At 70.9% G+C, this 56,680-nt stretch carries 55 protein-coding genes (1 of these 55 cut by a window edge); 37 read left to right on the top strand and 18 right to left on the bottom strand.

The annotated features are described in order from the left end of the window. Positions 1-85, top strand: the 3' end of a protein-coding gene (locus tag ACYVIH_RS16240) for a DNA polymerase domain-containing protein (protein ID WP_460870526.1). 1,430 nt of this gene lie to the left of the window's left edge; only the last 85 of its 1,515 coding nucleotides appear in the window; its start codon lies off the left edge, out of view; its stop codon occupies positions 83-85. 8 nt (positions 86-93) lie between these two features. On the opposite strand, the gene ACYVIH_RS16235 is transcribed toward ACYVIH_RS16240, so the two are convergent. Beyond that, positions 94-957 (bottom strand): serine protein kinase RIO, encoded by an 864-nt coding sequence (locus ACYVIH_RS16235; protein WP_460870525.1) that lies wholly within the window; start codon positions 955-957, stop codon positions 94-96. A gap of 68 nt (positions 958-1,025) precedes the next feature. Continuing rightward, positions 1,026-1,184 (bottom strand): hypothetical protein, encoded by a 159-nt coding sequence (locus tag ACYVIH_RS16230; protein ID WP_460870524.1) that lies wholly within the window; start codon positions 1,182-1,184, stop codon positions 1,026-1,028. Between the two features lie 35 nt (positions 1,185-1,219). Here ACYVIH_RS16230 and ACYVIH_RS16225 point away from each other — a divergent pair, with 35 nt between their 5' ends. Next, a complete protein-coding gene (locus ACYVIH_RS16225) occupies positions 1,220-3,106 on the top strand; it encodes a propionyl-CoA synthetase (protein ID WP_460870523.1) in 1,887 nt (628 codons plus the stop codon). A 90-nt stretch (positions 3,107-3,196) separates the two neighbouring features. Here ACYVIH_RS16225 and ACYVIH_RS16220 read toward each other — a convergent pair whose 3' ends face one another. From ACYVIH_RS16220 to ACYVIH_RS16195, 6 genes are all read right to left on the bottom strand, one after another. Next, positions 3,197-3,385: a YbdD/YjiX family protein gene (locus tag ACYVIH_RS16220; RefSeq protein WP_460870522.1), complete on the bottom strand. Its 189-nt coding sequence runs from the start codon at positions 3,383-3,385 to the stop codon at positions 3,197-3,199. Then, positions 3,382-5,523, bottom strand: a complete 2,142-nt coding sequence (locus ACYVIH_RS16215; RefSeq protein WP_460870521.1) for a carbon starvation CstA family protein — start codon at positions 5,521-5,523, stop codon at positions 3,382-3,384. The genes ACYVIH_RS16220 and ACYVIH_RS16215 overlap by 4 nt, the downstream gene beginning before the upstream one ends. Before the next feature lie 139 nt (positions 5,524-5,662). Continuing rightward, on the bottom strand, positions 5,663-6,898 hold the full coding sequence (locus ACYVIH_RS16210) for an alanine/glycine:cation symporter family protein (protein WP_460870520.1): 1,236 nt from the start codon (positions 6,896-6,898) through the stop codon (positions 5,663-5,665). After that, on the bottom strand, positions 6,814-7,218 hold the full coding sequence (locus tag ACYVIH_RS16205; protein WP_460870519.1) for a hypothetical protein: 405 nt from the start codon (positions 7,216-7,218) through the stop codon (positions 6,814-6,816). Before ACYVIH_RS16205 ends, ACYVIH_RS16210 begins: the two co-directional genes overlap by 85 nt. Before the next feature lie 74 nt (positions 7,219-7,292). Beyond that, positions 7,293-8,711 (bottom strand): NAD(P)/FAD-dependent oxidoreductase, encoded by a 1,419-nt coding sequence (locus tag ACYVIH_RS16200; protein ID WP_460870518.1) that lies wholly within the window; start codon positions 8,709-8,711, stop codon positions 7,293-7,295. Continuing rightward, a complete protein-coding gene (locus ACYVIH_RS16195) occupies positions 8,696-9,175 on the bottom strand; it encodes an Lrp/AsnC family transcriptional regulator (protein ID WP_460870516.1) in 480 nt (159 codons plus the stop codon). Before ACYVIH_RS16195 ends, ACYVIH_RS16200 begins: the two co-directional genes overlap by 16 nt. 184 nt (positions 9,176-9,359) lie before the next feature. Here ACYVIH_RS16195 and ACYVIH_RS16190 point away from each other — a divergent pair, with 184 nt between their 5' ends. The 5 genes from ACYVIH_RS16190 to ACYVIH_RS16170 are packed head-to-tail and all read left to right on the top strand — an operon-like array spanning position 9,360 to position 14,841. After that, a complete protein-coding gene (locus ACYVIH_RS16190; protein ID WP_460870515.1) occupies positions 9,360-10,601 on the top strand; it encodes a polyamine ABC transporter substrate-binding protein in 1,242 nt (413 codons plus the stop codon). 5 nt (positions 10,602-10,606) lie between these two features. Then, on the top strand, positions 10,607-11,731 hold the full coding sequence (locus ACYVIH_RS16185) for an ABC transporter ATP-binding protein (RefSeq protein ID WP_460870514.1): 1,125 nt from the start codon (positions 10,607-10,609) through the stop codon (positions 11,729-11,731). Beyond that, the gene (locus tag ACYVIH_RS16180) at positions 11,728-12,633 is read left to right on the top strand and encodes an ABC transporter permease (RefSeq protein ID WP_460870513.1); all 906 of its coding nucleotides are present in this window, start codon (positions 11,728-11,730) and stop codon (positions 12,631-12,633) included. Before ACYVIH_RS16185 ends, ACYVIH_RS16180 begins: the two co-directional genes overlap by 4 nt. Next, complete coding sequence (locus tag ACYVIH_RS16175; RefSeq protein ID WP_460870512.1) at positions 12,630-13,448, top strand: ABC transporter permease; 819 nt, start codon at positions 12,630-12,632, stop codon at positions 13,446-13,448. Before ACYVIH_RS16180 ends, ACYVIH_RS16175 begins: the two co-directional genes overlap by 4 nt. A gap of 4 nt (positions 13,449-13,452) precedes the next feature. After that, entirely contained in the window at positions 13,453-14,841 is a 1,389-nt protein-coding gene (locus tag ACYVIH_RS16170; protein WP_460870511.1) for an NAD(P)/FAD-dependent oxidoreductase, read from the top strand. A gap of 44 nt (positions 14,842-14,885) precedes the next feature. On the opposite strand, the gene ACYVIH_RS16165 is transcribed toward ACYVIH_RS16170, so the two are convergent. Continuing rightward, positions 14,886-15,284 (bottom strand): hypothetical protein, encoded by a 399-nt coding sequence (locus ACYVIH_RS16165; protein WP_460870510.1) that lies wholly within the window; start codon positions 15,282-15,284, stop codon positions 14,886-14,888. Between ACYVIH_RS16165 and ACYVIH_RS16160 the strand changes: the two genes are divergently transcribed. Next, positions 15,285-15,986: a hypothetical protein gene (locus ACYVIH_RS16160; RefSeq protein WP_460870509.1), complete on the top strand. Its 702-nt coding sequence runs from the start codon at positions 15,285-15,287 to the stop codon at positions 15,984-15,986. It abuts the gene before it with no gap. 129 nt (positions 15,987-16,115) lie between these two features. Here the strand turns inward: ACYVIH_RS16160 and ACYVIH_RS16155 are convergent, their stop codons facing one another. After that, positions 16,116-17,534, bottom strand: coding sequence for an aspartate aminotransferase family protein (locus tag ACYVIH_RS16155; protein WP_460870508.1), 1,419 nt, complete (start codon positions 17,532-17,534; stop codon positions 16,116-16,118). A 155-nt stretch (positions 17,535-17,689) separates the two neighbouring features. On the opposite strand from ACYVIH_RS16155, the gene ACYVIH_RS16150 reads away from it, so the two are divergent. The 4 genes from ACYVIH_RS16150 to ACYVIH_RS16135 all read left to right on the top strand — a co-directional run bounded on the left by ACYVIH_RS16150 (position 17,690) and on the right by ACYVIH_RS16135 (position 23,263). Further along, positions 17,690-19,321 carry an amidohydrolase gene (locus ACYVIH_RS16150; RefSeq protein WP_460870507.1) on the top strand — a complete coding sequence of 544 codons (1,632 nt, stop codon included), beginning with the start codon at positions 17,690-17,692 and terminating at the stop codon, positions 19,319-19,321. A gap of 34 nt (positions 19,322-19,355) precedes the next feature. Beyond that, positions 19,356-20,372 carry a patatin-like phospholipase family protein gene (locus ACYVIH_RS16145; protein WP_460870506.1) on the top strand — a complete coding sequence of 339 codons (1,017 nt, stop codon included), beginning with the start codon at positions 19,356-19,358 and terminating at the stop codon, positions 20,370-20,372. 208 nt (positions 20,373-20,580) lie between these two features. Next, positions 20,581-22,011, top strand: coding sequence for a gamma-aminobutyraldehyde dehydrogenase (locus ACYVIH_RS16140; RefSeq protein WP_460870505.1), 1,431 nt, complete (start codon positions 20,581-20,583; stop codon positions 22,009-22,011). Positions 22,012-22,063: 52 nt separating this feature from the next. Next, positions 22,064-23,263, top strand: a complete 1,200-nt coding sequence (locus ACYVIH_RS16135; protein ID WP_460870504.1) for a saccharopine dehydrogenase family protein — start codon at positions 22,064-22,066, stop codon at positions 23,261-23,263. Between the two features lie 81 nt (positions 23,264-23,344). On the opposite strand, the gene ACYVIH_RS16130 is transcribed toward ACYVIH_RS16135, so the two are convergent. Then, entirely contained in the window at positions 23,345-23,635 is a 291-nt protein-coding gene (locus tag ACYVIH_RS16130; protein ID WP_460870503.1) for a hypothetical protein, read from the bottom strand. Positions 23,636-23,692: 57 nt separating this feature from the next. Next, complete coding sequence (gene gabT, locus ACYVIH_RS16125; protein WP_460870502.1) at positions 23,693-25,048, bottom strand: 4-aminobutyrate--2-oxoglutarate transaminase; 1,356 nt, start codon at positions 25,046-25,048, stop codon at positions 23,693-23,695. Between the two features lie 204 nt (positions 25,049-25,252). Between gabT and dxr the strand changes: the two genes are divergently transcribed. The 5 genes from dxr to ACYVIH_RS16100 all read left to right on the top strand — a co-directional run bounded on the left by dxr (position 25,253) and on the right by ACYVIH_RS16100 (position 31,081). Continuing rightward, entirely contained in the window at positions 25,253-26,356 is a 1,104-nt protein-coding gene (gene dxr, locus ACYVIH_RS16120) for a 1-deoxy-D-xylulose-5-phosphate reductoisomerase (protein ID WP_460870501.1), read from the top strand. Beyond that, a complete protein-coding gene (locus ACYVIH_RS16115) occupies positions 26,353-27,681 on the top strand; it encodes a M50 family metallopeptidase (protein WP_460870500.1) in 1,329 nt (442 codons plus the stop codon). Before dxr ends, ACYVIH_RS16115 begins: the two co-directional genes overlap by 4 nt. Before the next feature lie 73 nt (positions 27,682-27,754). Further along, a complete protein-coding gene (gene ispG, locus ACYVIH_RS16110) occupies positions 27,755-28,915 on the top strand; it encodes a flavodoxin-dependent (E)-4-hydroxy-3-methylbut-2-enyl-diphosphate synthase (RefSeq protein ID WP_460870499.1) in 1,161 nt (386 codons plus the stop codon). 92 nt (positions 28,916-29,007) lie between these two features. Next, positions 29,008-29,856, top strand: a complete 849-nt coding sequence (locus tag ACYVIH_RS16105) for a GNAT family N-acetyltransferase (protein WP_460870498.1) — start codon at positions 29,008-29,010, stop codon at positions 29,854-29,856. 61 nt (positions 29,857-29,917) lie between these two features. After that, the gene (locus tag ACYVIH_RS16100) at positions 29,918-31,081 is read left to right on the top strand and encodes a hypothetical protein (protein ID WP_460870497.1); all 1,164 of its coding nucleotides are present in this window, start codon (positions 29,918-29,920) and stop codon (positions 31,079-31,081) included. 69 nt (positions 31,082-31,150) lie between these two features. Here ACYVIH_RS16100 and ACYVIH_RS16095 read toward each other — a convergent pair whose 3' ends face one another. Further along, positions 31,151-32,200, bottom strand: a complete 1,050-nt coding sequence (locus ACYVIH_RS16095) for a hypothetical protein (protein WP_460870495.1) — start codon at positions 32,198-32,200, stop codon at positions 31,151-31,153. 117 nt (positions 32,201-32,317) lie between these two features. Then, complete coding sequence (locus tag ACYVIH_RS16090) at positions 32,318-33,301, bottom strand: ATP-binding protein (protein ID WP_460870494.1); 984 nt, start codon at positions 33,299-33,301, stop codon at positions 32,318-32,320. A gap of 141 nt (positions 33,302-33,442) precedes the next feature. On the opposite strand from ACYVIH_RS16090, the gene ACYVIH_RS16085 reads away from it, so the two are divergent. Both ACYVIH_RS16085 and ACYVIH_RS16080 read left to right on the top strand, forming a co-directional pair. Next, a complete protein-coding gene (locus ACYVIH_RS16085) occupies positions 33,443-35,233 on the top strand; it encodes a proline--tRNA ligase (RefSeq protein WP_460870493.1) in 1,791 nt (596 codons plus the stop codon). Next, positions 35,226-35,951, top strand: coding sequence for an HAD family hydrolase (locus ACYVIH_RS16080; RefSeq protein ID WP_460870492.1), 726 nt, complete (start codon positions 35,226-35,228; stop codon positions 35,949-35,951). Before ACYVIH_RS16085 ends, ACYVIH_RS16080 begins: the two co-directional genes overlap by 8 nt. A gap of 46 nt (positions 35,952-35,997) precedes the next feature. On the opposite strand, the gene ACYVIH_RS16075 is transcribed toward ACYVIH_RS16080, so the two are convergent. After that, positions 35,998-36,423 carry a ferritin-like domain-containing protein gene (locus tag ACYVIH_RS16075; protein WP_460870491.1) on the bottom strand — a complete coding sequence of 142 codons (426 nt, stop codon included), beginning with the start codon at positions 36,421-36,423 and terminating at the stop codon, positions 35,998-36,000. Continuing rightward, the gene (locus tag ACYVIH_RS16070) at positions 36,420-37,022 is read right to left on the bottom strand and encodes a hypothetical protein (RefSeq protein ID WP_460870489.1); all 603 of its coding nucleotides are present in this window, start codon (positions 37,020-37,022) and stop codon (positions 36,420-36,422) included. Before ACYVIH_RS16070 ends, ACYVIH_RS16075 begins: the two co-directional genes overlap by 4 nt. Positions 37,023-37,184: 162 nt before the next feature. Between ACYVIH_RS16070 and rimP the strand changes: the two genes are divergently transcribed. From rimP to ACYVIH_RS16030, 8 genes are all read left to right on the top strand, one after another. Next, positions 37,185-37,652: a ribosome maturation factor RimP gene (gene rimP, locus ACYVIH_RS16065; protein WP_460870488.1), complete on the top strand. Its 468-nt coding sequence runs from the start codon at positions 37,185-37,187 to the stop codon at positions 37,650-37,652. Between the two features lie 3 nt (positions 37,653-37,655). After that, the gene (gene nusA / locus ACYVIH_RS16060) at positions 37,656-38,660 is read left to right on the top strand and encodes a transcription termination factor NusA (protein WP_460870487.1); all 1,005 of its coding nucleotides are present in this window, start codon (positions 37,656-37,658) and stop codon (positions 38,658-38,660) included. Continuing rightward, positions 38,588-39,007 (top strand): YlxR family protein, encoded by a 420-nt coding sequence (locus tag ACYVIH_RS16055; protein ID WP_460870486.1) that lies wholly within the window; start codon positions 38,588-38,590, stop codon positions 39,005-39,007. The genes nusA and ACYVIH_RS16055 overlap by 73 nt, the downstream gene beginning before the upstream one ends. Before the next feature lie 155 nt (positions 39,008-39,162). After that, the gene (infB, locus tag ACYVIH_RS16050; RefSeq protein ID WP_460870485.1) at positions 39,163-41,979 is read left to right on the top strand and encodes a translation initiation factor IF-2; all 2,817 of its coding nucleotides are present in this window, start codon (positions 39,163-39,165) and stop codon (positions 41,977-41,979) included. A 151-nt stretch (positions 41,980-42,130) separates the two neighbouring features. After that, positions 42,131-42,589 (top strand): 30S ribosome-binding factor RbfA, encoded by a 459-nt coding sequence (gene rbfA / locus ACYVIH_RS16045; RefSeq protein ID WP_460870484.1) that lies wholly within the window; start codon positions 42,131-42,133, stop codon positions 42,587-42,589. After that, entirely contained in the window at positions 42,586-43,467 is an 882-nt protein-coding gene (truB, locus tag ACYVIH_RS16040; RefSeq protein ID WP_460870483.1) for a tRNA pseudouridine(55) synthase TruB, read from the top strand. Before rbfA ends, truB begins: the two co-directional genes overlap by 4 nt. A 69-nt stretch (positions 43,468-43,536) precedes the next feature. Then, a complete protein-coding gene (locus ACYVIH_RS16035) occupies positions 43,537-44,490 on the top strand; it encodes a bifunctional riboflavin kinase/FAD synthetase (protein WP_460870482.1) in 954 nt (317 codons plus the stop codon). Beyond that, positions 44,487-45,482: a hypothetical protein gene (locus ACYVIH_RS16030; protein ID WP_460870481.1), complete on the top strand. Its 996-nt coding sequence runs from the start codon at positions 44,487-44,489 to the stop codon at positions 45,480-45,482. Before ACYVIH_RS16035 ends, ACYVIH_RS16030 begins: the two co-directional genes overlap by 4 nt. Positions 45,483-45,494: 12 nt before the next feature. Here ACYVIH_RS16030 and ACYVIH_RS16025 read toward each other — a convergent pair whose 3' ends face one another. Further along, positions 45,495-45,752 (bottom strand): HPr family phosphocarrier protein, encoded by a 258-nt coding sequence (locus ACYVIH_RS16025; RefSeq protein ID WP_460870480.1) that lies wholly within the window; start codon positions 45,750-45,752, stop codon positions 45,495-45,497. Positions 45,753-45,900: 148 nt separating this feature from the next. Between ACYVIH_RS16025 and ACYVIH_RS16020 the strand changes: the two genes are divergently transcribed. From ACYVIH_RS16020 to ACYVIH_RS15975, 10 genes are all read left to right on the top strand, one after another. Further along, positions 45,901-47,586 carry a phosphoenolpyruvate--protein phosphotransferase gene (locus tag ACYVIH_RS16020; RefSeq protein WP_460870479.1) on the top strand — a complete coding sequence of 562 codons (1,686 nt, stop codon included), beginning with the start codon at positions 45,901-45,903 and terminating at the stop codon, positions 47,584-47,586. Between the two features lie 142 nt (positions 47,587-47,728). After that, positions 47,729-48,094: a PadR family transcriptional regulator gene (locus ACYVIH_RS16015; RefSeq protein WP_460870478.1), complete on the top strand. Its 366-nt coding sequence runs from the start codon at positions 47,729-47,731 to the stop codon at positions 48,092-48,094. Next, entirely contained in the window at positions 48,091-49,230 is a 1,140-nt protein-coding gene (locus tag ACYVIH_RS16010) for an HAAS signaling domain-containing protein (protein ID WP_460870477.1), read from the top strand. Before ACYVIH_RS16015 ends, ACYVIH_RS16010 begins: the two co-directional genes overlap by 4 nt. Positions 49,231-49,370: 140 nt before the next feature. Further along, on the top strand, positions 49,371-49,646 hold the full coding sequence (gene rpsO, locus ACYVIH_RS16005; RefSeq protein WP_460870476.1) for a 30S ribosomal protein S15: 276 nt from the start codon (positions 49,371-49,373) through the stop codon (positions 49,644-49,646). 345 nt (positions 49,647-49,991) lie between these two features. Next, positions 49,992-52,235: a polyribonucleotide nucleotidyltransferase gene (locus ACYVIH_RS16000; protein WP_460870475.1), complete on the top strand. Its 2,244-nt coding sequence runs from the start codon at positions 49,992-49,994 to the stop codon at positions 52,233-52,235. Beyond that, the gene (locus ACYVIH_RS15995; protein ID WP_460870474.1) at positions 52,232-53,563 is read left to right on the top strand and encodes a M16 family metallopeptidase; all 1,332 of its coding nucleotides are present in this window, start codon (positions 52,232-52,234) and stop codon (positions 53,561-53,563) included. Before ACYVIH_RS16000 ends, ACYVIH_RS15995 begins: the two co-directional genes overlap by 4 nt. A gap of 117 nt (positions 53,564-53,680) precedes the next feature. Beyond that, complete coding sequence (locus ACYVIH_RS15990) at positions 53,681-54,148, top strand: ATP-binding protein (RefSeq protein ID WP_460870473.1); 468 nt, start codon at positions 53,681-53,683, stop codon at positions 54,146-54,148. Positions 54,149-54,170: 22 nt separating this feature from the next. Further along, the gene (dapB, locus tag ACYVIH_RS15985) at positions 54,171-54,914 is read left to right on the top strand and encodes a 4-hydroxy-tetrahydrodipicolinate reductase (RefSeq protein WP_460870615.1); all 744 of its coding nucleotides are present in this window, start codon (positions 54,171-54,173) and stop codon (positions 54,912-54,914) included. Further along, positions 54,914-55,366 carry a hypothetical protein gene (locus ACYVIH_RS15980; RefSeq protein WP_460870472.1) on the top strand — a complete coding sequence of 151 codons (453 nt, stop codon included), beginning with the start codon at positions 54,914-54,916 and terminating at the stop codon, positions 55,364-55,366. The genes dapB and ACYVIH_RS15980 overlap by 1 nt, the downstream gene beginning before the upstream one ends. Positions 55,367-55,389: 23 nt before the next feature. Further along, positions 55,390-55,836 (top strand): VOC family protein, encoded by a 447-nt coding sequence (locus ACYVIH_RS15975; protein WP_460870471.1) that lies wholly within the window; start codon positions 55,390-55,392, stop codon positions 55,834-55,836. Between the two features lie 124 nt (positions 55,837-55,960). Here ACYVIH_RS15975 and ACYVIH_RS15970 read toward each other — a convergent pair whose 3' ends face one another. Further along, entirely contained in the window at positions 55,961-56,620 is a 660-nt protein-coding gene (locus ACYVIH_RS15970; protein WP_460870470.1) for an alpha/beta fold hydrolase, read from the bottom strand. Positions 56,621-56,680: the final 60 nt, after the last annotated feature.

Below are 56,680 nucleotides of genomic sequence, written 5' to 3'. Positions count from 1 at the left end.
CGACGTCATGGACCGGGTCGCCGAGCGCGGCGACCTCTTCCGCGGCGTGCTCGCCGGCGACCAACGGCTGCCCGAGCTGGCCTGAGCCGCGCTTCAGAACGCCGCGGCCAGCAGCTCGGCGAACAGCGCGTGCTCGTCGACCTCCAGGCCACGGGAGACGAACCAGGTGCAGACGTTGTGGCAGTCGCGCATCAGGAAGTCCGCTCCGGTCGGGTTGCCGACGAGGTCCACCGCCTGGGGCAGGTCGATGATCACCAGCCGCTCACCGGCGGCGAGGATGTTGTACGGCGACAGGTCACCGTGTGCGATCCCGTGCTCGGCGAGCACCGCCATCGCGTCGCGCAGTTGGTCGAAGTAGGAGACCAGCAGGTCGGGCTCCGGCCGGGTCTGCGCGAGCCGGGGCGCCACCTCGTCGCCGACGGTGACCAGCTCCATCAGGATCTCGGTGCCGTCGATCTGCACCGGGTAGGGGACCGGTACGCCGGCGGACCAGAACCGCTTCATCGCCTCCCACTCCGCCCACGCCCACTGGCCGGCCGCGACCGCACGCCCGTGCGCGGTGCGCTTGGCGATCGCCCGGGCGTCGCGGGTGTTGCGGGTGCGGCGCCCCTCGGTGTAGGCGCTGCTGCGGTGGAAGGAGCGGTGCTCCTCGGACCGGTAGCGCTTGGCGGCCATCAGGACGGCAGGACCGCTGTCGTCCTCGGTGGGCACAGCACGCTCGAGAAGGAAGACGTCGGCCTCCTTGCCGGTCTTGAGAACGCCGAGGTCGGTGTCGATCGCGGCGCGGTCGGTGACCACCCAGTCGGGCACCGGCTCCGGGCCGCGGCAGAGCCGCTCGACGTCCCAGTACGTGCTCCACCGCTGTGCGTGGACGCCGTCGCCGGGATGCTCGTCGGGGTCGTCGAGGGGCTGGAAGTCGAAGACGAAGAAGGGGTCAGGGTTGACGTCGTGTGACATCGCTGGGGCTGCTCCATGAGTGAGAGGGAAGGTCGGCTGCGGGCACGCCGAGGACAGTCGTCGTCATGTCACGCCCCTCTCTGCTCGATGGCGGCCCACGTCGGGCCGGCCCAGGTGGCCAGCGTGACCGACGTACGGCGGGCGGGCAACCGGTTTTCCCGGCGCCCGCCGCCCAGCCGCTCGTCGCGCGACGGGGTCGCCTGGGCGACGTACCCGGCCCGGCCCACTGGCCCGGAGCCGACCGGCACCCCAAGATGGGCTCATGGGATATCGCGAGGAGTACGACCGCAGCATCAAGGACCCCGAGGCGTTCTGGGGTGAGCAGGCCCGGCTCGTCGACTGGATCAGGAAGCCCGACCGGGTGCTGGACGACTCACGCAAGCCGTTCTACCGCTGGTTCCCGGACGCGACGCTCAACACCTGTTTCAACGCGCTCGACCGCCACGTCGTCGCCGGCCACGCCGACCGCACGGCGCTGATCTACGACAGCCCCGTGACGGGCACGGTCCAGCGGTTCAGCTACGCCGAGCTGCTGGAGAAGGTCGCGGCGTTCGCCGGAGCGCTGCGCGGGTTCGGGGTCGAGAAGGGTGACCGGGTGGTCATCTACATGCCGATGATCCCCGAGGCCGTGATCGCGATGCTGGCCTGTGCCCGGATCGGTGCCGTCCACTCGGTGGTCTTCGGCGGCTTCGCGCCGCACGAGCTGGCGATCCGCATCGACGACGCGCAGCCGAAGGTCGTCGTGTCGGCCTCCTGCGGCATCGAACCGACCCGACTGGTGGAGTACAAGCCGATGCTCGACCGGGCTCTGGAGCTGGCCACCCACAAGCCCGGGGCGTGCGTGATCAAGCAGCGTCCGCAGGCGCGCGCGGAGATGACCGACCCGCGCGACGTCGACTGGGACGTGGCGATGAAGGCCGGCCTGCAGAACCCGGCCGGGTGCGTCGAGGTCGCCGCGACCGACCCGCTCTACGTGCTCTACACCTCCGGCACCACCGGCAAGCCCAAGGGCATCGTCCGCGACACCGGCGGCCACGCGGTCGCGATGGCCTGGTCGCTGCCCAACATCTACGACATCCACCCCGGGCAGGTGTGGTGGGCCGCCTCCGACGTCGGCTGGGTGGTCGGCCACAGCTACATCGTCTACGCGCCGCTGATCAGTGGCGCCACCACGGTGCTGTACGAGGGCAAGCCCGTCGGAACCCCCGACGCCGGCGCCTTCTGGCGCGTGGTCGCCGCGCACAAGGTCGAGGCGCTGTTCACCGCGCCGACCGCGATCCGGGCGATCAAGAAGGAGGACCCGCGCGGCGAGCTGCTCGCCGAGCACGACATCTCGTCGCTGCGCACGCTGTTCCTGGCCGGGGAGCGGCTCGACCCGGACACCTACACCTGGAGCACGGAGACCCTCGGCGTGCCGGTGGTCGACAACTGGTGGCAGACCGAGACCGGTTGGCCGATCGCCTCGAACCTCCGTGGCCTCGAGCCGATGCCGATCAAGCCCGGCTCGCCGAGCGTCCCGGTGCCCGGGTACGACGTGCAGGTGCTCGACGAGAAGGGCTCACCGCTCTCGGCGGGACAGGAAGGTGCGATCTGCATCCGGCTGCCGCTCCCGCCCGGCACGCTGCCCACGCTGTGGGGCGACGACGAGCGGTTCGTCTCCTCCTACCTCTCGGCGTACGACGGGTACTACCTCTCCGGCGACGGGGGCTACCTCGACGAGGACGGCTACCTCTACGTCATGGGGCGCACCGACGACGTCATCAACGTCGCCGGACACCGGCTGTCGACCGGCTCGATGGAGGCGGTGATCGCCCAGCACCCCGCCGTCGCGGAGTGCGCGGTGATCGGGGCCGCCGATCCGATGAAGGGTCAGCTGCCGCGCGGGTTCGTCGTGCTCAAGGCCGGAGTCACCGACGACCCGGAGGAGATCAAGCAGCAGCTGGTCGCGATGGTGCGCGACGAGATCGGCGCGGTCGCGGCGTTCAAGGACGTGACCGTGGTCGGCGGGCTGCCGAAGACCCGATCGGGCAAGATCCTGCGCAAGACGATGCGGGAGATCGCCGACGGCAAGGAGGCGATGGTCCCCTCGACGATCGAGGACGAGAGCGTGCTCGAGAAGCTCCGACCGGCGCTGCGCAAGGAGCAGTAGCCGGGCCTGCTTCCGGGGGCTGTCTCCCTCTTCCCGTGGCCGACAAGCCACGGGAAGAGGGAGACGTCCTGCGTACCTCGGTGAACGCGCTCAGCAGCAGCGCGACTGGGGGTTGGCCTCGCGATGGTCGGCGCGGTGCCGCTCGAACTCCTTGCGTGACATCGGCTCGCGGCCCTCATGAGCGCACTGCTGGAGGTACTCCTCCCACTTGGCCTCGCCGGTTGCCTGCTTGAGGTACCACATCACCCCGCGCTGGACGCGGAACAGCGTGTCCCTCATCGCCTGCCCCCGACCAGGTCGCCCTGGCTCGCCTCCCACTCGCGCACGGCCTCCTTCTCCTCCTTGGTGGCGAAGAAGTCGGAGGGAGCGACCAGGTGCGAGGGCTGCTTGGGCACCTCGGTGGTCGGCAGGCTGCCGGCCCGGACCGCCTTGACCCAGATCCACAGGGCGTTGACCACGACCACGAGCACGAGCAGGGCGAACAGCGCCTGCAGGGTGCCGTTGACCGTCGAGTTGGTGACCACCTGCTGCATCTGGTCCATGTCGGTGGCCGGGGCCAGGACCTCGCCGTTGTCCATCGCGGTCTGGTACACCGAGCGCTGCTCGAAGTAGCCGATCTTCGGGTTGGCGGAGAACACCTTCTGGTAGCTCGCGGTCATGGTGACGATCAGGTCCCAGACCAGGCCGACACCCGGGACCCAGGCCCACTTCACCTTGCCGTGCTTGATCAGCAGCGTGGTGGCCAGGGTCAGCGCGATCGCGGCGAGCAGCTGGTTGGCGATGCCGAACAGCGGGAACAGCTGGTTGATGCCGCCGAGCGGGTCGGTGACGCCGACGTACAGCATGTAGCCCCACAGACCCACCACGATCGCGCTGGCCGACCATGACGCCGGGCGCCAGGAGATGTCGGCGTACTTGGGCCAGATGTTGCCGATCGTGTCCTGCAGCATGAACCGGCCGACCCGGGTGCCCGCGTCGACGGCGGTGAGGATGAACAGCGCCTCGAACATGATCGCGAAGTGGTACCAGAACGCGGCCAGCCCGCCGCCGAACGCCTCGGTGAAGATCAGCGAGATGCCGAAGGCCAGCGTCGGTGCGCCGCCGGTGCGAGAGATCAGCGTGTCCTCCTCGATGGAGGCCGCCGCGGCGGTCAGGTCGGCCGGGCTGATCGTGAACCCGAGGCCCCGCACGAACTCCGCCGCTGCCTCGGCGGTGCCGCCGGTGGCGCCGCCGGGGGAGTTGATCGCGAAGTACAGACCCTGGTCGATGACCGAGGCCGCGATCAGGGCGCTGATCGCCACGAAGGACTCCATCAGCATCCCGCCGTAGCCGATCATCCGGACCTGGCTCTCCTTGGCCACCATCTTCGGGGTCGTGCCCGAGGAGATCAGGGCGTGGAAGCCCGACAGCGCCCCGCAGGCGATGGTGATGAAGACGAACGGGAAGAGCTTGCCGGCGAAGACCGGGCCGGTGCCCTCGATCGCGAAGTCGGTGACCGCCTCGTTCTGCAGCAGCGGTGCGGCGATGACGAGGCCGACGGCGAGCAGCACGATGACGCCGATCTTCATGAACGTCGAGAGGTAGTCGCGCGGGGTGAGCAGCATCCAGACCGGGAGGATCGAGGCCACGAAGCCGTAGACCACCAGGCCGAGGGTCAGCTGCTCCTTGGAGAGGGTCAGTGCGTCGGCGAGGCCCATCTGCTCGACGTAGCCGCCGCCGACGATCGCGAGGAGCAGGAGCGCGACGCCGATGGCGGTCACCTCCATCACCCGACCGGGGCGGATGTGGCGCAGGTAGAAGCCCATGAACAGCGCGATCGGGATCGTCAGCGAGATCGAGAAGACGCCCCACGGCGACTCGGCCAGGGCGTTCACGACGACCAGCGCCAGGACGGCCAGGATGATGATCATGATCGCGAACACCGCGATCAGGGCGGCGATGCCGCCGACCACGCCGATCTCCTCACGCACCATCTGGCCGAGGCTCTTGCCGTCACGGCGCATCGAGAAGAACAGGATCACCATGTCCTGCACGGCACCGGCGAAGATGACGCCGACGATGATCCAGATCGTGCCGGGCAGGTAGCCCATCTGGGCCGCGAGCACCGGCCCGACCAACGGACCGGCTCCGGCGATCGCGGCGAAGTGGTGCCCGAACAGCACTCGCCGGTCGGTGATGTCGTAGTCGATGCCGTTGTGCAGCCGCTCCGCAGGTGTCGCGCGGGTGTCGTCCACACCGAGCACGCGGTAGGCGATGAACCGGGCGTAGAAGCGGTAGGCGATGGCGTACGACGCCAGCGCGGCGAACAGGATCCACAGAGCCGACACCTCCTCGCCGCGGGAGAGTGCCAACACGGTCCAGGAGGCGGCGCCGACGACGGCGACCACAGCCCAGATCGCCATCGACTTCGGTGTCATCCGCCTGCTTCGTTGTTCTGTCGGTGTCGTCGTCGACATCACGTTTCCCCTCGTCGGCGAGCCCGGTGGGCTCGGCAGTCTGGTGCGAGGACCTGTCTACTCCTCTACGAGACCGATCGCCACCATCGGGTCCGGGTTCTCAGGTGTTGGCGCGCTCCTCGACCGGCACCTCGCAGATCTCGCCGTTGCGACGACCTTGGCGGAAGCTGCGCAGCTCCTCGAGCACCTTGGGCAGCAGCAGGTAGCAGGCGAAGAGGTTGACGATCGCGCAGACGAACAGCATCGAGTCGGCGAAGGTGAGCACGGACTCGAAGGTCATCACGGTCCCGACCACGGTGAACAGCACGAAGACGACCTTGAAGGTCAGCTCGCTGCGCGGGGACCGCCCGAACAGCGTGGTCCAGGCCTTCATCGTGTAGTAGCTCCAGGTGATCAGCGTGGAGAACGCGAAGAGCGCGACAGCGACGGCGAGGACCACCGGGAACTGCGGCAGGAAGGTCTCGAACGCTCGGGAGGTGACGACGACGCCGTCGGGTGCGTCGCCGCCGCCGGCGACCGTGGCACGAGCGTCCTGGTAGTACTCCGGGTTGGCGATCACGATGGTCAGCGCGGTCATCGTGCACACCACCACGGTGTCGATGAACGGCTCGAGCAGCGAGACGAAGCCCTCGCTCACCGGGTGCTTGGTCTTTACCGCGGAGTGCGCGATCGGCGCCGAGCCGACCCCGGCCTCGTTGGAGAACGCCGCGCGCTGGAAGCCGATGATCAGCACGCCGAGCACGCCGCCGGCGACGCCCTGGGGGTTGAACGCGCCGGAGATGATCGCGCCCAGGGCATCAGGGATCTGCGCGAAGTTGCCGAGGATCACCAGGCCGGCGGCGAGCAGGTAGCCGATGCCCATGATCGGGACCAGCTTGCTCGTGACAGCGGCGATCGACTTCAGGCCCCCGAGGATCACCGCGGCGACACCGAGAGCGAGCAGGATGCCGAAGATCAGCGACGAGCCGGGGCTGCCGAGGAAACCGTCCTCGCCGCCGGTCACCTCACGGGCCTGCGCGAAGGTCTGGTTGGCCTGGAACATGTTGCCGCCCACGGCGCCGAACAGGAACAGCGCGACGGCGAAGACGACCGTCAGCCCTTTGGAGACCGGCGTGCCGAACCTCTCGAAGGCCACCGGCAGGTAACGGAACGGGCCGCCGGTGACCGTGCCGTCCTCGTGCACCTCGCGGTACTTCACCCCGAGCGTGCACTCGACGAACTTGGTCGCCATGCCGAGCACGCCGGCGATGATCATCCAGAACGTCGCACCGGGGCCACCGACCGTGACGGCGACGCCGACACCGGCGATGTTGCCGAGCCCGACGGTTCCCGACACCGCCGAGGAGAGCGCCTGGAAGTGGTGACCTCGCCGGGGTCGCTCTCACGCGAGAACTTCCCCCGCACCAGGGCGAGGGAAGTCGGGAAACCGGTGAACTGGATGCCGCGGAAGTAGATCGTGAAGATCGCCGCCGCGAGCACGAGCCAGAAGACGATGAGCGGAACCTCCGCCCCGAAGATGTTCGGCGCGTAGAAGATCGCGCCGCTCACCGTGTCCGCGAGAGGGTCGAAGAACTCGTTGATCGCCTTCTCGACCGAGGCCAGCCAGGGCCAGGTGGTGGACTCTGCCGCGAGGATCGTGCCGGATGCCTGGTTCATGACCAGGACAGATATCCCCTCATGGCGACCTCAAACGCTACCGAGAGGTTCGCAATCTCCTCAGTGCCCGCTGCTCAGTGCCCGCCGACGAGCGGTGACATCACGCGGGCGAGCCGGCTCGGTCGCCGGGTGAGCCGCTCCTCCCGGTCCGCGAGCGCCATCGTGCGCAGCCCGGCGTTGACGCCCAGCCAGCGCAGCGGCTCCGGCTCCCACAGCGGGGAGGAGTGGCCCACCCAGGGCAGGGCGGTCAGGTCGCTGGTCCGGCCGAGCACGAGGTCGCGGAGGGTCCGGCCGGCCAGGTTCGTCGTACTCACCCCGTCGCCGACGTACCCACCGGCCCAGCCGAGCCCGGTGGCGGGGTCGAGCCCGACCGAGGCCGTCCAGTCCCGCGGCACGCCCAGCACGCCACCCCAGGCATGGGTCGCCTTCGCCCCGGACAGCGCCGGGAACATCGCGCGCAGCGCCGCCCAGATCGCGGCGAACACCTTCGGGTCCCGGTCGAAACGAGGCGAGACCCGGGAGCCGAAGTGGTACGGCGCGCCGCGGCCGCCGAACACCAGCCGGTTGTCGCGGGTCCGCTGGCCGTAGACGATCAGGTGCCGGAAGTCGGTGAACGTCTCGCGCTCCCGCAGGCCGATGGACTCCCAGGTGCGGTCAGGGAGCGGCTCGGTGGCGATCACCAGTGAGTAGACCGGTGCGACCGTGCGTCTCCGACCGGGCAGCGCGGCGGTGTAGCCCTCCGTGGCCTGGACCACCACGTCGGCGGACACGGTGCCGCCGGGTGTGCGGACCAGGTGCGGCTCCACCGAGGTCACCGGCGTCTGCTCGTAGATCCTGCCGCCGGCGGTCGAGTCGACCACCTCGGCCAGGCCCCGGACCAGCCGGGCCGGGTGGATGGCCGCGCAGTCGGGGGTGAAGGTGGCGCCGCGGACCGCGGTCGCCGCCAGCCGGGCCCGGGCGTCGTCGGCGGACAGCAGCCGCAGGTCGTCGTCTCCGCGGCCCCAGCTCCGGGCGTGCTGGATCTCGGCCCGCGCCGAACGCAGCTGCGCAGCCGAGCGCGCCAGCGAGATCGTGCCGCCCTTGGCGAAGTGGGCGTCGATGCCCTCCGCGGCGGCCGCCCGGCCCACCTCGTCGACCGTCGCCCGCATCGCGGCGTGCAGCGCGAGGGCGGCGTCACGGTCCGACCCGGGCAGCGCGGCGACCTTGTCCAGGGAGGCGGGGAAGAGCGCCGAGGTCCACCCACCGTTGCGCCCGGAGGCGCCGAACCCGGCCACCTCCTTCTCGAGCACGGCGACCTTGAGCGTCGGGTCGGCCCGCAGCAGGTAGTAGGCGGTCCAGAGCCCGGTGAAGCCGGCGCCGACGATCGCCACGTCCACGCGCTGGTCGCGGCTCAGCGCCTCGCGCGGCACCCAGTCGTCGCCCGCAGTCTCGTGCCACAGCGACAGCGAGCGGTACCGGCCGGCGGCCGGGTCGTGGTTCAGCGCACGCCCCACGAGTAGGTCTGCTTGCGGAGCTTGAGGTACATGAAGGTCTCGGTGGACACGACCCCGTCGATCTTGCGGATCTGGTGGGAGAGTACGTCGAGCAGGTGCTCGTCGCTCTCGCAGACCACCTCGGCGAGCAGGTCGAACGACCCGGCGGTGATCACCACGTAGTCGACCTCGTCCATCCCGGCGAGCTCGTCGGCGATCGGCTCGAGCTCGCCGTGGGCCCGGATGCCGATCATCGCCTGCCGGGCGAACCCGAGCTCGAGCGGGTCGGTGACGGCGACCACCTGCATCACGTTGCTGTCGATGAGGCGCTGGACTCGCTGGCGCACCGCGGCCTCGGACAGGCCGACGACCTTGCCGATGGCGGCGTAGGAACGTCGTCCGTCCTGCTGGAGCTCCTCGATGATGGCCTTGGAGACCTCGTCGAGGGAGACGCCGCTGCCGCCGGACCTCGCTGATCTGCTCACGGGACGAATAGTGTCAGCCGGGGTTGAACCGCGTCAAAGGTTCGAGGGGATCTGGCGAGCGATTTCGTTGCATTCATGTTTCGGATCTACGAAATCCCTTGTATGCCCGCTCCGGCTTTGACAAGATCCTCACGGATTTCGCCATCCGTGCCCGTGCGTGGCCGGCCGTCAGGAGGATGCCCCCATGACCCAGCACTCGGTGTACCGACCCGGACGTGACCTGATGTCCGCCCTGGGGGCCCGCGGGGTCAGCCGGCGAGGCTTCCTGCGTGGCGCGTCGATCTCGGCGCTCGCCCTGGGCAGCCCCTCGCTCCTGGCCGCCTGCGGCACCGAGGGCGCCAAGCAGACCGCCTCGGAGTGCGTCAGCGAGGACCTGTCGGCCACCGAGAAGGTGCTGAACTTCTCGAACTGGCCGGAGTACATCGACGTGGAGACCAAGAAGGTCGACGGCAAGCGGCAGACCGTGATCCCCACCCTGATGCAGTTCGAGGAGCAGTCCGGGATCAAGGTCACCTACAACACCGACGTCAACGACAACGCCGAGTTCTTCGCCAAGGTGCGCAACCAGCTCGGTGCCTGCGAGCCGATCGGCCGCGACATCATCGTGCTCACCGACTGGATGGCCGCCCGCATGGTCGGGCTGGGCTGGATCCAGGAGCTCGACCGCGGCAACATGCCGAACGTCGAGGCGAACCTGCTGGCCAACCTGCGTTCACCCGGCTGGGACAAGGAGCGCAAGTACAGCGTGCCGTGGCAGAGCGGGTTCACCGGCATCGCCTACAACGCCAAGTACACCGGCGAGGTGGGCAGCTTCGAGGAGCTGATGACCCGCGCCGACCTCAAGGGCAAGGTCAGCCTGCTCTCGGAGATGGGCGACACCATGGGCTTCATGCTCAAGCTGGTCGGTGCCGACCCGGAGGACTTCGACGACGACCAGTTCGGCCAGGCCCTCGACAAGCTCCAGGAGTACGTCACCTCCGGACAGATCCGCCGCTTCACCGGGAACGACTACATCCGGGACCTCAACGCCGGCAACCTCGTCGCGTGCGAGGCGTGGTCGGGTGACGTGATGGTGATGCAGGACGAGAACCCCGACATCAAGTGGGTGGTGCCCGAGGAGGGCCTGTCCCTGTGGTCGGACAACATGCTGGTGCCCAACAAGGCCACCCACAAGACCAACGCCGAGAAGCTGATGGACTACTACTACGACCCCGAGGTCGCCGCCCAGCTGGCCGCCTGGGTCTGGTACGTCAGCCCGGTCGAGGGGGCCCGGGAGGCGATGGAGAAGATCGACCCGGCCCTGGTCGACCAGCCGCTGATCTTCCCCGACGAGGAGTTCCTCGCCAACACCTGGGGCTTCATGGGCCTCGACGAGGCGAAGCGCACCGAGTACGAGCGCGACTTCGCGCAGGTGATCGGAGCCTGACCCCCATGGCCGGCTCCGACCTCGTCCTGACCTCACTGACCAAGCGGTTCGGCTCGTTCGCGGCCGTCGACGACCTCGACCTGACCGTGCCCGAGGGCTCCTTCTTCGCGCTGCTCGGTCCCTCCGGCTGCGGCAAGACCACCACGCTGCGCATGGTCGCCGGCCTGGAGGACCCGACCAGCGGCACGGTGCACCTCGGCGAGAACGACATCACCCGGCTCCGGCCCTACAAGCGTCCGGTCAACACCGTCTTCCAGAGCTACGCCCTGTTCCCGCACCTCTCGATCGCGGAGAACGTCGCGTTCGGGCTACGTCGTCGGGGCGTCAAGGACGTCAAGAAGCAGGTCGCCGACATGCTCGAGCTGGTCGAGCTCGGACAGTACGCCGGCCGCCGTCCCGCCCAGCTCTCCGGCGGCCAGCAGCAGCGCGTCGCGCTCGCCCGGGCGCTGATCAACCGGCCGCAGGTGCTGCTCCTCGACGAGCCGCTCGGTGCCCTCGACCTCAAGCTGCGCCGCCAGATGCAGATCGAGCTGAAGCGGATCCAGACCGAGGTCGGGATCACCTTCGTCCACGTCACCCACGACCAGGAGGAGGCCATGACCATGGCCGACACCATCGCGGTGATGAACGCCGGCGTGATCGAGCAGCTCGGTGACCCGCAGGAGCTCTACGAGAGCCCGGCCACCACGTTCGTGTCCAACTTCCTCGGCCAGTCCAACCTCGTGGAAGGCCGGGTGCTGGAGCGCAACCAGGACACGCTGCTGCTCGACGTACACGGCAGCAAGCTGGTGGCACCCGCCTCGCGGGCCCGGTCCACCGAGGGCGCGGTCTGGGTCGGGGTGCGTCCGGAGAAGGTGTTCCTCGCGTCTGCGGACACCGAGAGCGACGACGGCTCGAACCTGCTCGGCGGCGCCGTGGTCACCGACGTCAGCTTCGTGGGGGTGAGCACCCAGTACCTCGCCCGCACTCCCTGGGGGCAGGAGCTGATGGTCTTCGAGCAGAACACCGGCGCCCGGGAGTCGTTCCGTCCCGGCGACCGGGTGGACCTGCACTGGATGCCCGCGCACACGTTCGTCCTCGACGCCTCCCAGGACGCCACCGCGGGAGTGGAGCGGGAGGAGGACCTGTGAGCGCAGCGGCCGCGCACGTCGGGGCCGGTGAGCAGCAGGCCTCCGGAGGCGAGGAGCAGCGCAAGCGGGGGCTGACCGGCTACCTGCTGCTGCTGCCCGGCGGGCTGTGGCTGCTGGTCTTCTTCGCCGTGCCGCTGGTGACCCTGATCAGCACCAGCCTCTACGACCCCAGCGGGTCGCTGCTCACCGGCTACGAGATGACCTTCCACTGGCGCAACTACGTCGACGCGGTCCAGGACTACGGCCCGCAGCTGTGGCGCTCCTTCGTCTACGCCGGCATCGCCACCGTGGCCGCCGTACTGCTGGGCTTCCCGCTGGCCTACGCGATCGCGTTCAAGGCCGGGCGCTGGAAGAACCTCATGCTGATCCTGGTGATCGCCCCGTTCTTCACCAGCTTCCTGATCCGCACGCTGTCGTGGCAGCTGCTGCTCGGGGACAACGGCTGGCTCGTCGACGCCTTCCGCACCCTGCACATCCTCGGCCCTGACGGCCACCTGCTCGCCACACCGTTCGCGGTGGTCACCGGCCTGACCTACAACTTCCTGCCGTTCATGGTGCTGCCGCTCTACGCCAGCCTGGAGAAGCTCGACCCCCGGCTGCTCGAGGCCGGGGCCGACCTCTACGCCTCTCCGTTCACGACGTTCCGCAAGGTCACCCTCCCGCTGGCGATGCCCGGTCTGGTCGCGGGCACGCTGCTGACCTTCATCCCGGCGGCCGGTGACTACATCAACTCCGAGCTGCTCGGCACGCCCAACACCCGGATGATCGGCAACGAGATCCAGGACCTCTTCGCGGCCGGCTCCTACCCGGTCGCCGCGGCGCTCTCGGTGACCCTGATGGCGGCCATCATCACGCTGGTCGCGGTCTACGTGCGCCGGTCCGGCAGCGAGGAGCTGGTATGAGCCTGACCGTCTCCCGCACCCGGCGCTGGGTCGGCGACCGCCTCGTGCTGGCCTTCGCGCTGCTCGTGCTGCTCTACATGCTGCTGCCGGTCGGCGTCGTCATCCTGATGTCGTTCAACCAGCCCGCCGGCCGGCAGAGCTACTCCTTCGACGCCTTCACCCTGGACAACTGGACCAACATCTGCGGGCCCTACCAGCTGTGCGACTCGGTCACGAACAGCATCCAGATCGGGTTCCTGGCCACGGTGGTCGCGACCGCGCTGGGCACCCTGATGGCGTTCGCGATGGCGCGGCACAGGTTCCTGGGACGCTCGGTGGCGAACGTCGGGATCTTCCTGCCGATGGCCTCGCCCGAGATCGTGCTCGGCTCCTCGCTGCTGGCGCTGTTCGTGGCGGCCGGGTTCTCCGGGCAGCTCGGGTTCTGGACCGTGTTCGTGGCGCACGTGATGTTCTGTCTGTCCTTCGTCGTGGTCACCGTCAAGGCCCGGCTCGCCGGCCTCGACCCTCGGCTGGAACAGGCGGCGATGGACCTCTATGCCAACGAGTGGCAGACCTTCTGGCGGGTGACCTTCCCGCTGGTGTTCCCCGGCATCCTCGCCGCCGCGCTGCTCAGCTTCTCGCTGTCCTTCGACGACTTCATCATCACCAACCTGGTGTCGGGACAGACCGTGACCTTCCCGATGTTCGTGTGGGGCGCCGCCCAGCGCGGGATCCCCCCGCAGATCAACGTCGTCGGCACCATCATGTTCCTGCTCGCGCTGGGGCTGGTGGTCGTGGGCGAGCTGAACGCGCGGCGCCGCCTGGGCCGTCGCTGAGCGCATGCACCCCTCACTCGCCGACGCCCGGCCGGCCGTGCTGTGGCTCGACGACCCGCTGCGCCCGGACCCGCTGCCTGCGCTGCGCGGGACCACCACGGCCGACCTTGTCGTCGTCGGCGGTGGCTACACCGGCCTGTGGACCGCGCTGCGGGCCAAGGAGCGCGACCCGGGCCGCGACGTGCTGCTCCTCGAGGCCGGTCGGTGCGGCGACCAGGCCAGCGGGCGCAACGGCGGGTTCGCCTCGGCCAGCCTCACGCACGGTTTCGGCAACGGGCAGGCGCGCTGGCCCTCGGAGCTTGCCGTGTTGGACCGGCTGGGCGCGGAGAACCTCGCCGGCATCGCGGAGACGGTACGCCGCTACGGCATCGACTGCGGCTGGGAGCACACCGGCGAGCTGACCGTCGCCACGGCGCCGCACCAGGTCGCCGAGCTCGCCGAGCAGGCGGACGCTATGCAGGCCGCCGGCCACGACGTCTCGCTGCTCGACGGCCCGGCCGTGCAGGACATGGTCCGTTCGCCGTCGTACCTCGCCGCGCTGCACGACCCGCACGGCACCGCGATGGTGGAGCCGGCCCGGCTGGCGTGGGGGCTGCGCGAGGCGTGCCGGACGCTCGGCGTACGCATTCACGAGCAGAGCCCCGCCACCGCGCTGGTCCGCGCGGGGCAGGGAGTCGAGGTGCGCACGGCCGTCGGGTCGGTGCGGGCGCGGCACGTGGTGCTGGCGACCAACGCCTTCCCGCCGCTGCTCGCGCGGCTGCGGCTGACGGTGGTCCCGGTCTACGACTACGTGCTCGCCACCGAGCCGCTCTCGTCCGACCAGCTGGCGTCGGTGGGCTGGGCGGGCCGCCAGGGGATCGGTGACGCCGCCAACCTGTTCCACTACTACCGGCTGACCCGGGACAACCGGATCCTCTGGGGCGGCTACGACGCGGTCTACCACTACGGCAGCCGGATCCGGGCTCGGCTCGAGCAGCGCGACGTGACGCACGACCTGCTGGCCGGGCACTTCTTCGAGACGTTCCCGCAGCTGGCCGGCCTGCGCTTCACGCACCGCTGGGGCGGGGTGATCGACACCAGCACCCGGTTCACCGCGTTCTACGGCACCGCCCACGACGGGCGGGTGGCGTACGCGCTCGGCTACACCGGGCTCGGCGTCGCCGCCACCCGGTTCGCCGCCGACGTGGTGCTCGACCTGCTCGCCGGTGAGTCCACGGAGCGCACGACGCTGCGGATGGTCCGCGAGCGGCCGCTGCCGTTCCCGCCCGAGCCGCTGCGGTTCGCCGGGATCCAGCTCACCCGCTGGTCGCTGGCCCGCGCCGACACCCGCTCCGGCCGTCGCAACCCCTGGCTGCGCGCCCTCGACCGGCTCGGCCTCGGCTTCGACTCGTGACCTCTGCCGCCGAGTTTTCCCAAGTCATCTGGGGAAAGCCCTACCTACCACGACGAATTTGCCGCGGCAGGTACTGGTATGCCGAGGTAGGTGGTGCACGGAGAGGCCATGCGCGGTCCACCGACGCGGGGCGTGCAGCGCCATCCACAGGTCGTACGACGGAGCGCGGGGCGCGCCTGCCACAGGCCGATGCTGTGCTCGTGGATGAACGACTGCGAGCGATCGAACGCGAACACGGTGTCTTTCTCCGAAGCGAGCTGCGAGAGCTCGGCTTCGACGATCACGCGGTTGCCGTCGCGCTGCGATGCAAGGTCTGGGTCCGGGTCAGGCACGGCGCGTACTGCTTCTACGACACCTGGGTGGCCGCCGACGAGACCGGGCGGCATCTCATCCGTTCGCGTGCGGTGATGCGCGTTCTGGGTGCTCGCGTGGCGCTGAGTCACGTGAGCAGTCTCATCGCTCAGGGCATCCCGGTCTGGGGTGCCGATCTGTCTTCGGTCCACGTCACGCGACTGGAGAATGGCGCGGGACGTCACGACGCCGACGTCGTACACCACAAGGGCCAGGTGCGCGAGAACGACCTCACGCAAGCATCAGGCATGAATGTCACCGTGCCCGGCCGCGCGGCCCTGGAGGCAGCGACGATGCTGACGGTGGAGTCCGGCCTGGTCAGTGTCGACGCGGTGCTCGCCAGGGGCTTCGCGCACCCCGAGGAGCTCGCTGCACGGCAGCCCTACTTCGCCAAGTGGCCCGGCGCCCAGCGGTTGCAGCTGGTGTGCCGGCTCGCTGACGGTAGGTCGGAGTCACCGGGTGAGTCACGCTCGAGGTACCTGTTCTGGAGCCGCGGACTGCCGGCGCCGCAGCTGCAGTTCGAGATCTTCGGCAGCACGGGCCTTCTCATCGCGCGCACGGACTTCGCGTGGCCGGAGTACGGGGTGCTCGGGGAGTTCGACGGGAAGGTGAAGTACGAGCGTCTGCTCCGTCCGGGACAGGGAGCCGGGGACGTGGTCTTCGAGGAGAAGCAGCGTGAGGACAGGATCCGGGAGGCGACCGGTTGGACCGTTCTCAGGTTGGTGTGGGCAGATCTCAACCAGCCGGACGCGACGGCGCGTCGGTTCGCGCGCTACCTGGGCCGCGCTGCCTAATCCCCGACGTCGGTCACGGCGTGAACTCGACCGGTACCTAGCACGGGAAACCCGCACTGGCCATGGCACATTTGCCGTGCTCAGTACGGGTTTCCCCTGAGATCATGGGAAACCGAGGGAAGCCGGCCGTCAGAGGAGGGTCCAGGCCTTCTCGAGGACGGTGCGGAGCTTCTGCTCCATCTCGTCGAACTGCTCCTGGCCGACGATCAGCGGCGGGGAGAGCTGGATGACCGGGTCGCCGCGGTCGTCGGCGCGGCAGTACAGGCCCTCGTCGTACAGCGCCTTGGACAGGAAGCCGCGCAGCAGCTTCTCGGCCTCGGCGTCGTCGAAGGTCTCCTTGGTCGCCTTGTCCTTGACCAGCTCGATCCCGTAGAAGTACCCGTCGCCGCGCACGTCGCCGACGATCGGGAGGTCGTGCAGCTTCTCGAGCGTGGCTCGGAACGCCCCCTCGTTGGCGCGGACGTTCTCCAGGATCTGCTCGTCCTCGAAGATCTGCAGGTTCTTCAGCGCGACCGCGGTGGAGACCGGGTGGCCGCCGAAGGTGTAGCCGTGCAGGAACGTGTTGGTGCCCTGAAGGAACGGCTCCATCAGCCGGTCGGAGGCGATCATCGCGCCGAGCGGGGAGTAGCCGGAGGTGAGGCCCTTGGCGACGGTGATCATGTCGGGCTGGTAGTCGTAGCGCTCGGCGCCGAACATGTGACCGAGGCGGCCGAAGGCGCAGATCACCTCGTCGCTGACCAGCAGCACGTCGTACTCGTCGCAGATCTCCCGCACCCGCTGGAAGTAGCCGGGCGGCGGCGGGAAGCAGCCGCCGGCGTTCTGCACCGGCTCGAGGAACACCGCGGCGACGGTCTCAGGGCCCTCCTGCTCGATCGCCACCGCGATCTGGTCGGCGGCCCAGCGGCCGAACGCCTCGAGGTCGTCACCGTGCTGAGGGGCCCGGTAGAAGTTCGTGTTCGGCACGCGGAAGGTCGAGGGGACCAGTGGCTCGAAGACCGACTTGAGCGCCGGCAGGCCGGTGATCGACAGTGCGCCCTGGGTGGTGCCGTGGTAGGCGATCGCGCGGCTGATCACCTTGTGCTTCAGGGGCTTGCCGGTGAGCTTGAAGTAGTTCTTGGCCAGCTTCCACGCGGTCTCGACGGCCTCGCCGCCACCGGAGGTGAAGAACACCCGGTTGAGGTCGCCGGGCGCGAGCGAGGCGACCTTCTCGGCCAGCTCGATCGCGGTCGGGTGCGCATAGGACCACAGCGGGAAGTACGCGAGCTCGGATGCCTGCTTCATCGCGACCTCGGCGAGGTCGGTGCGGCCGTGGCCGAGCTGGTTGACGAACAGGCCGCCGAGCGCGTCGAGATAGCGGTTGCCCTTGGCGTCCCAGACGTAGGCGCCCTCGCCGCGCACGATCACCGGCACGTCGGCGTGGTCGTAGGTCGACATCCGCGTGAAGTGCATCCACAGGTGGTCGCGTGCGGACTTCTGCATCGCGGCGTAGGCGGCGTCGTCCATCGGCGCGGGGGTCGTCGAGGCCGGGTCCATCGCGTGAGCTGACATGTGATGCTTCCCTTTTGTGCGAGCGTCTCGTCGAGGGTAATCCTCCTCTGCGGACGCCGACGATTCAAGTGATTTCGTTGCGTTGACACGCAGATGATATTCATGTCGCAGATCAGAGTCACCTTCGGCCACGGATTTCGAAGTAGAGGTGGGGCATGAGTCGGGCGGTTGTGTTCACCGGGGGCGCGCTCTTCGACGGCACGCGCCACCGCCCCGGCCACGGCGCCGTGGTGATCGACGGCCGGGTGGCCGCGGTGGGCCCCGAGGATCGTCTGGAGGCGCCCGGTGGAGCCGAGCGGGTGGACCTCGCCGGCGGACTGCTGCTGCCGGGGTTCCAGGACGCGCACGCGCACCCGGTGCAGGGCGGGCTCGAGCGGCTGCGCTGCGACCTCTCCGAGGAGGCGACCCGGGAGGGCTGCCTCAGGAGGGTCCGTGGCTACGCCGAGGTCCATCCCGACCGCACCTGGGTGACCGGGGGCGGGTGGTCGCTGACCGCGTTCGGCCCGCAGGGCCCGCTGGCCGCCGACCTCGACGCCGTGGTCGGCGACCGCCCGGTGCTCCTGCTCAACGCCGACCACCACGGCGCCTGGGTGAGCTCCCGCGCTCTCGAGCTGGCCGGCGTCGACGCGCGCACCCCGGACCCCGCCGACGGCCGGATCGAGCGCGACGCCGACGGCAACCCCACCGGGCTGCTCCACGAGGGCGCGATGGAGCTGGTCGAGCGCTTGCTGCCCGCCACCGCGGACGAGGAGTACGACGCTGCGCTCGTCCTGGCACAGGAGTACCTGCATTCGCGGGGCATCACCGCCTGGCAGGACGCGATCCTCGGCGACTACGGCGGCGTCCGTGACGTCACGCCGGTCTACGTCCGGGCCGCGGAGGCCGGCGCGCTCACCGCCCGGGTGCGCGGGGCGCTGTGGTGGCGCCGCGACCTCGGCCTCGAGCAGGTCGAGGACCTCCTCGAGCGGCGCAGGGCGCATCGTCGGGACCGCTTCGACCCGGGGGCGGTCAAGATCATGCAGGACGGGATCGCCGAGAACGGCACTGCGGCGATGACCGCGCCGTACCTCGACGGCTGCGGCTGCGCCACCGGGAACACCGGCCTGTCCTTCGTCGACCCCGAGATCCTGCGCGAGGCCGTCGTGCTCCTCGACGCCGAGGGGTTCCAGGTGCACTTCCACGCGATCGGCGACCGCGCGGTTGCCGAGTCCCTCGACGCCGTCGCCGCGGCACGAGCCGCCCACCCCGACGCGGACCTGCGCCACCACATCGCCCACCTCCAGCTGGTCCGCCCCGAGGACAGGGGCCGGTTCGCCGAGCTCGGGGTCGCCGCGAACATGCAACCGCTGTGGGCCGCGCTGGACGAGCAGATGACCGACCTGACGCTGCCCTTCCTCGACGCCGAGCGGGGCGGCTGGCAGTACCCCTTCGCCGACCTGCTGCGCGCCGGGGCGCGGCTCGCAGCCGGCAGCGACTGGCCGGTCAGCTCGCCGGACCCGGTGGCCGGGATCCACGTCGCGGTCAACCGCACGCTGTACGACGAGCCGGGGCGGGCCGGTTCGGAGCCCTTCCTGCCCGAGCAGGCCCTCACGCTCGAGCAGGCCTTCGCCGCCTACACTTCCGGTTCGGCCCACGTGAACCACCTCGACGAGACGGGGTCGCTCGCGCCAGGCATGCTCGCCGACCTGGCCGTCCTCGACCGCGACCCGTTCACCGGCCCCGCCGACGAGGTCGGGGCGGCTCGGGTGGTCGCCACCTACGTGGAGGGGGAGCGGGTCTTCGGCTGATCCTTCGGGGGTGGGCCTGGCTAGGGTCGCGCCCATGGACATCTCGGGCACAGCTCAGCAGGCCGACGCCGGTCGGGTGGACCTCGTGCTGGAGGGCGGCGGGGTGAAGGGGATCGCGCTCGTCGGTGCGGTGCTCGGGCTCGCGGACGCCGGCTACCGCTTCCCGCGGATCGCGGGAACCTCGGCCGGGGCGGTCGTCGGTGCCGTGCTCGCGGCCCTCGAGCGCCGCGGAGAGCCGGCCTCCCGTCTTGCCGACATCGCCGGGACCCTCGACTACCGCCGGTTCCGCGACCGGGGCTTCCCCGGCTCGCTGCTCGGACCGTTCGGTGTCCTTGCCGACGGGCTCGCGGTGCTGGTCGAGGGCGGCGTCTACGAGGGCGACTACCTCCATGACTGGCTCACCGGCGTGCTGGCCGACCTCGGGGTCGAGACCTTCGGCGACCTGCGCACCGAGGACCCCGGCGCCGACGGGACGGTGCACCATCGCTACGGGCTGGTGGTGATGGCCAGCGACCTCTCCCGCCGCCGGCTCGCCCAGCTGCCCTGGGACTACGCCGCCTACGGGCTCGACCCGGACGAGCAGCGAGTGGCCGACGCGGTGCGCGCGTCGGCCTCGATCCCGTACTTCTTCGAGCCGGTCCTGCTCGCCGGGACACGGGGAACCTCCACCCTGGTCGACGGCGGCCTGCTGTCGAACTACCCGATCGGCACCTTCGACCGGCTCGACGAGGTGCCGCCGCGCTGGCCCACGATCGGGGTCCGGCTCGACGCACTCGTCTCCGGCGAGCCGGCCCGGGTGCGTCCGGTCCGGGGACCGGTGTCCACCGGGATCGCGCTCGTGGAGACCGCCATCGAGGCCTGCCAGGCCGAGCACGTGCTCGACCCGTGCAACGTCTCCCGCTCCGTCTACGTCGACACCGCGGGGGTCAGTGCGGTCGACTTCGACCTCGACGAGACCGAGCGGGGTCGGCTGCTGCAGGCCGGTCGCGAGGCGACACGAGCGTTCCTCGACGACTGGGACTTCGGCCGCTGGCTGGCGACCTGTCGGTGAGCCGCGGCCCACCGCCAGGTCCGGGGTACGTCGTTGCCGAGGACCGATGTCATCCGTCTGGAGCGTGTCCGCATGATGATTTCGTAGCCGAAGGCGTCGTTGCTATACCGAATCGGTTGTCGTGTGGCTAGGCTGCGGGCAGGTACGGCGGCCACCTGCTCGCCGTACTCGTCGACAGCCGTGAGCAGCCAGAGGAAGGCGCACAGGGATGGCACAGGAGTTCCGCAACATCATCGGTGGCGAGGCCGTGGGGTCGGTCTCGGGGAAGACCTACGACGTGGTCAACCCGGCGACCGGCGAGGTCTACGCCCAGGCACCCGCCTCGGGGGCCGAGGACGTCGACCGGGCGATGAAGGCGGCCGCGACGGCGTTCGAGAGCTGGGGGGAGAGCACGCCGGCCGAGCGGCAGCTCGCCCTGCTCAAGATGGCCGACGCGCTCGAGGCGCGGGCCGACGAGTTCGTGCGGGTCGAGTGCGAGAACACCGGGAAGCCGACCTCGCTGACCGCCGAGGAGGAGCTGCCGCCGTCGGTGGACGAGCTGCGCTTCTTCGCCGGCGCGGCGCGGGTGCTCGAGGGCCGGTCGGCCGGGGAGTACATGAAGGACCACACCTCGATGATCCGGCGCGAGCCGATCGGGGTGGTCGGCCAGGTGACGCCGTGGAACTACCCGCTGATGATGGCGATCTGGAAGATCGCGCCGGCCCTGGCCGCGGGCAACACCGTCGTGCTGAAGCCGTCGGACACCACCCCGGCGTCCACCACGCTGCTCGGTGAGCTGGCGCAGGAGTTCCTGCCGCCCGGCGTGCTCAACGTGGTCTGTGGCGACCGCGACACCGGCCGGGCTATCGTCGAGCACGACATCCCCGAGATGGTCTCGATCACCGGCTCGGTGCGCGCCGGCATGGAGGTCGCCGGGTCGGCGGCCGCCCAGCTCAAGCGCACCCACCTCGAGCTCGGTGGCAAGGCACCGGTGATCGTCTTCGACGACGCCGACGTGGAGGCCGCCGCCGAGGCGATCGCCACCGCCGGGTACTTCAACGCCGGGCAGGACTGCACTGCGGCGACCCGGGTGCTGGTGTCCCCGGGCGCCCACGACGACTTCGTCGCGGCACTGACCGAGCAGGCGCGCAACATCAAGACCGGCGCCCCCGACGACCCCGACATCCTCTACGGCGCGCTCAACAACGCCAACCAGCTCGCCCGGGTCCGCGGCATGGTCGAGCGGATGCCCGACCATGCCCGGATCGAGGTCGGCGGGACCACCCAGGGCGACCGCGGGTTCTTCTACGCCCCCACCGTGGTCAGCGGCCTCCAGCAGGACGACGAGATGAGCCAGGAGGAGATCTTCGGCCCGGTCATCACCGTCCAGCGGTTCACCGACGAGGCGGAGGCGCTGCGCTGGGCCAACGGCGTGAAGTACGGCCTGTCGTCGTCGGTGTGGACCAAGGACCACGCACGAGCGATGCGGGTCTCGAAGCGGCTCAACTTCGGCGTGGTGTGGATCAACACGCACATCCCGTTCGTCTCCGAGATGCCGCACGGGGGGTTCAAGTACTCCGGGCACGGCAAGGACCTGTCGCTCTACAGCCTCGAGGACTACACGCGCGTCAAGCACGTGATGTCCTACATCGGCGAGTGACCATGGTCTCGAGTCGCTCGCACCGCTCGCTCCTCGACGAGCGGAGCAGCTGATGAGGATCCTGCTGGTCGGCGCCGGCGGGGTCGGTGCTGCGTTCACCGCGATCGCGGCTCGGCGCGACTTCTACGAGACGATCGTGGTTGCCGACTACGACCTCGTCCGGGCCGAGAAGGCGGCCGCGACCGACCCGAGGTTCATCGCGGCCCAGGTCGACGCCTCCGACGCCGGATCCGTGGCGGCGCTCGCGAAGGAGCACCGGGCCACCCACGTGATGAACGCCGTGGACCCCCGGTTCGTGATGCCGATCTTCGACGGCGCCTTCGCGGCCGGGGCCGACTACCTCGACATGGCGATGAGCCTGTCACGTCCGCATCCCGACGCGCCCTACACGCAGACCGGGGTGAAGCTCGGCGACGAGCAGTTCGCCAAGGCGGGGGAGTGGGAGGCCGCCGGCCGGCTCGCTCTGTGCGGGATCGGCGTCGAGCCGGGTCTCTCCGACGTGTTCGCGAGGTACGCCGCCGACCACCTGTTCTCCGAGATCGACGAGCTCGGCACCCGCGACGGGGCCAACCTCGAGGTCGAGGGCTACGACTTCGCCCCCTCGTTCTCCATCTGGACCACCATCGAGGAGTGCCTGAACCCGCCGGTGGTGTGGGAGAAGGAGCGCGGCTGGTACACCACGGCACCGTTCAGCGAGCCGGAGGTCTTCGACTTCCCCGACGGCATCGGCCCGGTCGAGTGCGTCAACGTGGAGCACGAGGAGGTGCTGCTGATGCCGCGCTGGGTGGCGGCGAAGCGGGTCACCTTCAAGTACGGCCTGGGCAATGAGTTCATCGAGGTGCTCAAGACCCTGCACAAGCTCGGCCTGGACCGCACCGACAAGGTCCGGGTGGGCGGTGTCGAGGTATCTCCGCGCGACGTGGTCGCCGCCTGCCTGCCGGATCCCGCGACCCTCGGCGACAAGATGCGCGGCAAGACGTGCGCCGGGTTGCACGTGACCGGCACCGGGAAGGACGGCCGGCCGCGGTCGACGTACCTCTATCACGTGGTCGACAACGAGTGGTCGATGCAGGAGTACGGCCACCAGTGCGTGGTGTGGCAGACGGCCGTCAACCCGGTGGTCGCCCTGGAGCTGCTCGCGCGTGGCGTCTGGAGCAGCACCGGCGTGCTGGGTCCGGAGGCCTTCGACGCCGTGCCGTTCCTGGACCTGTTGGTGGAGTACGGATCGCCCTGGGGGCAGCGCGACGACTGAGCACGACGAGGGGGATGGGTGCTGCTGCCGCTCGGGCCACCGGGCGGCAGCAGTCCGTCCGGTGGGATCGCCCGACGGTGGTCAGGGCTCGGGCGCGACCCACCAGCCCAGGTCGACGGCCGGCTCCGCGGGCCGCGAGCGGTCACCGCAGAGCCAGTGCGGGCGTACGTCGACCACCCACTCCAGCTGGTAGCTGCGGTAGTCCCCGCCGGCGAGCTCGTTGCACTCGGCTGTGGCGGCATCGCGCAGCAGCGGGAGGACCGGCGGGCCGTAGAGGTAGCCGCCGACGAGCAGCGCAGCGGCGACCAGCACCGCGCCGACCCGAAGCCTGCGCGGGGACAGCCCTCGAGCGCCGTCGAGCCTCACGCCCATCGCCGCGCTCCCTTCGCCGCCGGGCCGAGACGGCTCCGTCGTGATCTTAGGCGCTGGTCACGCGGTCGCGTCGAAGCCTGCGCTGATGACGTCGAACGCCTCCTCGAGCAGGTGTCCGGGCATCACCAGGGGCGGCAGGAAGCGCAGCACGTTGCCGTAGGTGCCCGCGGTCAGGGTCACCACGCCGTGCGCGTGGCAGTACGCCGAGACCGCCCCGGCGCGGGCGGGGTCGGGGGTACGCCCGTCGGCGCCGACGATCTCGACCGCCATCATCGCGCCGCGCCCACGGATGTCGCCGACGGCACCGTGGCGCTCTGCGATCGCGCTGAGGCGGGCGTGCATGGCCGCGCCGAGCTCGCGGGCCCGGGCCCGCAGGTCGTGCTTGCGCATGGCCTCGATGGAGCCGAGAGCCGCCGCACAGGCGACCGGGTTCCCCCCGTAGGTGCCGCCGAGGCCGCCGACGTGCACGGCGTCCATGATCTCGGCGCGTCCGGTGACCGCGGCGAGCGGGAACCCGCCGGCGATCCCCTTCGCGGTCGTGACCAGGTCGGGGACGACGCCTTCGTGCTCGCAGGCGAACCACTCGCCGGTCCGGCAGAAGCCGGACTGGATCTCGTCGGCGACCAGCACGATCCCGTGCTCGGCCGTCCACTCCCGCAGCCGCGGCAGGAAGCCTTCGGCGGGTACGACGAACCCGCCCTCGCCGAGCACCGGCTCGATCACCACACAGGCCAGGTTCGAGGCCCCGACCTGCTTCTCGAAGATGTCGATCGCGCGGTCCGCCGCCTCCGCGCCGCTGATCGGGACCGGCTCCCGGAACGGGTAGGAGACCGGCGCGCGGTAGACCTCGTTGGCGAACGGCCCGAATCCCTGCTTGTAGGGCATGTTCTTCGCGGTCATCGCCATGGTCAGGTTGGTCCTGCCGTGGTAGGCGTGGTCGAAGACGCCGACGGCGTTGCGGCCGGTGTAGGAACGCGCGATCTTGACGGCGTTCTCCACGGCCTCGGCGCCGGAGTTGAACAGCGCGGACTTCTTGGGGAAGTCGCCGGGGGTGAGCTCGGCCAGCTGCTCGCACACATCGACGTAACCGTCGTACGGGGTGACCATGAAGCAGGTGTGGGTGAACGCCTGCACCTGCTCGACCACGCGTGAGGCCACCTCCGGGGCGGCGTTGCCGACCCCGGTCACCGCGATGCCCGAGGCGAGGTCGATCAGCGAGTTGCCGTCCGCGTCGACGAGCACGCCGCCCCCGGCAGCCTCCACGAAGACCGGCAGCGTGGTGCCCACACCTGAGGCGACGTGCTGCTGGCGGCGGGCGAGCTTGGCCTTCGAGACCGGTCCGGGGATCTCGGTGACCAGCCGGCGTTCCTGCGGCAGGCCGGGACCGCCGATCGGCGAGTGTGCTTGGTTCATGGGCACAGGCTAGGCGGCGGGGCACTCGAAGCGCTACGGATAGAGGGCAAGAATCCATGCCACACTTAGGAGAACGTCGGTTGAACGTCGTGATCGGTCAGGAATCCGTTGACTTCGAGCGTCGGTGCGGGCCGTCCGCCGTGCCGGGGCGTCGGCCGCGACCTCCGGTGAGACCTGTCGGGGGCCGATGGGAAGATGCTCGCCATGAGCTCGCGCCGTGACGTCGTCATCCTCGGGTCCACAGGTTCCATCGGCACCCAGGCGCTCGACGTCGTGCGGGCCAACCCCGACGCCTTCCGCGTGGTCGGCCTGACCGCCGGCGGCGCCAACGCGGACCTCTTCGCTGCCCAGTGCGAGGAGTTCGCCCCGGCGTACTCCGGTCTGGGCGAGGACGCCTCGGTCGAGGCCGCGAGCCTGGAGTGCGACGTCGTGCTCAACGGCATCACCGGCGCCGTCGGGCTGCGGCCCACGCTCGCCGCGCTCGACGCGGGCAACACCCTCGCCCTGGCCAACAAGGAGTCGCTGATCATCGGCGGCCCCGTCGTCACCTCGCGGGCCAGGCCGGGCCAGATCGTCCCGGTCGACAGCGAGCACAGCGCCTTGGCCCAGTGCTTGCGGGGCGGGCGGGCCGAGGAGGTCCGCAAGCTGGTCCTCACCGCCAGCGGCGGGCCGTTCCGCGGCCGCAGCCGCGACGAGCTGCACGACGTCACCCCGGAGCAGGCCCTTGCGCACCCGACCTGGGCGATGGGGCCGGTCGTCACGATCAACTCCGCCACCTTGGTCAACAAGGGCCTGGAGGTGATCGAGGCGCATCTGCTGTTCGGGATCGACTTCGACGCCATCGAGGTCGTCGTCCATCCCACCTCGGTGGTGCACTCGATGGTGGAGTTCTACGACGGCTCGACGCTGGCGCAGGCCTCACCGCCGTCGATGATGATCCCGATCGCGCTCGGGCTGGCGTGGCCCGACCGGGTCCGCGACGCCGCTCCCGCTGTCGACTGGACCCGCCCCGAGACGTGGGAGTTCCTCCCGCTCGACGACGAGGCGTTCCCCGCCGTACGCCTGGCCCGGGAGGCCGGCACCCGCGGCGGCACTGCGCCCGCGGTCTACAACGCCGCCAACGAGGTGTGCGTGTCGTCCTTCCTCGCCGGGGAGATGCGGTTCACCGACATCGTGCCGACGATCGGCCGAGTCCTTGCGCGCCACGACGTACCCTCGTCTGTGGACACCCTGACCGTGGAGGACGTGCTCGCCGCTGACGCGTGGGCACGTGACGAGACCCGCACCGAGCTGGAGCACCGCCGATGACCACCGTGCTGATGTACGCCCTGGGCGTGCTCCTGTTCGTGGTCGGTGTGGCCGTCTCGATCGGCCTGCACGAGGTCGGGCACCTGGTGCCGGCCAAGAAGTTCGGCGTGAAGGTGACGCAGTACTTCGTCGGGTTCGGCAGGACGGTCTGGTCACGGCGCAAGGGCGAGACCGAGTACGGCGTCAAGGCGATCCCGCTGGGTGGTTACGTGAAGCTGGTCGGGATGCTCCCGCCAGGTTCCGGCCACACCGACGAGGGTCCCGACCAGCCGCTGCGGGTCCGCAAGAGCAACACCGGCATGTTCACCCAGCTGATCTCCGACGCGCGCGCGGCGGAGTACGAGCTGGTCGAGCCCGGCGACGGGGACCGGCTCTTCTACAAGCTGCCGTGGTGGAAGAAGGTCATCGTGATGGCCGGCGGCCCGACGGTGAACCTCGTGCTGGCGTTCCTGCTCTTCGGCGGGGTCTTCATGATCCACGGTGTGCTGGAGCCCACCACCCGGGTCGACGAGGTCTCCGACTGTGTCGTCGCCGCCACCGAGGCCGACGCCGACCGGGCGTGCACGGCCGCCGACCCGGTCGCGCCGGCCAAGCTGGCCGGTCTCCGGCCCGGTGACGAGATCGTCGCGATCAACGGCACCGAGGTCACCTCCTGGGAGCAGCTGAGCGGTCTGATCCGGGCCAACGAGGACGGTCGCGCCACCATCGTCTACGAGCGCGACGGCGAGCAGCACACCACCACGACCAACACCATGGTCTCGGCGCGGCCCGATCTCGAGAACGCCGGCGAGACCGTCGAGGTCGGCTTCCTCGGGGTCGCCCCGGAGATGGTCCTGGAGAAGAAGGGCCCGTTGTTCGTGGTCACGACCATGGGCGACTACACCTGGGAGACCCTCAAGGCGCTCGGCACGCTCCCGGTCAAGCTCTGGGAGGTCGGGAAGGCCGCGCTGGGCATCACCGAGCGCGCCGACGACAGCCCGATGAGCGTGGTCGGCGCCAGCCGCGTGGCCGGTGAGGTCGCCTCGACGCACGAGATCCCGATCGGCGACCGGTTCGTGAGCCTGCTCATGCTGCTCGGCGGGATCAACCTGTTCGTCGGGATGTTCAACTTCGTGCCGCTGCTGCCGCTCGACGGCGGCCACATCGCCGGGGCGCTCTACGAGGCCGTGCGCCGAGGGTTCGCGCGCGTCCTCGGGCGGCCGGACCCGGGCTACTTCGACGTCGCCAAGCTGCTGCCGGTCGCCTACGTGATGGCCGGGGTGATCCTGGTGATGAGCGTCGTGCTGATCTACGCCGACATCGTCGCGCCGGTCCGCCTCGGGTAACGTCGATCAACGGTGGTCGAGCCCGTCGGAAGGGCATCGAGTCCACCCACTCCCTGCGAGAGAAGGAAGCTGCATGACCTCGGTCGATCTCGGAATGCCCGCCGCCCCGCCGCCGGTGCTCGCCGAACGACGCAAGACCCGCCAGATCAAGGTCGGCAAGGTCCTCGTCGGTGGCGACGCGCCGATCTCGGTGCAGTCCATGACGACGACGCTCACCTCCGACGTCAACACCACGCTGCAGCAGATCGCCGAGCTCACCGCGGCCGGCTGCGACATCGTCCGGGTGGCCTGCCCGTCCCAGGACGACGCCGACGCGCTCCCCGAGATCGCGCGTCACTCGCAGATCCCGGTGATCGCCGACATCCACTTCCAGCCCAAGTACGTCTTCGCCGCGATCGAGGCGGGCTGTGCGGCGGTGCGGGTGAACCCCGGCAACATCCGCAAGTTCGACGACCAGGTCAAGCAGATCGCGCAGGCGGCCAAGGACCACGGCACGTCGATCCGGATCGGCGTCAACGCCGGCTCGCTCGACAGACGGCTGCTCGAGAAGTACGGCAAGGCCACGCCCGAGGCGCTCGTCGAGTCCGCCGTCTGGGAGGCCTCGCTGTTCGAGGAGCACGGCTTCCACGACTTCAAGATCTCGGTGAAGCACAACGACCCGGTGGTGATGGTCAAGGCCTACGAGATGCTCGCCGAACGCGGTGACTGGCCGCTGCACCTCGGCGTCACCGAGGCGGGCCCGGCCTTCCAGGGCACGATCAAGTCCAGCGTGGCCTTCGGCGCCCTGCTGTCGAAGGGCATCGGTGACACGATCCGGGTCTCGCTCTCGGCGCCTCCGGTCGAGGAGGTCAAGGTCGGTCTGCAGATCCTCGAGTCGCTCAACCTGCGGCCCCGCCGGCTGGAGATCGTCTCCTGCCCGTCCTGCGGCCGGGCGCAGGTCGACGTCTACAAGCTCGCCGAGGAGGTGACCGCCGGACTCGAGGGTCTCGAGGTGCCGCTGCGGGTGGCCGTCATGGGCTGCGTCGTCAACGGCCCGGGGGAGGCCCGCGAGGCCGACCTCGGTGTCGCCTCCGGCAACGGCAAGGGCCAGATCTTCGTCAAGGGCGAGGTCATCAAGACCGTGCCCGAGTCCAAGATCGTGGAGACCCTGATCGAGGAGGCGATGCGGATCGCCGAGGAGATGGGCGAGCCCGTGGACGGCACCGGATCGGCTCCGACGGTCACCGTCGGCTGAGCGCTCTCCCCGGGCCACCACCGACGTCGCCGGTGTGCCGGTCGCGTCGCGTGCGCTCCGACGTGGGCCCGTGGTGACGTAGGCTCCGGTACGTGCTCCGCACCCAGACGGGTCTGCGCCTGCTCGGGCCCACCGACCTCCCCGCGATGGCGCAGCTGCTTGCGCGCGACCCGGTGGTCAACGTGTTCGTGGACTACCGGAGCCGGATCACGCAGCTCGACCCGCGCTGGATAGGCGGGGAGATGTGGGGCTACTACGAGGATGGCGAGCTGGTCTCGGCCTGCCACTCCGCGGCCAACCTGGTGCCCGTCGGCGCCACTCCCGAGGCGGTCGAGGCGTTCGCTGCGCGGGCGATCAGGCAGGGCCGCCGGTGCTCGACGATCGTGGGCCCCGCGGCGGCGGTGGCCGCGCTGTGGCAGCAGCTCGCCCCGCACTGGCCCGAGCCGCGCGAGGTCCGCTGGGACCAGCCGCACCTGGAGATCAGCGGGCCGCCGAGGGTCGCCCCGGACCCGGCTGTCCGGCGCACCACCGACGCCGACCTGCCCACGTTGTACCCGGCCTGCGTGGCGATGTACACCGAGGAGGTCGGTGTCTCACCCGAGATCGGCGGCGGAGCGGACATGTACCGGGCGCGGATCGCCCAGCTGATCGGCAAGGGCTGGTCCTTCGCCCGGTTCGACGACGACGGCCGGGTCGTGTTCAAGGCCGAGGTCGCGGCGGTCTCGCCGTACGCCTGCCAGGTCCAGGGTGTGTACGTCGCGCCCGACCGCCGTGGGGAGGGGCTGGCGACTGCCGGCATGGCGGCGGTGGTCGAGATCGCGCTGAGGGAGATCGCCCCGGTCGTCTCGCTCTACGTCAACGACCACAACCTGCCCGCCCGGGGCGCCTACGCCGCCGTCGGTTTCGAACAGACCGCGACATTCTCGACGATCATGTTCTGAGGCCGTTTCTTTACCTTAGGATCGGTTTGCTCCCCTCACCGACTCGGGAATGGACATGGGTGTGAAGCAACCTCTCAGCGGCCTCGTCGCCGTCCTCAGCTCGTTGGCGGTCACGGTCGCGTCGGTCGTGGTGTTCGGCGGTGCCCCGGCCGCCGCGGCGCAGGCCACCCGGGTGACGGTCAACGTGAACGCGCCGAATGCCCGGGCCACCGAGCTGGTGTTCATCCGGGGCAGGGTGCTCACCGGCTCCGGTCCGGCCGCGCGGGCGAAGGTGAGGATCCAGGCCAAGGCCCCGGGCGGGAAGTTCCACACCATCGCCCGTCGGGTCACGGGCAGGAGGGGCGGCTACCTGGTGCCCTACCGGGCGCCGGGCACGCGGGTCTACCGGACCGTCGTGGTCCGCACCGACCGGTACCGCGCGGCAGACTCCTCGCCGGTCCGGGTCCGGCGGACCAAGGCCGAGCGTTCCTACGACGACCGCGAGCGCAGCCTCCGGGGCGTGCTGGGGCAGCGCAACGGCGGGCCGCAGGCCGACCAGCGGTTCGGGCGGCGAGTCATCCACGGGTCCTACGGCAAGGCGATCCTGGCCAAGGTCGGCAAGTCCACGTCGCTGGTCTACGGCCGGATGCTGGAGCGGTACCAGCAGCTCGATGGCGTCCGCGGCCGACTCGGTGCTCCGGTGTCCGACGTCACCTGCCAGCTGCTCGAGGGGGCCTGCCTCCAGCGCTTCCAGAACGGCACCATCTATCTCAACCCCTCGGCCCGCAAGCCGGTCTCGGTGATCTTCGGCCGTGGCGAGCGCACCGCGTTCATGGCCGTGGCGGCGTCGCAGGAGGGCTATCGCGAGCCGAGCTTCCGGGGCAGCAAGTACAACGTCTGGCAGGGTGCCAAGCGGGCGTGGTGCGGCTTCTACCTCGCGTGGGCCAGCCACGCCTCCGGCAACGGCAACGCCTTCCCGCGCGGTGACGACTTCAGCGCGCAGCGGGCCGAGGTGGAGCGGCGCGGCAACCTCTTCTACCAGCCGCGTCGTGGCGCGGTCGCCTTCATCGGCAGCGGCAGCACTCCTACCCACGCCGCACTCGTGCTCAGCGTCCGCAAGGACGGCCGGATCGTCACGCTCGAGGGCAACGTGGGTCCGCACAGCTACACCGGTCATCCGCGGGGCGTGTTCCGCCGGGTGCGCGGCACGGGCAACGTCATCTACTACGCCAACCCGCGGTACTGAGCTCGACGTCGGCCCAGCGCGTGCAACCGCTGGGCCGACGCGGGCTTCAGGAGAGCCGAACCCGGCTGGTCAGGAGCGGGGGTCCTTGGCGAACGACCACGCAGGCATCGCCATCCAGGGGTCACGCTTCTCGGTGCTCCACAGCCGGGTGACGCGTTCGCAGCCGACCAACGTGCAGCGGACGATGGCGACGTTGCGCGGCCCTGCCGTCTGCAGCACCAGGTGCCGGTCGCTCTCCCACTCCATCAGGCCGAACCACTTCGACCGGTAGGTGTCGAGCACCCGCCCGCGAGCCCCGCGCACCTGCACGACGTACGGCCCGGGACCGTCGGTGAGGATGTGCGCGGTCACCATCCGCTTGCCGTTGGGCGAGAACGACTGCGCGGAGTCCCGGCAGGAGTGCCAGAGCCGGGTGCGCGGCGCCGAGAGCCGGACCACCTCCTGGCAGCCGTCCTGGTAGGGGTCGCCGAGGGAGAGGCCGAGCCGGTCGGCGGTGATGTCGGCGATGTAGCCGGGCTTGTCTGCGATCGGGGCGGCTGCGTTCCGGAACGGGTTCCACCAGAAGGTTCGCTGCTGACGGGGCTTGCTTCCCCACTCGCTGAGGACCATCCGGCGCACCCCGAAGTCGAGCGGGGTGACCGTGCCTCGGAACGTGCGCTGCCGCACGAGGTCGCCGGTCGAGGTGGCGAAGACGCCGAGCCGGGCCCGGCCGCGGACGTAGCGGTTGACCACGACATGCGCGCCACCGTCGGCGAGGAGCAGGTCGGGCGGGTAGCCCGGTCCGCCGAGCACCCGGTTCGTGGTGCCGTCGTCGGCCACCCGTACGACGCGCCAGCGTCGGTACTCCGCGTCGGTGGCGAGGATCAGGTAGTCGTCTGCGTGGCGGCCGAGCATCGTCACGCGAGGTGCGCCGACCTCGATCCGCAGGTCGCCGTCGACGATCGTGCGGCCCTCCACGCGCAGGAGGTGGGTGGGCGCCCCCGTCTCCAGGGCAGCGGGGTTGATCCGCTCGCCCCGCGGATAGCTGTCGGCTGCCGTAGCAGTGGGTGCGGCCCAGGCAGCGGTGACCAGCGCGAGCGCGCCGGCGGCGAGGCGGAGGGTCCGAGATCGAGTCGTCATGCGTTGTTTCCCCTGTGTGAGTGGCCATCCCGGTGTCCGGGTCTGCCTACCCTGACGCATGACGTCGTCCCCGGGTTGCGTTGCTGCGGTGCGCGTCGACCGCGCAACAAGCCGGGGTCAGCGGCGCGTGCTGCGCCGTCCGGCGCGCCAGGCAGACCACGTGGTCGGCGACCGCCCGTGGTCGACCTGCTCGACGATCTCCTCGGTCATCCATGCCCGGAAGGCTCGCAGGATCTGCGGTGAGGTGAGGGTGAGCAGCCGCTCCTCGTCACAGAGGCGGTCGGCCTCGTCGATCGCCTCGTTGAGCAGCTCGGCCTGGCCGGCGAAGTCCCGCGGCATCGCGACCTCCAGGTCGACCAGCCCGTCACCGCGGGCCAGTGCGGCCTCGGTCTGACGCCGGAATGCGCGACGCGCCTGCGCCGGTGCCTGCAGGATCGCCTCCAGCCGGCGCACCAGCTGCGCCGAACCGGTCCGGTCCTCGTCCTTGCTCATGAGGGTCAGCTCGCGGACCAGCTCGTCGAGATGCTCGTTGTGGCGCACCGCGAGATCGACCGGGCAGCCGGTCAGGCGCGCCACGCCCCACCCGTCGGGCAGGTCGTCGCCGGCCCGTGTGACCTCGGCACCCGGCCGCGCCGGCTCGACGTGGGGTTCCTCCGCGACGTCGGACGCCTCACCGGTGAGCGGCAGGTCCGCCCAGACCCGCTTGCCGTGGTCGAGGGTCTCGACACCCCAGTCGCTGGCCAGCACGGAGACGATCGCGAGCCCGCGGCCGGTCGACGGAGCGTGGAGCAGGGCATCCAGCTCGGCGACGGGGTCCGGGGTGGCCTCGCGGTCGGGTGCCTGGGTGCGCGGACGCAGAGCCCCGGCCGGTGTGCTCCCGTCGTCCTCGACGTACACCCGCACCGCCTGCGGCAGGTCGACGACGCACACCTCGATGTAGGTGCAGCTGTCGTGGAGGGCGGCGTTGCCGGCCAGCTCGCTCACGCAGAGGGCAGCGTCGTCGACGATGTTGTCGCGGCCCCAGGCTCGCAGTCCGTCGGTGACGAAGCGGCGAGCACTCGGAACGCTGGCTGGCTCGGCGGCCAGGCGCACGCGCAGCATGCGTTGCCCGTGCTCCATCCGATCCCCGGCCACCCCTCGATCATGTCAAAGCCCTCTGGCCCGTTCGGGGCATTTCCAGGACGCGGACTAGACCGGGAATCGATGTGCGGCCGTCGCGCTGCCGTCGGTAGCCTTGCGCGCATGACCTCACCCCGACTCATGCGGATGTCGAGCCTGTTCGTGCGCACCCTCCGGGAGGACCCGGCGGACGCCGAGGTGCCCAGCCACCGGCTCCTGGTCCGGGCGGGCTACATCCGCCGTGCCGCGCCCGGCATCTACAGCTGGCTGCCGCTGGGTCTGCGCGTCCTGCGCAACATCGAGGCCATCGTCCGGGAGGAGATGGACGCGATCGGCGCCCAGGAGCTGCAGTTCCCGGCGCTGCTCCCGCGTGAGCCCTACGAGGCGACCAACCGGTGGACGGAGTACGGCGAGGGCATCTTCCGGCTCAAGGACCGCAAGGACGCCGACTACCTGCTCGGCCCCACTCACGAGGAGCTGTTCACGCTCGTCGTGAAAGACCTGTACTCCTCCTACAAGGACCTCCCGGTCTGGCTGTACCAGATCCAGACCAAGTACCGCGACGAGGCGCGGCCCCGCGCCGGCCTGCTGCGCGGGCGCGAGTTCGTGATGAAGGACTCCTACTCCTTCGACACCAGCGACGAGGGCCTCGAGCGCTCCTACGCCGCGCACCGCGAGGCCTACGTCAAGACCTTCGACCGGTTGGGCTTCGAGTACGTCATCGTCAAGGCCACCTCGGGTGCCATGGGCGGCTCGAAGTCCGAGGAGTTCCTCGCGAAGGCCGAGGTCGGCGAGGACACCTACGTCCGCTGCACCAGCTGCGACTACGCCGCCAACGTCGAAGCGGTCGAGGTGCCCGCCCCCGCGCCGCTGGCGTACGACGGTGTGCCCGCCGCGCATGCCGAGAACACCCCCGACACCCCGACCATCGACACGCTGGTCGACCACCTCAACCAGGCCTTCCCGCGCGAGGACCGCCCGTGGGAGGCCGGCGACACCCTGAAGAACGTGCTCGTCGTCCTGAAGCACCCCGACGGCACCCGTGAGCCGCTGGCGATCGGCATCCCCGGGGACCGCGAGGTCGACGCCAAGCGCCTCGAGGGCCAGCTCGAGCCGATCGAGGTGGAGCCCTTCGGTGAGGCCGACTTCGCCGCGCACCCCAGCCTGGTCAAGGGCTACATCGGTCCCGCAATGCTCGGTGAGCAGAACGAGTCGAAGATCCGCTACGTCGTCGACCCGCGGGTGGTCGAGGGCAGCCGGTGGGTGACCGGCGCCAACGTCGACGGTCAGCACGTCATCGACCTCGTCGTCGGTCGCGACTTCACCCCCGACGGCACGATCGAGGCGGCGGAGGTCCGCGACGGCGACGCCTGCCCCCGGTGCTCGGCAGAGGGCCGGGACGGCACGCTGGAGTCAGCGCGCGGCATCGAGATGGGTCACATCTTCCAGCTCGGGCGGAAGTACGCCGAGGCGCTCGACCTCAAGGTGCTCGACGAGAACGGCAAGCTGGTCACGGTGACGATGGGCTCCTACGGCATCGGCGTCTCCCGGGCGGTCGCCGCGATCGCGGAGAACACCCACGACGAGCTCGGCCTGGTCTGGCCCCGCGAGGTCGCCCCCGCCGACGTGCACCTCGTCGCGACCGGCAAGGACCAGGCCGTCTTCGACGCCGCCGAGCAGCTCGCCGCCGACCTGCAGGGCCAGGGACTCACCGTCCTCTTCGACGACCGTCCGAAGGTCTCGCCCGGGGTGAAGTTCAAGGACGCCGAGCTGATCGGTGTGCCCACGATCGTCGTCGTGGGCAAGGGCTACGCCGACGGCGTGATCGAGGTGAAGGACCGGGCGACCGGCGCCCGCGAGGAGGTTCCGGTCGGCGATGTCGTCGAGCACGTCGTCGGAGTCGTGCGTGGCTGACCGGCCCGCGGACCCGGGGGAGGGCCGTCCCGTCGAGGCGGTCATCTTCGACTGGGGCGGCACGCTCACGCCGTGGCACGACATCGACTTCGACGCGGAGGCGGCCGCACTGGCCCGGGCCGCCGTCGACGCGGACGACTCGGCGGCCCAGGCGCTCCGCGCGGCGGCCGACGCGCTGTGGGCGCGGTCGCGGGACGAGCACGTCAGCGCCACGCTGGCCGACGTGTTCTCCCATGCCGGGCTCACCCACGACGAGGACCTCCTCACGGCGTACCGCGAGTTCCTCGAACCGCACACGTTCACCGACCCCGACGTGCCCGACCTCCTGCGCCGGCTGCACGACGACGGGCTGCGGGTGGGCGTGCTCTCCAACACGCTGTGGCCCCGCGCGTGGCACGAGGCCTACTTCGCCCGCGACGGCGTCCTCGACCTCATCCACGGGGCGGTCTACAGCAGCGAGATCCCGTGGACCAAGCCTGCGCCCGAGGCGTTCCGGGCAGCGATGGATGCGGTCGGCGTCGCGGACCCCGCCGCGTGCGTGTTCGTGGGCGACCGGCCGTTCGAGGACATCTGGGGTGCCGCCAACGCCGGGATGCGCACGATCCTCGTGCCGCACAGCACGATCCCCGTCGACCAGGTGGGGCACACCACCGGCGACCCCGATGCGGTCGCGCCGCGGCTCGCTGACGTGCACGGCATCGTGTCGGCCTGGCGCTAGAGCGTCTCTCTGGCCGCCCTGGTCGCGCCGGACCGGAGGTGTCGGCTCACAGCTCGCCGACGCCGGGGAACGGCTCCGGCCGCCCCCCGAAGCCGAGCATCCGCACGGCGGCGTCCTCGAGCGCGTCGAGCGCCCACTGCCGCGCCGCGCGCGACGTGCTGCCCACGGTGTCGGCGTACACAGCCGCACACCGCTGCTCGATCTCCAGCGCTGCGCTCCGCAGCTCCTCGGGAGTCCCCGCCGGCGTGGGCAGCTCGTAGGCCACCTCGGAGGGCACCGGAGTCGCTCCGGCCGCACGCAGCAGCGACTGCAGCCGGTCGCGCCGCCCCCGGTGGACGGTGTAGGCGTCACGGATCCGTTGCCAGAGCTCGGGCTGCTCCGAAGCCGAGACCCGGGCTCCGACCACGCCGTGGACGTAGATCGCCGCGTGCTCGGCGGCGAGCGCGCTCTGCAGCGCCTCGACCGGGGTCACGACGCCTCCGCGGCGGGCGCGAGCACCGCGGCGTGCTGCGCGGCGGCCGCCGCCATGCTGCCGAGCACGCGGGCGAACGCCCCGCTCTGTGCCTTGAAGGCGTGCTGCTTGGTCGCCACGACCAGCTCCTGCTCCGCCTGCGCCAGGGCGCGCACCGCCTGTGCGGGGTCACGCGGCACCCGGACCGGTCCCGGAGCAGTGGTGCCGGCGGCCGTCGGCTCCGCCCCCGCAGGGCCGGGGCCGGTGGTGGCGGAGCTCGTCGCGGAAGGCGTCGCGGACGGGTCCGGGACCGCGTCGGCGAGCAGATCGGCGTGAGCCTGGTGGGTGGCCAGCAGCGGAGCCAGCCGCGGCGCGAGCCGGCGGTGCCGTGCCCGGGTCGCGGTGACGAGGGCGATCATCGACTGCTGCGCGGCGAGCGCCTCGGTCGCGATCGCGACGTCTGGGTCGACCTCCGGCTCGACGGGGTCGGGGTCCTCGTCCAGCCGGACTCCCCGCGGTGTGCACCCGGTCAGCGCACCGGCCACGCCGGCGGCGAGTCCGGCGAGCGCCGTACGGCGGCTGGCTCGGGCGCCGAGGAGGGCGCGGGACGGGGTCGGCACGGGAGCCGACTCTATCGCCGCCTCGCCGCCCGCTCCGCGGTGACCGCTCGGGGGCGGTACCGGGCGCCGGGTCCGCTAGGGTTTGCAGGACAGACGAGGAACGCACCCCCGACGGGGTCGCCGCGTCGGCCGAACGACAACAGCACAGCGAGGAGGATGCCCGTGAGCACCGATCAGACCCGGGACCGACTTGCAGAGGTGCTCACCGAGCCTCTCGCCGCCAACGGCCTCGACGTCGAGGCAGTCGAGCTCACGCCCGCGGGCCGCCGTCGCCTGCTGAGAGTCGCGGTGGACAAGGACGGCGGCGTGACGATGGACGACATCGCCGACGCCACCAAGGAGGTCTCGCGGCTGCTCGACGAGTCCGACGTGATGGGAGAGCAGCCCTACACGCTCGAGGTCACCTCGCCCGGCACCGACCGGCCGCTGACCCTGCCCCGACACTGGCGCCGGAACCAGTCCCGACTGGTCAAGGTCACCACCACCGACGGGTCGACCCTGAGCGGTCGGATCCGAAGCAGCGACGGGGAGTCCGCGACCCTCGACGTCGACGGCGCGGAACGAGTGGTGCGGTTCGAGGACGTGGCCAAGGCCCGCATCCAGATCGAGTTCAACCGGAAAGAGAGCTGAGCCATGGACATCGACATGATGGTGCTGCGCTCGCTCGAGCGCGAGAAGGAGATCTCCTTCGACATCCTGGTGGACGCCATCGAGCAGGCTCTGCTCATCGCGTACCACAAGACGCCCGGGGCCCAGCCCAAGGCGCGGGTGGAGCTCGACCGCAAGAGCGGGCACGTCACGGTCTACGCGGCCGAGACCGACGAGGAGGGCAACCTCGTCGGGGAGTACGACGACACGCCGGCCGGCTTCGGTCGCATCGCCGCGACGACCGCGAAGCAGATCATCCTGCAGCGCCTGCGCGACGCGGAGGACGACGCGAAGTTCGGTGAGTTCTCCGGCCGCGAGGGCGACGTGATCTCCGGGGTGATCCAGCAGGGCCGCGACCCGCAGGACGTGCTCGTCGACCTCGGCAAGCTGGAGGCGCACCTGCCGCTGGCGGAGCGGGTGCCGGGGGAGAGCTACGAGCACGGCACCCGCATCAAGGCCCTGGTGGTCAGCGTCCGCAAGGGCATGCGCGGACCCCAGGTCACCCTCTCCCGCTCGCACCCCAACCTGGTCAAGAAGCTCTTCGCCCTCGAGGTGCCCGAGATCGCCGACGGCACGGTCGAGATCTGCGCCCTGGCACGTGAAGCGGGTCACCGCACCAAGATCGCGGTCCGCTCCACGGTGCCCGGGGTGAACGCCAAGGGCGCCTGCATCGGTCCGATGGGGCAGCGGGTGCGCAACGTGATGCACGAGCTGCACGGCGAGAAGATCGACATCGTCGACTGGTCCGACGACCCGGCCGAGCTCGTCGCGCACGCGCTGTCGCCGGCCCGGGTGTCCAGCGTGCAGATCGTCGACCGGGAGGCACGGTCCGCGAGGGTCGTCGTACCCGACTTCCAGCTGTCGCTCGCGATCGGCAAGGAGGGGCAGAACGCCCGGCTCGCCGCTCGGCTGACCGGGTGGCGTATCGACATCCGGTCCGACGAGGCCGCCGGGGAGCAGCCCGCCGCCGGCACCGGGGAACACAGCTGAACCCGATTCTGTTTGCACCCACGGAGCCGGTAGACTCACCGACGGTGGTTCGTGAACGCGGCGCTGACTCATGCGCGCACAGTCCTGTGCGCACCTGCGTCGGATGCCGGGTCCGGGCTCCCAAGCAAGAGCTGTTGCGCGTGGTCGCCAGCGGTTCGGTCGGCGACCAGCTCGTCGTGCCGGATCCTGGAGCCCGAGCACCGGGCCGGGGTGCCTACATCCATCCCACGCTCGAGTGTCTCGAGCTCGCCACTCGCCGCCGGGCGTTCGCTCGGGCCCTCAGGGTCCGGGGAGGGCTCGACGAGGCCCCGGTCCGGGACCACCTGCAGCTCGCGCACGACAACTGACCGTGGTTCCCCGCCGGGGAGCCCGCGGGGTTCGCGCCCCGTGTGTACCGACAGAAGATGGAGCAGCAGCTCATGAGCACTCGATGAGTACTTCGCGATGAGCATGCACACCAGCTAACGGTCCGGCCACCAGGGCTCGGACCAGAAGGAGAAGCGTGGCTAAGGTCCGAGTCCACGAGCTCGCCAAGGAGTTCGGAGTCGAGAGCAAGGTCGTTCTGGCCAAGCTCGGAGAGATGGGAGAGTTCGTCAAGTCGGCGTCGTCGACGGTCGAGCCCCCTGTCGTCAAGCGTTTCACCGACAAGTTCGGTGACGAGCTGAAGGCTGCCTCGGAGAAGGCAACCGCGAAGAAGGCGCCTGCCAAGGCCCCGGCGAAGAAGGCCGCTCCTGCCAAGGAGCCGGCCGCCGAGACCGAGGCTCCCGCCCCGGCTGAGGCGCGCCCGCCGGCCGAGGAGGCCGCCCCGGCTGCGGCGTCGCCGTCGGTGGAGCAGCCGACCGCCCCTCGACCCGGCCCCAAGCCGGGTCCGAAGAAGGCCGCCGAGCCGGCCCCGCAGGCTCCGCCCGCAGCTGAGCAGCCGCCTGCCCAGCCGCAGGCTCCGGCCGCACGGGCCGAGGCGCCGTCCACGCCGCGCCCCGCGGCACCACGGCCCGGTGGCGCCCGTCCGGGTGCGCCGCGTCCGGGCAACAACCCGTTCTCCTCGACCCAGGGGATGGGCCGTCGACCCGCCGCGCCCCCGCGCGGCGACCAGGCCGGCGACAACCGCCCCCCGCGTCCCCCGGCCGGCCGTGAGGGCGGCGCTCCCGGGCGTCCGGGCATGCCTCGGCCGAACCCGGCGATGATGCCGAAGTCCCCTGCGGCCTTCGGCGGCGGCCCCGGTGGCCGCCCCGGTCCGGGCCGTGGTGGCCCGGGTGGTCCGGGCCGTGGGCCCGGCGGTGCTCCCGGTCGTGGCGGTGCGGGAGCCGGTGCCGGTGCTCCGGCGCGTCCCGGTGGTTTCGGCCCCGGTGGTGCCGGTCGTCCCGGTGGTGGGCGTCCCGGCCAGCGCGGTCAGACCCAGGGTGCCTTCGGTCGTCCCGGCGGCCCGTCGCGCCGCGGCCGCAAGTCGAAGCGTCAGCGTCGTCAAGAGTTCGACAACATGCAGGCGCCGACGATCGGCGGCGTGCGCGTCCGCAAGGGCAACGGTGAGACGATCCGTCTTGCCCGCGGTGCCTCGCTGACCGACTTCGCGGAGAAGATCAACGTCGATCCCGCGTCGCTGGTGCAGATGCTGTTCCACCTCGGCGAGATGGTCACCGCGACCGAGTCGGTCAACGACGCCACGCTCGAGCTGCTCGGTGAGGAGCTCAACTACGTCGTCCAGGTGGTCTCGCCCGAGGACGAGGACCGCGAGCTGCTCGAGTCCTTCGACCTCGAGTTCGGTGAGGACGAGGGCTCCGAGGAGGACCTCCAGATCCGTCCGCCGGTCGTGACCGTGATGGGTCACGTCGACCACGGTAAGACCAAGCTCCTCGACGCGCTTCGCAGTGCGAACGTCGTCGACAAGGAGGCCGGTGGCATCACCCAGCACATCGGTGCCTACCAGGTGGCGACCGAGGTTGACGGCGACGAGCGCCGGATCACCTTCATCGACACCCCGGGTCACGAGGCGTTCACCGCCATGCGTGCTCGTGGTGCCCAGGCCACCGACATCGCGGTCCTCGTGGTCGCGGCCAACGACGGCGTCATGCCGCAGACGGTGGAGGCGCTCAACCACGCCAAGGCCGCCGGTGTGCCGATCGTGGTCGCGGTCAACAAGGTCGACCTGCCCGAGGCGGACCCGCAGAAGGTGCGCGGTCAGCTGACCGAGTACGGCCTGGTCCCCGAGGAGTACGGCGGCGACACGATGTTCGTCGACGTCTCGGCGAAGGCGCAGCTCAACCTCGAGGGTCTGCTCGAGGCGATCGTGCTCACCGCCGACGCCTCGCTCGACCTGCGGGCCAACCCCGACCAGGACGCCCAGGGCCTCGTCGTCGAGGCGCACCTCGACCGCGGTCGCGGCCCGGTCGCGACGGTGCTCGTCCAGCGCGGAACTCTCCGCGTCGGCGACTCGATCGTGGCCGGTCCAGCTCACGGCCGGGTCCGGGCGATGCTCGACGAGCACGGCGAGAACATCGAGGAGGCCGACCCGTCGCGTCCGGCGATGGTGCTCGGTCTGACCGCGGTGCCGGGTGCGGGCCAGAACTTCCTCGTCGTCGAGGACGACCGGATGGCCCGTCAGATCGCCGAGAAGCGCGAGGCCCGCGAGCGGGCGGCCATGCAGGCCAAGCGGCGCGTGCGTCGTACGCTCGAGGACTTCATGGCCTCCATGGAGAAGGGCGAGAGCCAGGAGCTCAACCTGATCCTGAAGGGCGACGTGTCCGGTTCGGTCGAGGCCCTCGAGGACTCGCTGGCCAAGATCGACGTCGGCGACGAGGTCAGCATCCGGGTCATCGACCGCGGTGTCGGTGCGATCACCGAGACCAACGTCGACCTGGCTGCCGCCTCCGACGCCATCATCATCGGCTTCAACGTCCGGCCGCAGGGCAAGGCGACGGAGATGGCCGACAAGGAAGGCGTCGAGATCCGGTACTACTCGGTCATCTACCAGGCGATCGAGGAGATCGAGGCAGCGCTCAAGGGCATGCTCAAGCCGGAGTACGAAGAGGTCTCGCTCGGCCAGGCCGAGATCCGGGAGATCTTCCGCTCCAGCAAGATCGGCAACATCGCCGGCTGCATGGTCACCAAGGGTGTCATCCGCCGCAACGCCAAGGCACGCCTGCTGCGTGACGGCAACGTGGTGGCCGACAACCTCGACCTGGCGTCGCTGCGCCGCGAGAAGGACGACGTGTCCGAGGTCCGCGAGGGCTTCGAGTGCGGTCTGGTCCTGCGTGGCTACAACGACATCAAGCAGGGCGACATCGTCGAGTCCTTCGAGATGAAGGAGATCCCGCGGGGCTGATCCCCTCGCGGAGGTTCGCCGAGGTGTGCAGGGCATCTCCCTCTTCCCGTGGCCGGCCGGCCACGGGAAGAGGGAGACAGCCGACACCCCTGGGTGAACACCCACCCGCGGCTGTCCGGCGGGTGGCCGAACCAACTCAGGAGAAACCAGCATGAGCTCGCCCCGCGTGCGCAAGGTCGCCGACCGCATCCAGGTGATCGTCGCCGAGATGCTCGAGCGACGGATCAAGGACCCGCGGCTCGGGTTCGTCACCGTCACCGACGTCCGGGTCACCGGGGACACGCAGAACGCCACGATCTTCTACACCGTCCTCGGCGAGGGAGACGACCTGGCCAGCACCGCCGCGGCGCTGGAGTCGGCCAAGGGGATCCTGCGCTCCGAGGTCGGCAAGCAGCTCGGCATGCGGCACGTGCCGACGCTGGAGTTCATCCACGACGCGCTCCCGGACAACGCCCGTCACCTCGACGAGCTGCTCGCCAAGGCACGCGAGTCCGACGCCCGGGTCGCTGCCGCGGCGGCCGGCGCGACGTACGCCGGTGAGGCGGACCCGTACCGCAAGCCCCACGAGGCCGACGAGCTCGAGGACGAGCCCGCCGACGACGAGGAGTGACCGGCACCGCGCCGGCCGGCCTGGTCGTCGTCGACAAGGCATCCGGGATGACCTCGCACGACGTGGTCGCCCGGATGCGCCGGATCGCGGGCACCCGTAAGGTCGGCCATGCCGGCACGCTCGACCCGATGGCCACCGGTGTGCTCCTGCTGGGCGTCAACCGCGCCACCCGCCTGCTGGGCCACCTGATGCTCACCGAGAAGGCCTATGACGCAGTCGTGCGGCTGGGTGTGGCGACCACGACCGACGACGCCGAGGGAGAGACGGTCGACGTCACCCCGGCCACGGCCGTGACCGACACCGCGGTCCGGGAGGCGTTCGCGCGGTTCGTCGGCGACATCGAGCAGGTGCCGTCCAGCGTGTCCGCGATCAAGGTCGGCGGCAAGCGCGCCTACGCCCGGGTCCGGGCCGGCGAGGCGGTGGAGCTGGCGGCCCGCCCGGTCACCGTGCACGGCATCGAGGTGGGCGAGATCAGTCGCGAGGGCGACGTGGTCGACGTGGCGGTTTCGGTCCGCTGCTCCAGCGGCACCTACATCCGTGCCCTGGCCCGCGACGTCGGTGCCGCCCTCGGCGTGGGCGGACACCTCACCGTGCTTCGTCGTACGGCGGTCGGGCCGTTCACGCTCGCCGACGCGCACACCCTCGACGAGCTCGCCGAGGACCTCACGCTGATCCCGATCGCCGCGGTCGCCCGCCGGATCTTCCCCGCGGTGGACGTCGACGAGGCGGCCGCAGCCGCGGTGAAGGTCGGTCGCAGACTCACGCTCGACCTCGGCGGCGAGGGCCCGGTCGCGCTGTTCGACCCGCAGGACGAGTTCCTCGCGCTCTACGAGCAGCGGGGAGCCGACGCCGTGGCCGTCGCGGTGTTCACCTCCTGACCCCGGCACCGGCCCGCTGGTGTGGCAGCATTTCGGCGTACCCGCTGCGACAGGACAAGGAGTGACCACGTGCGTATCTGGCGCTCGCTCGAGGCCGTGCCCGCCGACCTCGGCCGCACCGTGGTCACCATCGGCAACTTCGACGGGGTGCACCTGGGCCACCAGCACGTGGTGCGACGGGCCCGCGAGGTCGCCGACGAGCTCGGCATCGCCGACGTCGTCGCGGTCACCTTCGACCCGCACCCGATCGCGGTGCTGCGTCCCGAGCACGCGCCGCCGACGCTGACCACCGTCGAGACCCGCGTCGCGCTGCTCGAGCGCGCCGGCGTGGACGAGGTGCTGGTGGTCCCGTTCACCCGGGACATCGCCGACTGGCCACCGGAGCGGTTCATCGAGGACATCATCGTCGGTGCCCTGCACGCCAAGGCGGTCGTCGTCGGGGCCAACTTCCGGTTCGGCCGCAAGGCAGCCGGCGACGTGACGACGCTGCGGGAGGCGGGGGAGCAGCACGACTTCACCACCGTGGGGATCGCGCTGGACGGTGGGCCGCAGGTGTGGTCCTCCACCTACGTGCGCAACTGCCTGGCGGCCGGTGACGTCGACGGTGCCGCCGAGGCCCTGGGCCGGCCGTTCACCGTCACCGGTGAGGTGGTCCGCGGTGACCAGCGCGGTCGCGAGCTCGGCTACCCGACCGCGAACGTGCCGACCAGCGGGATGGCAGCCGCCCCGGCGGACGGCGTCTACGCAGGCTGGCTGCGTCGTCTCGACGGTGAGCACGCGCCGCTCCCGGCTGCGATCAGCGTCGGCACCAACCCCACCTTCGAGGGCGAGCGGGAACGCCGCGTGGAGTCCTTCGTCCTCGACCGCGACGACCTCGAGCTCTACGGGGTGCCGGTGGAGGTCTCCTTCGTCGCCCGCCTCCGCGGGATGCGCCGGTTCGACTCCGTCGAGCACCTCGTCGAGACCATGGCCGACGACGTCCGCCAGGCCCGGGAGATCCTCGGCGCGCCGGAGCCTGTGTGAGCACGGGCGTCGACGGGTCGACCGTCGAGGCCGCGGAGCGGTGGTTCGTCCGCCACGGGCTGCCCTACTTCGTCGACTCCGAGCGGGAGGCAGCCCGTCGCGGCATGGCGCCACGCAGGCTCGTCACCGTCCTCGGCGCGGCCGTGCTGCTCGGGATCGCCGCCGGGGTGCTGGTTGCCTGGCTGGTCGACGGCTCGCTCGGGGTCGGCACCGCGATGGTGACCGCCGGCTCGGTGGTCGCGCTCTACGCCGCCACGACGCTGCGGATGACCGCGATGGCGCGTTGGGCGGTTGCCCGGACCTTCCGCAGCCTGGGGCTGCTCTTCCCGCTGGTGACCAGGGCGCTGCCGCTGCTGCTGGTGTTCGTGATGTTCCTCTTCATCAACGCCGAGGTGTGGGAGGTCGGCGCCGCCCTGGACGGCGGTGTGCTGTGGGTGACGGTGATGCTCTTCGTCGGCCTGGCCGTGGCGTTCCTGCTGGCCCGGCTGCCCGAGGAGCTCGACGCCGTCGCCGACGAGGTCCAGGGTGAACGGCTGGTCGCGCTGACGAGGGGCACACCCCTGGAGGCGGTGGCCGTCCGGCTCGTCGAGGCGGGGGAGCAGCCGCTGGACCACAGCGAGGACGCGAGCGTGCGGGGCTTCCAGAAGGCCAACCTCGTCGTGGTGCTCCTCGTCGCCCAGATCGTGCAGGTGCTGCTGCTCTCGGCCTCGGTGCTGGCGTTCTTCATCGTGTTCGGCACCGTCGCGATGAAGAACACCGTGGTCGAGGGCTGGATCGGCGACCAGGACCTGCACGGCTGGGGTGTCGGGTACCTCAGCGCCGAGCTGGTCCAGGTCTCGGTCTTCCTCGCCGGCTTCTCGGGGATGTACTTCACGGTCGCGGCGATCACCGACGACGTGTACCGCAAGCAGTTCTTCACCACGATCACCCGCGAGCTGGACCGCGCGGTCGCCGCCCGGGTCGCCTACCAGGCCCTCAAGCGCGGGCGCTGAGGCCCCACCCGCTCAGGCGTCCAGATCCTGCTCCACGAGCCCGGCCACCGTCGCCAGCGCCTCGGGGTCGTCGCTGGAGACCACGACGGTGTCCCCCTGGCCGGCTCCGAGGGTCATGATCAGCAGCGCCGAGCCCGCGTCGACCGGTTCGCCGCCCGGGACGGCCAGGGTGACCTCGGCGTCGAGCTTCCCGGCGACGTCGGCAATGAGAGCAGCCGGCCGGGCGTGCAGACCCACGGCGGAGCCGACGATCACGGACCTGCTGGGCATGGGCTCTCCTGGGACTGGGCCTGCCGGTCGCTCCGGCGGAGCGCAGCACAGGATAGCGGCGGGCGGCGCCGGGTCGGCGGTGCGCGAGGCGGCGGAGTGCCCGGCGGTGCGGCGGCGGTCTGGTCGCGCTCGGGGATATCGTGCAGGCATGCCGACTCCGGTCCGGGGCGCCGCGGACAGCTCCCTCCTGCGCGGCACACCGGCGGTGCCGGGAGTGGGCTTCGGACCGGCAGTGGTCGTCGGCGCCACGGTCCCCGAGCGCGCCGTCGCGGAGTTCGACGGCCTCCGGCTCAGCGTCGACGCGGCGATGGAGGCGTACGACGCGGCGGCGGCTCTGGTGGCCGACCGGCTCGCCGGTCGTGCCGCCCGGACGACCGGACCCGCGGCGGGCGTGCTCACGGCGACCGCGGGCCTGGCCCGAGACAAGGGCCTGCGCGCAGAGGTGGTCAGACGACTGGAGGCCGGCGACCGGCTCCTCCTCGCGTTGCACGGGGCGGTCGAGCAGCTCGCCGAGCGGTTCAGCCGGATCGGCGGGCCCACGGCGGAACGGGTCGCCGACCTGCGCGACGTGGAGCAGCGGCTGACGGCCGCGCTGGTGGGCGCGGCCGAGCCCGGTGTGCCGACCCCGGGGCAGCCCTCGGTGCTGGTCGCCGACGACCTGGCCCCGGTCGACGCGGCCGGTCTCGATCCGCGCCGGGTGGTGGCGCTGGTCACGGCGCAGGGCGGCCCGACCAGCCACACCGCGATCATCGCCCGCCAGCTCGGGATCCCGTGCGTGGTGGCGGTGAGTGGCCTCGCCGAGGTCCGGCCCGGCACGCCGCTGCTCGTGGACGGCTCAACCGGTGAGGTGATGGTCGCCCCGGACGCCGGCGTGGCCGCCGTACGGGTCCGGGAGGCGCGGGCCGCGAGCACCTGGTCCGGGCCGGGTGCCACCAGCGACGGCACGCGGGTGAGGATCCTGGCCAATGTCTCCGACGCCGCCTCGGCGACGGCGGCCGCCGCGGCTTCCGTCGAGGGCGTGGGGCTGTTCCGCACCGAGCTGTGCTTCCTCGGCCGGACCGAGGAGCCGAGCGTGGCCGAGCAGGCCGAGGTGTACGTCCAGGTGCTCGCGGCGTTCGGGCCGGACCGCACTGTCGTGGTCCGCACCCTCGACGCCGGCTCGGACAAGCCGCTCGCGTTCGCGGCACCCGAGGGCGAGCCGAACCCGGCGCTCGGCGTCCGCGGGATCCGCCTCAGCGACGGCGACCCCGGCCTGCTCGAGCGGCAGCTGGAGGCGGTCGCCGAGGCGGCACGCCGGACCGGGACCGAGCCGTGGGTGATGGCGCCCATGGTGGCCACCCCCGCTGAGGCGGCCGGTTTCGCCGCGCGCGTGCGCGCCCACGGCCTGCGCGCGGGGGTGATGGTGGAGGTGCCGAGCGCGGCACTCCAGGCGACCCGGATCCTGCAGGAGGTGGACTTCGTCTCGGTCGGCACCAACGACCTCACGCAGTACACGATGGCCGCCGACCGCGCCTCGAGCGGGCTGGCAGCGCTGGCGGACCCCTGGCAGCCGGCGGTGCTCACGCTGGTCGCGATGACCGCGGAGGCGGCCAGGCAGGCCGGCAAGCCGGTCGGGGTCTGCGGGGAGGCGGCCGCGGACCCGCTGCTCGCGACGGTCCTGGTCGGGATGGGGGCGACCTCGCTGTCGATGGCGGTGGCCGCCGTGGACGCGGTCGGCTCCCAGCTCGCGCTCGTGACGATGGAGGTGTGCGAGCGCGCCGCGCGGGCGGCGCTCGAGGCCGGCGACCCGGCCGAGGCGCGGGAGCGGGTCGGCCGGCTGCTAGCACGGGCCTGAGCCCACTACCCCCGGCCGCTGACCGGCAGCAGCCTGGCGCCTCGCGCGGGGAAGAAGAGCGACCGGGCGGCGGCGAAACCCGGTCGCGCCCTGGGTGTGCCGCGGTGCGCACTATTTCGGATCACGTAGTAGTGTGCACCGCATGGATTCGACCCAGCTCCTCAAAGGGGTGCTCGACCTCGCCGTCCTCGCCGTGGTCGACGCCGAGGACGGCTACGGCTACGACGTGCTCCGCCGGCTGCGCGCAGGCGGGCTCGAGGGTGTCGGCGACGCCTCGGTGTACGGCACCCTGCGCCGGCTGTACGCCGCCGGCGCGCTGACCTCCTACGTCGTCCCGTCCGACGAGGGCCCGCATCGCAAGTACTACGGCATCACCACCGCGGGCCGGGCCCAGCTCAAGCAGCAGACCGAGGACTGGCGACGGTTCTCCGACGCGGTGACCCGACTTCTCGACCAGCACCAGAACGCCCAGCACGACCAGCACCAGACCCAGGGGGCATCCCGATGAACGAACCGACCATCCGACTCGAGACCCGTCCGGAGATCACCGACTTCGTCGAGCGAGTGCGCGCCCGGCTGGCGGACCTGAGCGACGAGGACCGCGAGGAGCTCGTCGGTGGGCTGGAGGCCGACATCGCCGAGCTCGTCGCCGACGGTGGCACGGTCGCCGAGCTCGGCGACCCTCGTGCCTACGCCGACGAGCTGCGGGCTGCCGCCGGCCTCGAGAACCACCGGGGCAGCTCCGAGGTCGCCGGCGCACCGCGCCGGCCCCTGGGTGAGCGCATCGCGGCCGCCCTCGACGACGTGCGTCGCGATCTCGGCGAGCTCACCCGCGGTCCCCGGCTGCAGGGTGCGGCTGCCTTCCTGCTCTCGCTGCGGCCGGTCTGGTGGGTGCTCCGCGCCTGGGTCGCCGTGCAGCTGGTCGCCCTGGCCTTCTGGGGCGGCCAGGCCGGCGCCGTGCCGATGCTCGGTGGTCCCCTGGTCGGGTCGATCCTGTGGCTGGTGGCCGTGGTCGTCAGCGTCCAGATCGGGCGAGGCGTGCTCTGGCCGGGCTCGGGTCCGGACCGTCCGGTGGCCACCAGGGTGGTGCTGGTCGGCCTCAACGCGTTCGCGATCGTGATGCTGCCGCTGGTGGCCGAGCAGCTCCCGTCGGACGGCGTGTGGGACCAGGCGGGGTACGTCGAGAACTACATCGAGCCCACCGAGGGGCTCGTGCTCGACGGTGACCTCGTGCGCAACGTCTTCCCCTACGACGTCGAGGGCCGGCCGCTCGAAGGCGTGCAGCTGTTCGACCAGGACGGCAACCCGCTGAGCGTCGCAGGCTGGGCGGGGGAGGAGTACGACGACACCGGCTCGCGGGTGAGCGTGGTCTACCCGTGGTTCAACGGGGAGAAGCAGCTGTTCAACGTGTTCCCGCTGCCGCGCCGCTCGCAGAGCACCTTCCGGGAGGGCAGTGAGCTCCAGCTTGACGCGTGGGTGTCGAACAACCCGCCGGTGCTGCCGAACGCCCCGCTGGCCGTCGTACCTCCTGCCACCCTGCCGGGGCAGGAGCCGGTGGACGAGCCCGCCGCCGAGCCGGAGGCTCCCGACTCCGGCCCCGGAGCCGGGCAGGAGCGCGATTCGGAGAAAGCGCAGGGCCGCTGATAGTCTTGAGCGGTTGCCCCGGCCGGCGCACGACGTCGGCCATGCGGGGGACGACTCGCCGTCAGAACGGCCGCGGATCCAGAGTGCCCGGGTGAACAGGCCCCGGCGCGCCGCGCAACGAGACAACGAAGGGAAGTCGCGTGTCCAAGGGTACCGACGCGGAGACCAAGAAGAAGATCATCGCCGAGTACGGCACCTCCGAGGGTGACACCGGCTCGCCCGAGGTGCAGGTGGCTCTGCTCACGCACCGCATCGCTCACCTGACCGAGCACCTGAAGTCGCACAAGCACGACCACCACAGCCGTCGTGGTCTGCTGCTCCTGGTCGGTCAGCGCCGTCGCCTTCTGAACTACATGCAGAAGGAAGACATCAACCGCTACCGCTCGATCGTCGAACGGCTCGGCCTGCGTCGTTGATCGCGCACCAGTCCTGAGCAGGAGCGACCCCCTGGCACCAGTGTGGAAGACACCACGCATCGCCGGGAGGTCGCTCCTGCTGCATGATCGGGGCATGGCCCGACTAGGCTCGGGGCACGTTCCACCGCACGACCACAACTGAACAACCACCACCACAGGAGCGAGGCGCGGACGTCCGGCCCGGTCCTCGGTAGTGGCCCTCGGGAGCACCGGCCTCGCCGGCGCCCGCGGGCCTCGATCGAAGACCGGCCCCCTGAGCCCAGCACAGCCCGCGCGCCAGACTGGCCTCAGCCGGCCTAGGGCGCCCTCGCGTGATCGCTCCGCGAAGACAGAAAGGGGTATCCCGTGGAGGAACCCACCATCTCCGCCGTCGAGACCGTGATCGACAACGGCAAGTTCGGCAGCCGCACCGTCAAGTTCGAGACCGGGCTGCTGGCCCGCCAGGCGGCCGGCTCGGTCACCGCCTACCTCGACGACGAGACCATGCTCCTCTCGGCCACCACGGCCGGGAAGCACCCGAAGGAGCACTTCGACTTCTTCCCGCTCACCATCGACGTCGAGGAGCGGATGTACGCCGCGGGCCGGATCCCCGGCTCGTTCTTCCGTCGTGAGGGCCGCCCCTCCGAGGACGCCATCCTCACCTGCCGGCTGATCGACCGCCCGCTGCGCCCGACCTTCAAGAAGGGCCTGCGCAACGAGGTCCAGGTCGTCATCACCGTGATGGCGCTCGAGCCCGACACGCCGTACGACGTGCTCGCGATCAACGCCGCCTCGATCTCCACCCAGCTCTCGGGGCTGCCGTTCTCCGGCCCGATCGGCGGCGTCCGCGTCGCGCTCATCGACGACCAGTGGGTGGCCTTCCCCAAGCACAGCCAGCTCGAGGACGCCGTCTTCGACATGGTCGTCGCCGGCCGGGTGACCGAGACCGGTGACGTGGCGATCATGATGGTCGAGGCCGAGTCCACCGAGTCCACCTGGGACCTGGTCCGCTCCGGCAAGCAGGCGCCGACCGAGGAGGTCGTCGCCGGCGGTCTCGATGCGGCCAAGCCGTTCATCAAGCAGCTCTGCGACGCGCAGGCCGAGCTGGCCAAGCAGGCCGCGAAGCCCGTGCAGGAGTTCCCGATCTTCCTCGACTACGAGGACGACGTGTACGACGCCGTCGAGAAGGCAGTGTCGACCGACCTCGCCGCGGCGCTGACCATCGCCGGCAAGCAGGAGCGCGAGTCCAAGATGGACGAGGTCAAGGCCGCCGTGGTCGAGAAGATCGGCGCCGACTTCGAGGGCCGCGAGAAGGAGCTCGGCGCGGCATTCCGGTCGCTGACCAAGAAGCTGGTCCGTGAGCGGGTGCTCCGCGACAAGGTCCGCATCGACGGCCGTGGCCTGGCCGACATCCGGCCGCTGTCCGCCGAGGTCGGCGTGGTGCCCCGCGTGCACGGCTCGGCGCTGTTCGAGCGCGGCGAGACCCAGATCCTGGGCGTCACCACGCTGAACATGCTGACGCTGGAGCAGAAGCTCGACACGCTCTCCCCGGAGACCACGCGTCGCTACATGCACAACTACAACTTCCCGCCGTACTCCACCGGTGAGACCGGCCGCGTCGGCTCCCCGAAGCGCCGCGAGATCGGCCACGGTGCACTCGCCGGGCGAGCCCTCATGCCGGTGCTGCCCACCCGCGAGGAGTTCCCGTACGCGATCCGTCAGGTCTCCGAGGCCCTCGGGTCCAACGGTTCGACCTCGATGGGCTCGGTCTGCGCCTCGACTCTGTCGCTGCTCCAGGCCGGTGTGCCGCTGCGTGCACCCGTCGCGGGCATCGCGATGGGCCTGATCTCCGGTGAGGTCGACGGCAAGACGCAGTACGTCGCGCTGACCGACATCCTCGGCGCCGAGGACGCTTTCGGCGACATGGACTTCAAGGTCGCCGGCACCCGGGAGTTCGTCACCGCACTCCAGCTCGACACCAAGCTCGACGGCATCCCCGCCGACGTGCTGGCCGGCGCGCTGACCCAGGCCCGTGACGCCCGGATGGCGATCCTCGACGTGATGAACGAGGCGATCGCCGAGCCCGAGGAGATGTCGCTGCACGCGCCGCGGATCATCACCGTCAAGGTCCCGGTCGACAAGATCGGCGAGGTGATCGGCCCCAAGGGCAAGGTCATCAACCAGATCCAGGACGACACCGGTGCGCAGATCAGCATCGAGGACGACGGCACGATCTACATCGGCGCCACCAACGGCGAGTCGGCCGAGGCCGCGCGCACGATCATCAACGGCATCGCCAACCCGACGATGCCCGAGGTGGGCGAGCGTTACCTCGGCACGGTCGTGAAGACGACGAACTTCGGTGCGTTCGTCTCGCTGCTGCCCGGCAAGGACGGCCTGCTGCACATCAGCAAGCTGCGTGCCCTCGCCGGCGGCAAGCGCGTCGACAACGTCGAGGACGTCGTCTCGGTCGGCCAGAAGGTCCAGGTCGAGATCGCCGAGATCGACGACCGCGGCAAGCTGTCGCTGACCCCGGTGGTCGAGGAGTCCGAGGGCGCCTCGCAGACCGAGGACAACGGCTCCGACGCCGACGAAGACGGAGAGAAGTGACGGTTCCCTTCACCGCGGCCGAGCAGAAGCCGGGCACGACCCGCACCCTGCTGACCGAGAAGGACCCCGGCGGATCTGTGGTCTCACAGGTCCGCCGGACCGTTCTCCCCGGCGGTCTGCGCGTGGTCACCGAGACCATGCCCGGCGTCCGGTCCGCCACCGTCGGTGCGTGGATCGGCGTCGGGTCGCGCGACGAGACGCCCAAGCTGTCGGGGGCCTCGCACTTCCTCGAGCACGTGCTGTTCAAGGGCACGCCCTCGCGGTCGGCGATGGACATCTCGATCGCGCTGGACACGGTGGGTGGGGAGTTCAACGCGTTCACCGCGAAGGAGTACACCTGCTTCCACGCCCGGGTGCTCGACCAGGACCTGCCGCTGGCGATCGACGTGCTCGGCGACATGATCACCTCCTCGCTGGTGACGCCTGCGGACATCGAGGCCGAGCGTGAGGTGATCCTCGACGAGATCGCCATGCACGACGACGACCCCGACGACGTGGTGCACAACCTGTTCGCCGAGAAGGCGTGGAGCGGCACCCCGCTCGGGCGGCCCATCGCGGGCACCGTCGAGTCGATCGAGGCGCTGACCCGCGCCCAGGTGCTGCGCTACTACCGCACCCGGTACCGCCCCGAGAACATCGTGGTCGCCGCTGCCGGCAACGTCGACCACGCGAGCGTCGTACGCCAGGTGAAGAAGGCGTTCGGCCGGGCCGGTTTCCTGGACGACACCGAGGTGCGTCCGCTGCCGCCGCGTCGCGCCGACCGGGCCCGCCGTACGACGTCGGGGGAGATCTCGCTCGAGCGACCGTTCGAGCAGGTCAACCTGGTGCTCGGCGTGAACGGGCTGGTGCGCACCGACGACCGTCGTTACGCGCTCGGCGTGCTCAACGCGGTGCTGGGTGGTGGCACGTCCTCGAGGCTGTTCCAGGAGGTCCGCGAGCAGCGCGGGCTGGCCTACTCGGTCTACTCGTTCGCCTCGCACTACACCGATACCGGCATGTTCGGCGTCGGCGTCGGGTGTCTGCCCGCGCGGGTGCCCGAGGTGCTCGACGTGGTGCGCAGCGAGATGCGCAACCTCGCCGACAACGGGATCGGCGACGAGGAGCTGGAGCGCGGAAAGGGCCAGCTGCGAGGTGGTCTCGTGCTGAGTATGGAGGACTCGGGGACCCGCATGTCGCGGATCGCCAAGGCCGAGCTGCTCTACGACGAGCTTCCCGGCATCGACGCGGTGATCGGCCGGATCAACGCCGTCACCACCGAGGACGTCCAGCTGCTGGCCAAGGAGCTGTTCGCGCAGCCCGAGACGCTCGCCACAGTCGGTCCGGCCTAGCCGCCATGTTCACCGGCGCCCGACAGGAATAGACTGAGGGTCGGTAACACCGGCAACTCGAGCGCGCCGAGCGGCGTCGGGCCTGGGCGCACTGGGGTCTTCCCGAAAGGGAAACACATGTGCGACGTCACCGCTGACGCCGAAGCGTCACTTCCCTCCTCGTTGCAGTCGCCCGCGCTCGCCCGTGACTTCGTCGAGGAACACGCCTGCCCCGCCCATGCCGGACGTGCCGCCGTCGCGGTCCAGCTCCTGGCCAGTGAGCTGGTCACCAACGCCGTGCTCTACGGCGCGCCGCCGATCACGGTCGAGCTCTCGTGCTCGGCCTACCGGCTGCACCTGCGGGTGACCGAGCAGGTCCGGCCCGACACCCCGGCGCCGGCCTCGGACGGGCTCGGGATGCTCCTGGTCGACAAGGTCGCCCACGAGTGGGGGACGGTGTCCACGACCGCCGGCAAGACGGTGTGGTGCACGGTGCGCACCGGCTTCCTGCCCTCCCAGCGGGCCACGTCCTGGGACGCCACCGACGCCGAGGACGACTTGCCGCGGACGAGGGCCGCCTCGGCCCACGCCGGAGGCCGGCACTAGGTTTGGCTGCGTGACGTCGAAGATGAAGGTGGGCGTGCTCGGCGCCCAGGGCAAGGTCGGCACCGAGGTGTGCCGCGCGGTCGAGGCAGCCGACGACCTGGAGCTCGTCGCGGCGATCGACGCGGAGGACTCCGTCGACGACCTCGTCTCCTCGGGGGCCGAGGCGGTCGTGGACTTCACCCACCCCGACGTGGTCATGGACAACCTGGAGTTCTGCATCGACCACGGCATCCACGCCGTCGTCGGCACGACGGGGTTCGACGACCGGCGGCTCGCGCAGATCGGCACCTGGCTGGAGCAGTCCCCGGAGACCGGGGTACTGATCGCGCCGAACTTCTCGATCGGCGCGATCTTGATGATGCGTTTCGCGGCGGAGGCGGCGGCGTTCTACGAGTCGGTGGAGATCGTCGAGCTGCACCACCCGGAGAAGGCCGACGCGCCGTCGGGCACCGCGCGTCGCACCGCCGCCCTGATCGCCGAGGCGCGCCGGAAGGCCGGCTCGGGCCCGATCCCGGACGCGACCTCGACCGCCCTCGAAGGGGCCCGGGGTGCCGACGTGGACGGGATCCGGGTGCACGGCCTGCGGATCCGCGGCCTGGTCGCGCACCAGGAGGTGATCTTCGGCGGACCGGGGGAGACGCTGACGATCCGGCACGACTCGATGGACCGGCTCTCGTTCATGCCCGGCGTGCTGCTCGGCCTCCGGTCGATCGCCGGAGCGCCCGGGCTCACCGTCGGCCTCGAAGAGTTCATGGGCCTCGACTGATGCGGACCAAGGCGGTCATCGCCGTCCTGGTCGTGATCCTGGTCTTCTACGCGGTGCTGATCGGGGCCAAGGGCGTCGCGTTCGTCTCCACCGGCAACCCGGTCGCGGTGCTGCTCGGGATCGGCGTCCTGCTCCTGCCCGTGCTGGGGCTGGGCCTGGTCTGGCGCGAGATCGTGTTCGGCCGCCGCTCCGCCGAGCTGGCCGCCGTACTGGAGGAGGAAGGCGGGCTGCCGCCCGACGACCTGCCCCGGCGGCCGTCGGGTCGCGTCGACCGGGCAGCGGCCGACGCGGCGTTCGGCGCCCGCCAGGCCGAGGTGGAGGCGGACCCGGACAGCTGGCAGGCGTGGTACCGCCTGGCCCTGGCCTACGAGGACGCAGGCGACCGCACCCGGGCCCGGTCCGCTGTGCGTCGCGCCATCGAGCTGTACGACGCCCGCCGGAGCCGCTCCTGAGCCGGGGGAGCACAATGTCGGACATGCCCAACGACGTCCCGGCCAACCTCGCCATCGTGACCCTCGGGGTCGCCGACCTCGAGCGCTCCATCCGCTTCTACCGCGACCTCGGCTGGGAGATGCGCGGCGACCAGGCCAACGGGATCGTCTGGTTCAAGACCTCCGGGTCCTGGATCGGCCTGTTCGGGTACGACGCCCTCGCCGACGACGCGCACCTCGATGCCGTTCCCGCCGACGACCTGCCCGCCTACCGCGGGATCACGCTGGCGATCAACCTGCCGTCGGAGGACGAGGTGGACCTGGCATTCGTGCGGGTCCGCGAGGTCGGCGGGACGATCGTCAAGCCCCCCACCCGTGCGGAGTGGGGCGGGTACTCCGGCTACTTCGCCGACCCCGACGGCACGCTCTGGGAGATCGCCTTCAACCCCGGCTTCCCGATCGACGAGCAGGGCCGGATCGAGATCCCCTGACGCCTGCCTCGGGTCCGTCGAACATGCAGCTGGCCTCTCGGCCGGCTGGTGCCAGGCGTACGTCGTACCCCTGGGGGCCCTAGCTGCATGTTCGACGGGCGCACCCCGGCGGCCCTTCCCCGGCTCAGCTGGCCGGGTGATGCTCCTTCAGGAAGTCGACGACAGGCGGCCAGACCAGCTCCGGATCGCTGATGGGCGCCGCGTGCCCCAGGCCAGGAACCTCGACGTAGCGAGCAGTGGAAACCGCACGTGCCACCTCGCGGGCTCTCGCTGCAGTGGTGTCCGTGTCGAGCTCGAACCCCATGACCAAGCAGGGCACGCTCAGCTGCTCGAGAGAAGGCAGCCGGTCCTGGTACGTCGAGATGAAGGTGGCTGCCCGCTCCCTCGCCTCGGGGTCGGGACGCCCGGCCCACTCGGGCTGGATGGCCCGCAGGTGCTGGACGAAGTCGTCGTCGGCCAGCTGCTCGGGTGGGAACGCCGTCAGCAACCCGAGCGCGAGACGGAGACAGTCCAGGTCGTCGCCACCGTGCACGAGTCGTTGCCATGCCTCCTGGAGGACCTTGTCCAGCTCGTTCTGTCGCCCGTAGGTGGCGAGCAGAGCGGCGCACCCGACATGCGCTTCGGCACGGAGCGCCACCTCTTGCGCGACGGCCGCGCCCTGGGACCACCCCACCAGCGCGACCGAGTCGGCTCCCCGTCGGATGAATGCATCAACGCAGCCGACCACGCTCTGCCAGTCGTGATCCTGGGGACGCGGGTCGAACGTGGTGACCCGGTATGTCAAGGGCCAGTAGGAACTGCCCAGTGGCGGTCATGAGACCTGCCCGCTGACGGTCACGAGAAC

The organism is Nocardioides pakistanensis, from assembly GCF_054781215.1.
Note: the sequence above shows the minus strand (reverse complement) of the source record. Positions and strands in the feature narration are given on the sequence as shown.

Excerpts from the sequence above, each read along its gene's own strand:
- ACYVIH_RS16235 (WP_460870525.1), bottom strand. The coding sequence starts at position 957 with ATGTCACACGACGTCAACCCTGACCCCTTCTTCGTCTTCGACTTCCAG.
- ACYVIH_RS16225 (WP_460870523.1), top strand. The coding sequence starts at position 1,220 with ATGGGATATCGCGAGGAGTACGACCGCAGCATCAAGGACCCCGAGGCG.
- ACYVIH_RS16220 (WP_460870522.1), bottom strand. The coding sequence starts at position 3,385 with ATGAGGGACACGCTGTTCCGCGTCCAGCGCGGGGTGATGTGGTACCTC.
- ACYVIH_RS16215 (WP_460870521.1), bottom strand. The coding sequence starts at position 5,523 with ATGACACCGAAGTCGATGGCGATCTGGGCTGTGGTCGCCGTCGTCGGC.
- ACYVIH_RS16205 (WP_460870519.1), bottom strand. The coding sequence starts at position 7,218 with ATGAACCAGGCATCCGGCACGATCCTCGCGGCAGAGTCCACCACCTGG.
- ACYVIH_RS16190 (WP_460870515.1), top strand. The coding sequence starts at position 9,360 with ATGACCCAGCACTCGGTGTACCGACCCGGACGTGACCTGATGTCCGCC.
- ACYVIH_RS16185 (WP_460870514.1), top strand. The coding sequence starts at position 10,607 with ATGGCCGGCTCCGACCTCGTCCTGACCTCACTGACCAAGCGGTTCGGC.
- ACYVIH_RS16175 (WP_460870512.1), top strand. The coding sequence starts at position 12,630 with ATGAGCCTGACCGTCTCCCGCACCCGGCGCTGGGTCGGCGACCGCCTC.
- ACYVIH_RS16170 (WP_460870511.1), top strand. The coding sequence starts at position 13,453 with ATGCACCCCTCACTCGCCGACGCCCGGCCGGCCGTGCTGTGGCTCGAC.
- ACYVIH_RS16155 (WP_460870508.1), bottom strand. The coding sequence starts at position 17,534 with ATGTCAGCTCACGCGATGGACCCGGCCTCGACGACCCCCGCGCCGATG.
- ACYVIH_RS16150 (WP_460870507.1), top strand. The coding sequence starts at position 17,690 with ATGAGTCGGGCGGTTGTGTTCACCGGGGGCGCGCTCTTCGACGGCACG.
- ACYVIH_RS16145 (WP_460870506.1), top strand. The coding sequence starts at position 19,356 with ATGGACATCTCGGGCACAGCTCAGCAGGCCGACGCCGGTCGGGTGGAC.
- ACYVIH_RS16140 (WP_460870505.1), top strand. The coding sequence starts at position 20,581 with ATGGCACAGGAGTTCCGCAACATCATCGGTGGCGAGGCCGTGGGGTCG.
- ACYVIH_RS16135 (WP_460870504.1), top strand. The coding sequence starts at position 22,064 with ATGAGGATCCTGCTGGTCGGCGCCGGCGGGGTCGGTGCTGCGTTCACC.
- ACYVIH_RS16130 (WP_460870503.1), bottom strand. The coding sequence starts at position 23,635 with ATGGGCGTGAGGCTCGACGGCGCTCGAGGGCTGTCCCCGCGCAGGCTT.
- gabT (WP_460870502.1), bottom strand. The coding sequence starts at position 25,048 with ATGAACCAAGCACACTCGCCGATCGGCGGTCCCGGCCTGCCGCAGGAA.
- dxr (WP_460870501.1), top strand. The coding sequence starts at position 25,253 with ATGAGCTCGCGCCGTGACGTCGTCATCCTCGGGTCCACAGGTTCCATC.
- ACYVIH_RS16115 (WP_460870500.1), top strand. The coding sequence starts at position 26,353 with ATGACCACCGTGCTGATGTACGCCCTGGGCGTGCTCCTGTTCGTGGTC.
- ispG (WP_460870499.1), top strand. The coding sequence starts at position 27,755 with ATGACCTCGGTCGATCTCGGAATGCCCGCCGCCCCGCCGCCGGTGCTC.
- ACYVIH_RS16095 (WP_460870495.1), bottom strand. The coding sequence starts at position 32,200 with ATGACGACTCGATCTCGGACCCTCCGCCTCGCCGCCGGCGCGCTCGCG.
- ACYVIH_RS16090 (WP_460870494.1), bottom strand. The coding sequence starts at position 33,301 with ATGCTGCGCGTGCGCCTGGCCGCCGAGCCAGCCAGCGTTCCGAGTGCT.
- ACYVIH_RS16085 (WP_460870493.1), top strand. The coding sequence starts at position 33,443 with ATGACCTCACCCCGACTCATGCGGATGTCGAGCCTGTTCGTGCGCACC.
- nusA (WP_460870487.1), top strand. The coding sequence starts at position 37,656 with ATGGACATCGACATGATGGTGCTGCGCTCGCTCGAGCGCGAGAAGGAG.
- rbfA (WP_460870484.1), top strand. The coding sequence starts at position 42,131 with ATGAGCTCGCCCCGCGTGCGCAAGGTCGCCGACCGCATCCAGGTGATC.
- ACYVIH_RS16025 (WP_460870480.1), bottom strand. The coding sequence starts at position 45,752 with ATGCCCAGCAGGTCCGTGATCGTCGGCTCCGCCGTGGGTCTGCACGCC.
- ACYVIH_RS16020 (WP_460870479.1), top strand. The coding sequence starts at position 45,901 with ATGCCGACTCCGGTCCGGGGCGCCGCGGACAGCTCCCTCCTGCGCGGC.
- ACYVIH_RS16015 (WP_460870478.1), top strand. The coding sequence starts at position 47,729 with ATGGATTCGACCCAGCTCCTCAAAGGGGTGCTCGACCTCGCCGTCCTC.
- ACYVIH_RS16010 (WP_460870477.1), top strand. The coding sequence starts at position 48,091 with ATGAACGAACCGACCATCCGACTCGAGACCCGTCCGGAGATCACCGAC.
- ACYVIH_RS15990 (WP_460870473.1), top strand. The coding sequence starts at position 53,681 with ATGTGCGACGTCACCGCTGACGCCGAAGCGTCACTTCCCTCCTCGTTG.
- dapB (WP_460870615.1), top strand. The coding sequence starts at position 54,171 with ATGAAGGTGGGCGTGCTCGGCGCCCAGGGCAAGGTCGGCACCGAGGTG.
- ACYVIH_RS15980 (WP_460870472.1), top strand. The coding sequence starts at position 54,914 with ATGCGGACCAAGGCGGTCATCGCCGTCCTGGTCGTGATCCTGGTCTTC.
- ACYVIH_RS15975 (WP_460870471.1), top strand. The coding sequence starts at position 55,390 with ATGCCCAACGACGTCCCGGCCAACCTCGCCATCGTGACCCTCGGGGTC.